This window comes from Enterobacter sp. Crenshaw (genome assembly GCF_024734705.1).
Taxonomy (GTDB): domain Bacteria; phylum Pseudomonadota; class Gammaproteobacteria; order Enterobacterales; family Enterobacteriaceae; genus Enterobacter; species Enterobacter asburiae_B.
Genome location: NZ_CP102932.1, coordinates 921,853 through 979,523, shown reverse-complemented (window position 1 = coordinate 979,523; position 57,671 = coordinate 921,853). Strand labels below are relative to the sequence as shown.

Here is a 57,671-nt window from a genome sequence, read left to right as displayed (position 1 = left end):
GACGTTTTTCCCTCAAGACGGTAAAGAACCTCTTTCTTCAGGGGGTGCCATGCGTCTTTTTCCGTACTCCGCCACGCAATCTCCACGGGAAGGACGCCATCGCCATTCAGTGAGAGGCTGACAGCACTCAGCGGCTGCGGGCGCGCCCAGTGCCACTGTGCTTCGCTTGTCGATAGCTGCTCCCCTTCCCCCTCAAGGTCGATAGCTTCCGGGGCCGCCTGCGCAGGTGCGCTGATTGCGTTTACGCCGGTCAAGGTTATCCCCTGGCTCTGCGCATTCAGCACCACCATGAGATAGCGATTCGCATCGGGAGATAAAACCGTATCGGTATCGATCCGATCGAGCTTAAGACGGTCCTGACCGCTGACGACGTCCAGCAATGGCATATCCTCGCGCAGGGTATACCAGCGCTTAAGATCCTCGCTGTAATAGACCGACGCCGTTCCCTGCCACGGCGTCTGCGGGGTATTCCAGAGCAGCTGCAGCTGGGATATAGCGATCTCGCCCGTCGCCTGTTCCGGCAGGGTCAGCAGATAATGTTGCCCGGCTGCGGCGGCTTTTTGCCCCTCCAGCACAATCTCAACGCCGCTTCCGGAACGAAGCAGGATCTTATCGCTATCACCGGCTCCTCGAGAAGCCGCAAGCGGCGAGGCGTCCAGCGGGAAAAGGCGCAGCGCGGTGGATTGCGCTGGCACCTGCGGACGCGTCGCGCTGACCAGGCTGAAGGGAACCGCCTCGCCCGACTGGTTAAAGACGCGGACATCATGCAGATCCGGCGACGTGCTTTGCTCATAGACGGCGAGCGGCAGCATCACCCGATACCACTGGGAAGGAACAGACGTATCCAGTGAAAGACCAAAGGCATAGTCCCGGGGCGATTCCGTTTGTCCCTCGTCGCAGAACGCCGGGCCGGAAAGCGCCAGCAGTGCGGTACAGGCTACCGCTTTCATCCATTTCATTTTTCATCTCCTGTTTTGGGCGGTAGCGGTGAGAAATACCCCACGATCAGAACCAGTATTGCCACGCCGATAAACGCCACCGCGCGCGACAAACCGCCTCCGCCCGCGCTGTCCACCAGCATCAGTTTAACCATCACCACGCCCAGCAGCGCGGCACCGCAGAGCCACTCCTGCCGGGAAGCCCGACGGGTGGCATGGATCATGACCACCAGCGCGCTCAGCATCCAGAACAGAGCAAAACTGGTCTGGATAAGCCGCGAATCCCACAGCGATGCCATATTCCAGGCCACGTCGCCGTACCAGGCCAGGGCGCGCATCAGCGCACCATTGAGCCACCAGAAGCCAAACGCCATCATCGCGACGGCAGGCCACGGGCGGGCCTGCGAGAGCCACGCCGGGTAGTAGCGATCCACCGCCCGATAAAAGACCACCAGCCCCAGCAATGCGAACGCCGCGCCTTCCTCAAGCGGGTTTACCAGCGGCAGCCAGGTCTGACGATAGACCACGCCGTCCTGGAAATTGGTCACCACCAGCAGTACCAGCAGCGCCACGACCGCGGGGATCGGTGCCAGGCAGGCGTAGAGCGCAGGCCACTCCCGGAACGGCCACCCGCGACGCCGTACGGCTGCAGAGAGTCCCATAATCACCCCGCCGCCTGCTGCCATCGCCAGTCCGCTGCCCCAGGCCGCCATGCCCCACGGCAGCGAACGGGTAAACCAGTAAAGCTCCGCGGCCAGCGCCAGCAAAATCATCCAGAACAGCGACAAATGCAGCCCCATCGCGATGCGCGGCGGGAGTCTTTCACCGTCGCGCCGAAGCAGCATCAGCGCGGCAGGAAGCGCAACGCACCAGGCGAGATTTGACCAGCCGGCGGCAACGATCTGCTGGTGCCAGAGCTGATAACCCACCATCAGCAGCATAACCGGCCACAGCAGCCATTTGCTGGCATCCAGCTCCCGCCACGCCAGACGAGCAGCCGCCTGCCGACAGCCCCAGACCGACGCCGCCGTCAGCGCCAGCACGCCCGCCAGAATTGGTAATTCCTTCGTCAGTGCCAGCCGCGATGCGCCCAATAGCGCCACGAGCCAGAACAGCAGCCCACCTGCCAGCAGCGCCCGGCTGACCGGCAGAAAGAGAGTCCGCCACAGCCAGGCCGCAGCCAGCCAGCAAAGGCTGAGGATGGTGAAGATCAGCAGCAGGCTGAGGGACGTAACGCCGTTCGTCTGCGCCCACAGCGCGCTGCCGAGCGCCAGCACCAGCAGCGCCGTCCCGCTATAGCACATGCGACGCTGGTGCTGCTGTACGCCCAGCCAGAGGATACCCAGCCCTTCCAGCGCCCAGGCCATCGCCGTCCAGCGCGCCGACAGCGCCAGCGGAATGGCGAGCGTGGCAAATCCGCCGCCGATGGCCAGCGCCGCCATGACCAGCGGTCGGCCGAGGGAGGGATAGCGCCGCAGCGCAAGGGACGCGAGGGTAAGATAAAATGCGCCGTATCCCAGCGCGCTCAGGGCCGGGCCATACTCCCAGTGCCGGGTCATGCCGTACTGCATCCCGAAACCGATCAGCGGCGGAGCAAACAGCAGCACGCCGTCGATAATCTGCTTCCCTTTCTCCTGCGCCCGCAGCGACAGCGCCACGCTCAGGACGCCGAATATCAGCGTATTGGCAATCAGGAACAGCTGGCAGATCCAATAGTCTTCAGGCTGGTAGTCATTCAGCCCCCACAGGCCGCCCACGCCGAACGTAAACAGCAGCCCGAGCAGGTTCAGCTCGCGCCAGTGCTGCCAGATGCTGATAGCGAGAATCCCGATGGAAAGCAGGAGATAGAATGAGAACAGCGCCACAAAGCTGCCGCCCCCGGTGGACAACAGCAGCGGCGCAAGATACCCGCCGAGGCTCGCCAGCATGGCCAGGCTCAGCGCTTTCTGCAACACGGCCAGCCCAACGCTCGCGGCGCAAATCACCACCAGAAGCGCAAAGGCCAGCGTCATCGGCAGCATTTGCCAGAGCCGGAATGCGCCAAACACCGTCAGGTAGAGCACGCCGGTCGCCCCGCCCTGGAGGATCAGCGCATAGACACGCTGCTTATGCCGCAGCCGCCACCCCACCGCCAGCAGAACGATGGCAAACAGCGCCGTTGCCACGAGGCGCAGCTCAAGCGGGAACAGGGAATGTTCAACGGTATAGCGCAACAGGAATGAAAGACCGAGGAAAAGCAGCAGGATCCCAAGCTTCGCCAGCGGATTACCCTGCATAAACCAGCGCGCCAGCGACGTCAGGATACCGCCAAAGGCAGAAGGCTGTTTTGCCGCAGGCGTCGGGGCCGGAGCGGGTTCTGCCACGGCTGCGGGAGTATCGGAACGCCAGGGGTCGACAGGCGCGGGAGCGTCTTCAACCACCGGCGCGGTCACAGCCACTGGCGCGGTAGGCTGCACGGGCTCCGGCGCGCTTTCAGGTACGTCGCGCTGCTCAAGCGCCTCAATGCGCTGGCGTAGCCGGGCGATCTCCTGTCGCGCCGCCGTACTTCGATTAAACCCAATAACCGCAAGCACGGGCGCAACCACCAGCGCAAAAACCAGGAACAAACAGCCAAGGATGTAAAGCTCGTCCATGTTTCCACCTTCACCGTAAACGATCCGTTAAGATTGACACAAATAGTTGCATTTGCGCCATCTTAAAAGGTGGAAACATTAGCAGGTCTTAACTGCCGAACCAGATCGTCGCAGATACCGCAGGCAGCGCCAGCACGCCGTCCTGTATCGTCGCCTTGCCCTCTTTATTCTTCCACGCAGCCACCTTCAGCAGCGGTGAATCATCCAGCACCACTTCGCAGGCCTCGCCCCGGTTGATCGCCACGAGCACGCGCTGCTGGTTATAGACGCGAGCAAACACCACGACGTTATCGTGCGCATAGACCACCTGACAGCCGCCGTAGCGCAGGGCAAGACTCTGCTTACGCAGCTTTGCCAGCCGCTGATACAGGCTGAACAGCACCTTGTCATGCTTCTCTGGCTCCCACGGGAAGATTTTGCGGCAGAAAGGATCGTTGTTGCCGTCCAGCCCCACTTCGTCTCCATAATAGATGCACGGCACGCCCGGCCAGGTGAAGAGCCAGGTGACCGCCAGCGGCAGACGCGCCGCATCCTTGCCGAGCAGGGATTTAAAGCGGGCGGTGTCGTGGCTATCGAGCTGGTTGAACATCCGCAGCTGCTGCTGATGGGACAGACCGGCGCGATAGTTCTCCATCCACGCCATGCAGGTTTCAGCGTCGATATGATTCGGATCGTAGGAGATGTCGGTGTTAGCGAGGAATCCCCACAGCGGGAAGGTAAAGCCGCGATAGTTCATCGCCGCATCTTCCGCATCGTTCTGCAGCCACTGGCGCGCGTCGCCAAAGTGCTCGCCAAAGACGAACGCCTCCGGCTGGGCCGCTTTCGCCGAGCGCGTAATCCCGGCGACGTGCTGAAGGTTATTCCGCGCCCCGCCCGATTCACCGAGCATATGCACCACGTCCAGGCGCCAGCCGTCCATATTCCACGGCGCCTTCAGCCAGTGACGGACGATGCTGTCTTCACTGCCGTAGATTTCATTCACGAGCGTTGGCGACTGGAAATCCAGCTTCGGCAGGCTCGCGTAGCCCAGCCAGTCCAGCGCACGGCCCTCCTCGTTAAAGCTGTACCAGTCGCGCTGCGGCGAGTCCGGGTTATGACATGCCCCGCCCATCGACTGGTTATGGCGGTCAAACCAGGCGTGCGAATCTCCACTGTGGTTGAACACGCCGTCCAGAATCAGGCGCATGCCTTCGTTTTGGGTATTCTTTCGCAGGCGCAGCAGCGCCTCGTCACCACCAAACTGTTCGTCAACGTGGCGATAATCTTCGGTATCGTATTTGTGCACGCTCGGGGCTTTAAACACCGGGTTGAGATACAGCGCCGTCACGCCGAGCTTTTTCAGGTACGGCAGCTTTTCGCTGATGCCGTCGAGATCGCCGCCGTAAAAAGTGGATCCACCCGCCTGCGCGGTTAACGGCTCGTCCCACGCTTTCAGGATAATGTCGTGGCCCGCCGCATGGTGGTGATAGATCTTATCCTGGTCGGCGGTGCGTTTTTCGCTGCGCGCAAAACGGTCCGGGAAAATCTGGTAAAACACCTGATCGTTAACCCACTGCGGGCCGTTATCCGGGTAATCGACCGCAAACTGCTCCAGCCGTGCGGGCGGGAAACGGCTAAACCCCTGCGGGGTAAACCACAGCTGGCGGTTATTCCACAAAAGCTTAAAGCTGTAACGGCGGCGCGGCTGCCCGCTATTCAGGTCGATATTCGCCCGCCACGCCGTGATCCCCGGCTGCGGCTGGCTGCGCAGCTTGTGCATTTTCAGGCCGGTCTCTTCGTTATCTATTTCGGCGCGGAGCGTCACGCGTTCAGGCTGATTTTCCCCCGCCAGCCAGAGCGTAATCACAAGGTTGTCTTTGTTTTGCTTAACAAATGGGGCAACCGGAAGGTGCCAGGCGTTTAACATCACGAATCCCCTCTGATGAAATTGACGTCACCTTGCCACAGGGTGGTTAAGGATAGCTCATCACGTTCGGGATTATTGGGGGAGGAGAAAGGAGGATGAGGCAAAATTCCCTCTCCCAAGGGGAGAGGGGAAAAGGATATTACTGCGCTTCCGCCAGCTGACGGTCACGGCGGCATTTAAACACCCAGCCCACCAGCAGCAGGACGATCCACGCGCAGCCCACGTACAGGGAAATGCGGGTATCCGGATGGTAGCCAATCAGGGCAATGATAAACACCAGGAAGATCAGCCCGACGACGGTCGTCGCAACGCCGCCCGGTACTTTGAACTTCAGCGCTTTCGCCTCATCCGGCGACAGACGACGGCGGAACGCAATCTGCGACAGCAGGATCATAATCCACACCCACACCGTCGCGAAGGTCGCCAGCGATGCGATCACCAGGAAGACGTTCTCCGGCATGATGTAGTTCAGGTAAACCGAGAACAGCAGCGCTACGGTCATCACCACAACGGTTACCCACGGCGTGCCGCGGCGTGAGGTTTTGGCGAACACCTTCGGCGCACTGCCCTGCTCCGCCATGCCGTGCAGCATACGGCCCACGCCAAAGACGTCACTGTTGATCGCGGAGAGTGACGCGGTGAGCACCACAAAGTTCAGGATGCTGGCCGCAAAGGCAATTCCCATATGCTGGAAGGTCAGAACAAACGGGCTACCGTTGGTGCCGACCTGATTCCACGGGTAGATGGACATAATCACGAACAGCGTGCCCACGTAGAACACCAGAATACGCATCGGCACCGAGTTGATGGCGCGCGGAATGGATTTCTCCGGATCTTTCGCTTCCCCGGCGGTGATACCGATAATCTCGATACCGCCGTAGGCGAACATCACCATCTGCAGCGACATGACCATTCCGAGCCAGCCGTTACTGAAGAAGCCGCCGTTGCTCCAGAGGTTATGGATGCCGGTCGGCTGCCCGCCGTTGCCGATTCCCCAGATGATGATGCCGAAACCGGCCACGATCATGATGATGATGGTGGCGACCTTGAAGAAGGAGAACCAGAATTCGAGCTCGCCGAACACCTTCACGCTCATCAGGTTGACGGCGCAAATGATCAGCACCACGCTCAGCACCCAAATCCAGTGCGGCACCGCCGGGAACCAGACGCCCATATAGATGCCAAACGCCGTCACGTCGGCAATCGCCACAATCAGGATTTCAAAGCAGTAGGTCCAGCCGGTGATAAACCCGGCCAGCGGGCCGAGGTTTTCCTGCGCGTATCGGGAGAAGGAGCTGGCGGACGGGTTGTGAACCGACATTTCGCCGAGGGCGCGCATGATGATATACGCCGCCACGCCGCCGATGATGTACGCCAGCAGAACGCTGGGACCGGCCATTTTGATGGCATCTGCCGAGCCATAAAAAAGACCGGTGCCGATAGCAGAGCCCAGCGCCATAAAGCGGATGTGGCGCGTGCTCAATCCACGTTTAAGTTTGTTAGTGCTTTCCATTTAAATCTTGCCATTCAACACGAAAAAAACAAAAAACCACGGGGCCTTAAGCCCCGTGGTTAAACAGTTTGTTGCCGTTGATTAATGAGCGTTCGATGCGACCTGACGCCCTGCAGCACGGTCCCAGATAATCGCCAGAACCAGTGCAACAACGGTAGGCATCAGCCAGGCCAGACCCTGCTCGGACAGCGGCAGACGCTGTGTCCATGCCGGCAGTATGTGCGCGAAAGCTGATGCTTTAATCCCGTCAAGGATACCAAAAATCAGGCTGATAAACATGGCTGGCGCAATAATTCGTGAAGAGTTGTTCCACCACGGGCGAGTAAAGCTCAGCACCACCAGCACGATACACGGCGGATAAATCGCCGTCAGCACCGGAATAGAGACCTGAATCAGGTGGCTCAAACCGAGGTTGGACACCGCCATGGAGAAGATGCCGAGGATAAACACCAGGGTGCGGTAAGAGAGCGGCAGATACTGTGCAAAGAACTCTGCGCAGGCGCAGGTCAGGCCAACCGCCGTCACCAGACAGGCAAGGAAGATGAGCGCTGCCAGCAGCATACTGCCCGCACCGCCGAAGGTGTGCTGAACGTAGGCGTGCAGGATAGCCGCACCGTTGGCGTTCTGATCGACCAGCATGGCGCTGTCGGAGCCCAGACGGAACAGCGCCAGATAAAGCAGCGTCAGCCCCACGCCGGCCATCAGGCCAGCCCAGATGGTATAGCGGGTCAGCAGACGCGCTTCGGTCACACCGCGGGAACGCGCGGCGTTAACGATAACGATACCAAACACCATCGCGCCCAGCGTATCCATCGTCAGGTAGCCGTTCACAAAGCCGTTAGAGAACGCGGCATTTTTATAGGCGTCCATCGCGTCGCTAATCGGGCCCGCTGGCCAGACGATGGCCGCTACCGCCAGAACAATCAGCGCCACAATTTTCAGCGGAGCCAGGAAGTTACCCACGGTATCCAGCAGCTTGCCCGGATAGAGGGAAACCAGAATCACGATCGCGAAGTAGATCAGGCTGTAGATAAACAGCGGCATCGCACCGTCACCGGTCAGGGGAGCAATACCCACTTCGAAGGACACGGTTGCCGTACGCGGGGTCGCAAACAGCGGGCCAACGGCCAGATAGCAGACGGTTGCCAGCAGAACGCCCGCCACTTTGCCAATCGGGGTGCTGAGGCTATCCACACCGCCGCCGACTTTCGCCAGCGCGACGACGGTCAGAACCGGCAGACCCACGGCAGTAATCAGGAAACCAAACGCGGCGGTCCAGACGTGTTCACCCGCCTGTAAGCCAACCATTGGAGGGAAAATGATGTTGCCTGCGCCAACGAACAGCGCAAATGTCATAAAGCCCAGCGCGATGATGTCACGCGATTTTAAGTGATGGGTCATAAAACCTTACTGCCTGTGGATGTGGTGTTGAAAACATTGAGATTTTCGATATCCCTGACGGGATGATACAGCCGAAAATTTGCTCAATTTCAGCGGGAAATGCTCCCGTCCTGGCGTGGAGAAGAATAGTTTTTCGATTTACCACGCAAATACAGTCGGTCTGACAGTATCTGGGGCGCAATTTAAACGCTTATAACGTTTAAAGGCAAGGTGGGATCGTAAAACCAGAACAATATGCCAGCATGAAAATACACGTCAGAACAATACGCTATTTATAAGAAAAACCCATGGCTAATCATGCGAACAAAAAACAGTCAGCCGTATAAAATTCATCCGCGTTTCGCTTGACTGCAAAGCAAACGGGCCAGCAGACGCTGACCCGTGGAAAGGTAAAATGACACGCCTGCCGTCAGGCGATCTTTTTGGCAATTAATCGTTCCGGAATAACGAAACTGAAGCGGGTTCCTTTACCCAGCGTACTCTGAATATCGAGACGGCTTTCATGGTGATTCACCGCGTGTTTCACAATTGCCAGCCCCAGGCCGCTTCCGCCTGTTTGCCGGGATCGCGCTTTATCCACACGGTAAAAGCGCTCGGTCAGACGCGGAATATGCTCAGGCGCGATCCCCGGCCCGTTGTCTTCCACGCTAAACTCAGCCCCCGTTGGGGCATGGTGCCAGCGCACCACGATATTCGTCCCCTCCGGCGTATGATTCACCGCGTTATACACCAGGTTGGAAATGGCGCTCCGCAGTTCATCTTCGCTGCCCAGCACCTTCAGCGTATTGTCGACCTCAAAGGTCAGGTGATGCTTTTTATGGCTTAGCGTCTGCGCTTCACGCTCAACGACCCGCAGCATCATCGGGACATCAATGGTCTCATTTAGCGCAAGCGTTGGCGCCGCTTCAATCTTCGAGAGCGTCAGCAGCTGCTTCACCAGCCCTTCCATCCGGTGCGTTTGCTCGCGCATGGTGTGCAGCGCTTTTTCACGCGGCGCGCCTTCAAGCGTTTGCTCCTGCATCATCTCCAGGTAGCCCTGAAGCACGGTCAGCGGGGTACGCAGTTCGTGACTGACGTTGGCGAAGAAGTTGCGACGCGCCCCTTCCAGCTGGTGCATCTGGGTGACATCTCGCGCCACCATCAGCCACTGCTTATCGCTGTAGGGCATCACGCGGATTTCCAGATGGCGACCATTATTGAGCTTCAGATTGTGCGGGCGGGTAAAATCACGCTTTTTCAGATACAGCGTGAACTCGGGATAGCGCAGAAGGTTGAGGATATTCTGACCATTATCATCGGGCCAGCGCAGGCCCAGCAGCTGTTGCGCAAGGCCGTTACACCAGAAGATCGTCCCTTCTTCGGTCGTCAGAATAACGGCATCCGGCAGCGACTCTGCACCGCTGCGAAAACGCTTAATCAGGCTTCCCAGCTCGCGGCGACGCTTTTTATTACGCATCTGCATCTGATGCAGTCCGTACAGCAGCGGCTCCCAGCTGCCGCTTCCCGGCGGCGGCGTCATACTTCGGTCAACCCACAGCCACCAGGAGAGGCGCAGCAGGTTCCAGAAATGCCAGATCAGCAGCCCGGTGACCGACGCCAGCAGAAACCACGGCAGGTGTCCAAGAAAGGCCCCCAGAAGGAAGGCCGGAATACAGCATAAGATCAGTTCAAAGACGAGCCTTTTCCATGACAGACGTTCCAGCACGCGTCACACTCCTGTCATTGTTCAGAAACGGGTAGAAAAACGATAACCCGTGCCGCGGACCGTCTGCACCATGCGATCGTGGCCGCTCAGTTCCAGTGCTTTTCGCAGGCGGCGAATATGTACGTCAACCGTCCGGTCTTCGACATACACGTTAGTTCCCCAGACGTTATTCAGCAACTGCTCGCGGCTGTAAACGCGTTCCGGGTGGGTCATAAAGAAGTGCAGGAGTTTAAATTCGGTAGGCCCCATGTCGAGGGGATTTTCACCGGTCATGACGCGGTGTGAGGTGGGGTCAAGGCTCAGCCCCTGCATCTCTATCACCTCTTCCACCGCCATCGGCGAAATACGGCGCATCACGGCTTTAATGCGGGCAACCAGCTCTTTTGGGGAGAACGGTTTAGTAATGTAATCGTCCGCGCCGGTCTCCAGACCGCGCACGCGATCCTCTTCTTCTCCGCGCGCCGTGAGCATCACAACCGGGATGTCGCGGGTCAGCGCTTCACGCTTCAGGTGTTTGATAAACTGCAGTCCGGAGCCGCCGGGCAACATCCAGTCCAGCAGAATCAGATCGGGCCAGGGTTCATTCAGCTGGTTCACTGCGCTGTCATAATCTTCCGCTTCAACCGGCTGGAAGCCGTTTTGCTCGAGCACGAAGCACACCATTTCACGAATTGGAGCTTCATCTTCTACGACCAGAATACGTCTCGCCATACTTTGCCCTGTCTTATCTTATTTAAGTTACAAGTTTGTAATTCGGCGCCATTATGCGTCAGATTTATGACAGATTTATGAAAAACAGTACCACGATAACGGGCAAACCGTTGTTTTATTACAGCGGTTATTTTCCCGTCTCTGAACGTTTATAATCCTGCTTTCTCTTTTTTGCCACGGATCAGCTATGCGCATACTTCACACCTCGGACTGGCATCTGGGTCAAAATTTTTACAGCAAAAGCCGTGCGGCTGAACATGAAGCTTTCCTGAACTGGCTGCTGGAAACGGCCCGGACGCACGAGGTGGACGCGATTATTGTGGCGGGTGACATCTTTGATACCGGCTCGCCCCCCAGCTATGCGCGTGAACTGTACAACCGCTTCGTGGTGAATTTGCAGCAAACCGGCTGTCATCTGGTGATTGTCGCCGGTAACCATGATTCCGTCGCGACGCTCAATGAATCCCGCGACATCCTGGCATTTCTCAATACCACCGTCGTCGCCAGCGCCGGGCACGCCCCGCAGATCCTGAAAAAACGCGACGGCACGCCGGGGGCGGTGCTGTGCCCCATTCCCTTTTTGCGTCCGCGGGACATCGTGCAAAGTCAGGCGGGGCTGTCGGGCGCGGAAAAACAGCAGCATCTCCTGCAGGCCATCACCGACTATTATCACCAGCAGCACGCCGATGCCTGCGCCCTGCGCGGCGACCAGCCGATTCCGGTGATTGCGACCGGGCATCTCACCACCGTCGGGGCTAGTAAAAGTGACGCCGTACGCGACATCTATATCGGCACGCTGGATGCCTTTCCGGCGCAGAACTTCCCGCCAGCCGACTACATTGCGCTCGGACATATTCACCGGGCGCAGATCGTCGGCGGCAGCGAGCACATCCGCTACTGCGGCTCGCCAATTTCGCTCAGCTTTGACGAAACGGGCAAGGCCAAATCCGTCCATCTGGTGAGCTTTTCCGACGGAAAACTTCACGCCGTCGAGACGCTGGAGGTCCCGGTCACCCAGCCGCTGGCGGTGCTAAAGGGCGATCTTGCCGCCATTACCGCCCAGCTTGAGCAGTGGCGCGGAACAGCGCTTAACCCGCCCGTCTGGCTGGATATCGAAATCACCACCGACGACTACCTGCACGATATGCAGCGTAAAATTCAGGCGCTGACGGAAGATTTACCCGTCGAAGTCTTACTGGTACGCCGCAGCCGCGAGCAGCGCGAGAAAATTCTGTTAAGCGCTCAACGTGAAACGCTCAGTGAGCTTCGGGTTGAAGAGGTGTTTGAACGCAGGCTCTCGCAGGAGGAAATTGACGACGCGAAGCGCGCAAGACTCAGCGAACTGTTCAGCCATACCCTGCATGCGCTCAATGATGAGGAAGAAAACGCATGAAAATTTTGAGCCTGCGCCTGAAAAATCTCAACTCCCTCAAGGGCGAGTGGAAAATTGACTTTACCGCGGAGCCGTTTGCCAGCAACGGGCTGTTTGCCATTACCGGCGCGACCGGGGCAGGTAAAACCACCTTGCTCGACGCCATCTGCCTGGCGCTTTATCACGAAACGCCGCGCCTGCAGAAGGTCTCTCAGGCGCAAAACGACCTGATGACGCGCGACACCGCCGAGTGCCTGGCGGAAGTGGAGTTCGAGGTAAAAGGCACCGCCTATCGCGCATTCTGGAGCCAGAACCGCGCGCGCAACCAGCCGGACGGCAACCTGCAGGCGCCGCGCGTGGAGCTGGCGCGCTGCGAAGATGGCAAAATCCTGGCCGACAAAGTGACGGATAAGCTGGAGCAAACCGCCGCGCTCACCGGGCTGGACTATGGCCGCTTCACCCGCTCGATGCTGCTCTCACAGGGGCAGTTTGCCGCCTTCCTTAATGCCAGGCCGAGCGATCGCGCCGAGCTGCTGGAAGAGCTGACCGGCACCGAGATCTACGGACAGATTTCCGCCATGGTGTTTGAAAAACACAAAGCCGCCCGCAGCGTGCTTGAAAAATGCGAGGCGCAGGCGGCGGGCGTCGTGCTGTTGAGCGAAGAACAGCAGCAGCAGTTGCAGCAAAGTTTGCAGGCGCTTACTGACGAAGAGAAAACCCTGCTGGTTCAGCAGCAAAGCCAACAGAAAGATTTTCAGTGGCTTACGCGCCATGATGAGCTCGTGCTTGAGCAACAGCGCGTCGCCGCGATGCAGCAGCAGGCGCAACAGGCGCTGACGAACGCTGCGCCAGAGCTGGCAAAGCTCCAGCTTGCTCTGCCCGCCGCCCAGCTTCGACCGCTTTGGGAGCACCAGCAGGAGCAGACCGCGCGCCTGACGCAAACCCAGCAGCGAATTGTTGAAGTAAATACTCGCTTACAAGCCAAAACCGCACTGCGCGCGCGGATCCGTCATACCGCCCAGCGTAATCATGAGCAGCTTCAGACCGAACTGAAGGCGCTGGCGCAGTGGCTGGTGGAGCACGAGCGCTATCGCCTGCTGGGGCAGGAGATTGCCGGCTGGCGTGCCCAGTTCTCACAGCTTAACCGCGACAAAACGCAGTTAGCCTCGCTTGCTGCGCGGATGGGTGAATTACGCAACAGGCTGGCTGAGATGCCGGAAAATGCGCTGACGCTGACGGCGGATGAGGTCAGCGCGGCCATGGAGCAGCAGTCCCGGTCACGCACGCTGCGCCAGCGGCTGACGTCGCTGCATGCCCGCTATCAGCCGCTGCAAAAGCGCCTGCGCCAGAGCGGTGAAAGCGTGCAGAAGGCCCAGGCCGATCAAAACAAACTCAATGAAACGCTGACGCTGCGCCGCCAGCAGTACAAAGAGAAACACCAGCACTTTCTGGATCTTAAAGCCCTCTGCGAACGCGAAGCGACGATTAAAGACCTGGAAAGCTATCGTTCCCGGCTTGAGGCAGGCAAACCCTGTCCGCTGTGCGGCTCCAGCGAGCACCCCGCCGTTGCGCAATACCAGTCGCTTGAGCTGACGGATAACCAGCGCCGACGCGATGCTCTGGAAAAAGAGGTCGCCGCGCTTAAAGAGGAAGGCCTGCTGGTGCTGGGACAGGTTAATGCCCTGACGCAGCAGATCCAGCGCGAGACAGACGAAGCGCAGATGCTCTCTCAGGAAGAGCAAGCGCTCACTAAAGAGTGGATGGAAGCCTGCACTTCCCTGAACATCGCGTTGAATATTCAGGAAGATATCACGCCATGGATGAACGAGCAGGAACAGTACGAGCGCCAGCTTTATCAGCTCAGCCAGCGTCTGACCCTGCAAAACCAGCTAAACGAGCAGGAAGTGCAGGAGCGACAGTATCAGCAGCAGCTGACGGCCGCGCGCCAGGCGCTGGAAAACACCCTGCTTTCGCTATCGCTTAACGTACCTGAAGACGGCAATGAAGCAGCCTGGCTGCACGCCCGCGAAGCGGAATTCGCGCAGTGGCAGGAGAAACAAACGCAGCACGGCGTGCTTCTGGAACGCATAAACGCGCTGAAGCCGCTGCTCGACACGCTTCCGGAAACGAACGGCGAAGAGGCCGAACCGGCCATTCCTGACGGCTGGCGCGACGTTCACGATGAATGCGTGTCGCTACAAAGCCAGCTCAGCGCGCAGCAGCAGCAGGAAAAGCTGGAGCAAGAGCGCCTGCAGCAGTCGCAGACGCAGTTCACCACGGCGCTCGCAGCGAGCTGCTTTGCCGATCGGGACGCGTTCCTTGCCGCGCTGCTGGATGACGACGCTATTCGCCACCTCGTACAGCTGAAGCAGTCGCTGGAAAGCCAGATACAGCAGGCCGCGGCCCTTTCCGGCCAGGCTAACCAGCAGCTGCAGGCTCATCTGTCGCTGCGGCCGGAAGGGCTCAACGCAGATGCTCCTGCGCTGCAAAGCCAGCTGCAGCAGCTGGCGGAAAGGCTTCGCGAGAACACCACGCATCAGGGCGAGATCCGCCAGCAGCTTAAGCAGGACAGCGATAACCGTCAGCACCAGCTGGCGTTGATGCAGCAAATTGAAGAGGCCGCGCGCCAGGCGGATGACTGGGGTTATCTGAACGCGCTGATCGGCTCCAGCACCGGCGACAAGTTCCGTAAATTCGCGCAGGGGCTGACGCTGGATAATCTCGTCTGGCTTGCTAACCAGCAGCTTAACCGTCTGCACGGGCGTTATCTGCTGCAGCGCAAGGCCAGCGACGCGCTGGAGCTGGAAGTGGTCGATACGTGGCAGGCGGACGCGGTGCGCGATACCCGAACGCTCTCGGGCGGCGAGAGCTTCCTGGTCAGCCTGGCGCTGGCGCTGGCTCTTTCCGATCTGGTGAGTCATAAAACGCGAATCGATTCCCTGTTCCTGGATGAGGGGTTCGGCACGCTCGACAGTGAAACGCTGGATACCGCGCTGGATGCGCTCGACGCGCTGAACGCCACCGGGAAAACCATCGGCGTGATCAGCCACGTAGAGGCGATGAAAGAGCGCATTCCGGTGCAGATTAAGGTGAAGAAAATCAACGGGCTGGGTTATAGCAGGCTGGATAAGGAATTTGCGGTGGAATAAATGGGGGGAGGGTGCGGTCTGATGCCCTCACCCTAGCCCTCTCCCACAGGGAGAGGGTAAAAACATCAAAAACAGCAACTTGCGTTGCTGTTTTGCTTTTACCTTGCCCCACCCTGGCCCTCTCCCACAGGGAGAGGGAATAAACATTATTTGCTTTTATTCCGGCCACAGCCACGCCGCGCCGCGCACGCCGCTGGAGTCACCGTGGACAGCTTTGCGGATCGGGGTTTCACACTCGCCGCCAAACACCCACTGTTTCACCAGATTCGGTACCGTGGCGTACAGCCGGTCAACGTTGCTCATGCCGCCGCCGAGCACAATCACGTCCGGATCGAGAATATTCACCACGTGCGCCAGGGATTTCGCCAGCCGCATTTCGTAGCGGCTAAGGGCCAGCTCGGCGACCGGATCCTGTTCTTCGACCAGACGCATGATTTCGTTGCCCTTTAGCGGCTGGCCGCTTAAGCGGTGGTAGTCGGTCGCAAAACCGGTGCCGGAGATAAACGTCTCAATACAGCCCTGCTTTCCGCAGTAGCACGGCACCTCAGCGCGGTATTTAAGCTCGTCTTCATCCATCCACGGCAGCGGGTTGTGTCCCCACTCGCCCGCGGTGCCGTTGCCGCCGATATGGGCGCGCCCGCCGAACGCCACGCCCGCTCCGCAGCCGGTACCGATAATCACGGCAAACACGGTCTGAGCACCGGCCGCCGCGCCGTCGATGGCCTCAGAGACCGCCAGGCAGTTGGCGTCGTTGGCCAGACGCACTTCCCGGTTCAGACGTTGGCTCAAATCTTTATCAAACGGCTGACCGTTGAGCCAGGTGGAGTTGGCATTTTTAACCACCCCGGTATACGGCGAGATCGACCCCGGGATCCCCATCCCGACGCTGCCGGTTTGCCCTGTCGCCTGCTCTGCCATCTCAACCAGGCTGGCAATCGTCTCGATAGTCTGGTGATAATCATCGCGCGGCGTCGGCAGACGGTGGCGGAACAGCTGCTCCCCCTGCTCGCTCAGTGCGATAACTTCTGTTTTGGTGCCGCCCAAATCGATCCCAATACGCACAAGACTCTCCTCATTATTTTGATTATCAACAGAGTAGAAGCACGCTTCCCGATTAGCAATGCAAGCGATGCGACAATTCGTTATCATGCCCGCTGATTTAACGACAAGGCCGTGGAAATTATCATGCTGTGGTTCAAAAATTTGATGGTTTACCGTCTCAGCCGCGACGTTTCGCTGCGTGCAGAAGAGATGGAAAAACAGTTAGCCGCTTATACCTTTTCCCCTTGCGGTAGCCAGGATATGGCGAAAACCGGCTGGGTTCCGCCAATGGGTTCACAAAGCGATGCACTGACCCACGCCAGCAGCACGGGTCAAATCATCGTCTGCGCCCGTAAAGAAGAGAAAATCCTGCCGACGCCGGTGGTTAAGCAGGCGCTCGAAGCGAAAATTTTCAAGCTGGAAGCCGAACAGGGCCGCAAGCTGAAAAAGACCGAGAAAGATTCGCTGAAAGACGAAGTGCTGCACTCGCTGCTGCCGCGCGCCTTCAGCCGCTTCAGCCAGACCATGATGTGGATCGACACCGTCAACGGGCTGATCATGGTGGACTGCGCCAGTGCCAAGAAAGCAGAAGATACGCTGGCCCTGCTGCGTAAAAGCATCGGATCTTTACCGGTCGTTCCGCTGGCGCTGGAAACGCCGATCGAGCTGACGCTGACCGAATGGGTACGCAGCGGCGCTGCGGCTCAGGGTTTCCAGATCCTTGATGAAGCCGAGCTGAAAGCCCTGCTGGAAGATGGCGGCGTGATCCGCGCGAAGAAGCAGGATCTAGTGAGCGACGAGATCGCCGTCCACATCGAAGCGGGTAAAGTGGTCACTAAACTGGCGCTCGACTGGCAGCAGCGCATTCAGTTCGTGATGTGCGACGACGGCTCCGTGAAGCGTCTGAAATTCTGCGACGAGCTGCGCGATCAGAACGAAGATATCGACAGGGAAGATTACGCCCAGCGCTTTGACGCGGACTTCATCCTGATGACCGGCGAGCTGGCCGCGTTGATTCAGAATCTGGTGGAAGGTCTCGGCGGCGAAGCGCAGAGATAACAGGCAAAACGCAGGCCGGGTAAGCGTTAGCGCCACCCGGCTTATTTTTTATTTCAGGTAGCGGCACAGATAAGAGGTAGGTTCAGCGACCTGCAAATGGAACTCGCTGTGGCCAGGGACGTTGAAAACTTGCCCGGCAGCGTAAACTTTCCATTCCGTTTCACCCGGCAGTAAGACGTTCAGCGCACCGCTGACGACCGTCATTTCTTCAGCTTCCGCCGTGCCAAAGGTGTATTCCCCTTCCGCCATAACGCCGACACTGGCGCGGCCAGTGCTGCTGCTGGTAAAACCAATGGATTTCACTTTACCGGAAAAGTATTCGTTACTTTGAAGCATGAACTGGCCCTTATATTTTTAGATAAAAATTCACTATAGGGGCCATGCTCATCACCTGTCACGAAAAATCATTACATGAGGAGTTCCGAGGCCAGGCGAGCCATCAGAACGTTGGATAACAGCACGGGCACATCCAGCGCTTTTTGCAGCAGATCACGATGGTGCTGATGGAAACCGAGGCAGTCCAGAATCAAGACATCTGCTCCTCTCTCAAGCAGTTCCTTCCCGGCAGCAATAAGTTTTGCCTCACTGTCCCAGAACGGATTTGCCAGCGCATACAAGGGCACTTTTTCCAGCACGTGCCATTTTGCTTCCTGGTTATCCATGAGCTCCTCAATGGGCACAATCACCCCCACCTGATGACCATCCACGATGGAGGCCACCAGCGGTGGAATGATCCGCATCGGCTCAAGCAAAATCGCATTACGCGCCGTAAGCCCCTTAATGGGCGCGGTGCTCATCAGCAAAATAACGTCATAACCTTGATTATCGAGCACTTCTATTACGCCCTGCAGCGAGCGCTCGATTTTCTGACGCGAAACGTGCGCCAGTTTACCGTCGCTTAATAACGTCGCCAGGGGATCCTCCCCCGCCTCGACAGCGTAGTCTTCCATGACCTCTTCCCGACTCATCTTCCCCAGCAGGCTAAGATGCGTTATCTGTTGTTCAGATACATGCTCGGTTAAGAGCGGTAACACTTCGCTTACAGGGACCACACCAATGGTGAGGATCGCCAACGTTGCCTTCATCTTGATCGCCTTCCATTACTCCAACATCGTGCACACAGGTACAGGCTCACTACGCTGCACAGTTCATTTTTTCAACAAAACAGCACCAAGCGTAGCAGGTGATCCCGACATCGAAATGTAAAGATCGCCTGCCGATATCGGAGTTACTTGTAATAACTAAATATTAACTCCTGCTTAACTTTCCCGATGAGTAAAAAGTGTGATTCAGGCACGATACTGGAACGTTTAGGAAAAGGGTCAGGTTTTATCGGGATCTTCATAGCGCCGTTTCGCATCCAGCGCTTCCTGTTCAGTCTCGTGTTCACTGATCAGCGAGTCCGGTTTGGGGTGATCGGCACGCAGTTGATACCAGGTCACGGTATGACCCGTCTGGCCTTTTTCAACGGTAACAATGCGTGCTTCACGCGGATAGGGAGGTCTGGTTGGCATAGCTCATCCTTTTTTTATGTCTGAGCTATAAGTATAGACGCCGGTTAGCTGGCACAAGCCAAACGCAGGGCGGTAATAATCTGAATCACAACGTCTTCGGGAGAGGCTGACGCATCCACCACGTGGTGAGCCGCTTCGCGGTATAGCGCATCGCGTTCGGCCAGCACTTCGCTCACCTCTTCGTTGAGCGGCCTGGAGGTCAGCGCGGGGCGTTGCCCCTCTTCCGGAAAGGCTTCCAGACGCCCAACCAGGGCCGATACCGGCGCGCTGAGATAAATCACAATCCCCTTTTCGCGCATAAAGTGACGATTGCACTCCGCCAGAACGATGCCACCGCCGGTCGCGATCACGGCAGACGGGGTGGTGACCGCTTTCAGCGCGGCGGTTTCGCGCGCGCGAAAGCTCTCCCATCCCTCTTGCTCAACAATCTCGGCGATGGTTTTTCCGGCCTCGGTTTGCAGCCAGTGGTCGGTATCAACAAACTGGCGATGACACACGCGTGCCAGCTCCAGGCCAACGGTGGTTTTCCCACAGCCGCGGGGGCCAACTAAAAAGATGGGTTGGGTCATGCCAGGTGTTCCCCTTGATGCCGAATGGCTGAAGAGTGTAAAGAAATAATTGCAGAAGATGTTTCGATTACTTTACTGCAAAGCGGTACGGGATGACAACCCTGTGGAGGCCACACTGTACCACAAATTGACAATAATTATCATTACGCTGTGCGGCGCTTCACTTCCAGCAGCCATTTATCCAGCTCGGCAGCGAACTGCTGGCGATCGCGCTGGGACAGGCTGTCCGGTCCACCGGTCTGCACGCCGCTGGCCCGCATCGTATCCATAAAATCGCGCATGGTGAGCTTCTCGCGAATGGTCGAAGGCGAGTAACGCTCCCCGCGCGGATTGAGCGCCGCCGCCCCTTTCTCCAGCACTTCGGCAGCCAGCGGAATATCCGCCGTGATCACCAGATCCTCCGCGCGGCACAGGCGAACAATTTCGTTATCCGCCACGTCGAACCCGGCCGGCACGCGCAAAGAGCGGATGAACCGCGAAGGCGGTACGCGAATATTCTGGTTAGCCACCAGCGTCAGCGGCATCTGAACGCGCTCGGCGGCGCGAAATAAAATCTCTTTAATCACGTTCGGACACGCGTCCGCATCAACCCAAATCGCCATATTGTCTCCCCATAATGACTCTGCCGACTATTGTCGCCTGCATTTCGTTGTTAAGCTATCAATCAGAGAAAACAACGCATAATGACGGAGAATCGTGATGGACAAGAAAATCGGGTTTATCGGCTGCGGTAACATGGGCAAAGCCATCCTGGGCGGTCTGATCGCCAGCGGGCAGGTGCTGCCGGGTCAGATTTGGGTCTATACCCCGTCACCGGACAAAGTCGCCGAGTTGCGCGATCAATACGGGATCAACGCCGCCGAAAGCGCGCAGGAAGTCGCCCAGGTCGCCGATATCGTCTTTGGCGCCGTCAAGCCGAACATCATGATCAAAGTGCTGAGCGATATCACCTCCAGCCTGAATAAAGAGACGCTGGTCGTATCGATTGCCGCAGGCGTCACGCTCGATCAGCTGGCGCGCGCGCTGGGTCACGATCGTAAAATCGTCCGCGCCATGCCCAACACCCCCTCGCTGGTCAATGCCGGCATGACCTCCGTCACGCCTAACGCGCTGGTGACCACAGAAGAAGTGGCCGACGTGCTGAACATTTTCCGCTGCTTCGGTGAAGCAGAAGTGATTGCCGAATCGATGATCCATCCGGTAGTCGGCGTGAGTGGCTCAGCCCCTGCCTATGTGTTCATGTTTTTAGAAGCGATGGCCGACGCCGCCGTGCTTGGCGGAATGCCGCGCGCGCAGGCGTATAAGTTCGCCGCGCAGGCCGTCATGGGCTCCGCCAAAATGGTGCTGGAAACCGGCAAACACCCGGGTGAACTGAAAGATATGGTCTGCTCCCCGGGCGGTACCACCATCGAAGCGGTGCGGGTGCTGGAAGAGCGCGGATTCCGCTCGGCCGTCATTGAAGCGATGGCAAAATGCATGGAAAAATCAGAGAAGCTGAGTAAATCCTGATTTCTGACCGGGCGTCAGGCGGCCACTTCGGTGCGGCCGCGCCCGGCATTTTTCGCCCTGTACAGCGCCACGTCGGCCGCCTTCAGCCATTCCCGATAATGTCCAAACTGCGGCCCCCAAGGGGCAACGCCTACGCTGATGCGCAGCGCTTCTTTTGGCGCGCACGGTAACGTCAGTTTTTCCAGCCGCTCATGCAGTCGCGACATCACGGCGATGGCGCTTTCCGCCGCGGTCTGCGACATAATCACCGCAAACTCATCCCCGCCAAACCGACCGATCGCATCGCCTGACCGTACCGACCGCTGGAGCTGACGCGTAATAGCAATGATCGCCTCGTCGCCCACGTCGTGCCCCCAGGTGTCGTTGATGTTTTTAAAGTGGTCGATATCAATCAGCAATATCGTGGCGGTGCTGTGGTCGCGCCGACAATGCTCAAATTCATTTCGCAGCAGCATTTCCCAGTGCCGACGGTTAAAGACCCCGGTCATCCCGTCGCGGGTGCTCATCATTTCCAGCCGCTGCTTATGTTCCGCAAGCCTGACGGCGGTTCGGTGGCTGAGCCAGGCAAACAGCATGGGATACAGCACGAGCACGGGTAACGTTAAGCCCCACTCCACGAGGTCGGGGTTGAAGACGGCCACTTTCCCGACGAGTGGCAGGGTCACCAGCGCGGAGAGCAGCGTCAACGCGATCCCCGGGATAAAAAGACGACAGCCGCCGGAACCCATCATATTCATCCCCACCATCATCACCAGCGCTGCGGTGGGTAATGCATTCATCCCCATCACGCCTATCCAGAGCCCGGCGATAATGGCATCGATTTTAAGATTGAAAATTTCCTGCTGATGAGGTGAAGCGGCACGGCAGGACAGCTGCCAGGCAAAATGGGGCCAGACGAACGACCACCCCACCAGTAAAAGCCACCAGCCACCGGGTAAAAAATGGGTGACCAGCATCCCCGCAACGGGGAAAAACATCGCCGCCAGCCCGACGGCGCGCGCCAGCCGAACTCGCCGGGCAAACTGAATGCCGGCGCGGTGAGGGTCATCCTGAGAAAGGGTTAAATTCCACTCTTCCCGAATGCGCTTTTTGTTGTAATACGTTTCATCATTCATCATTTTTGGGAATATTCTGAAACATTTTCCCAAATTATAGAGAGGGGGTCTGCGGGGAAAGTATGAAATTTCGGGTGAGCCGCCGGAGCCGCTCACCCGTTTGGACTACACTTTTTTCTTCAGGCACGCACTCATGAACTTGCTGCGGTCGTCCCCCTTCAGGGACTGCTCGGTCGCTTTCGCATTACACTCGCGCATTTTTTGCTGCTGCGGCGTCAGGCTTTTTTCAGCCGGTTTCGCGGCGCCATTTTTAAGGCAGTCGCTCATGTAGGTCTTGCGGGCATCTCCCTTCAGACTCTGCGACGTCGCCTGTTGATTACAGGTGGTCATACGCTGTTGTTGCGGCGTTAGCGTCTTCTCTTCCGCGTTCGCCGATGCGACCAGGAACAGGCCGGAGAGCAGAGTAACCAGTAATGTTGTTTTCATTGCACCATCCTTTTGTGAACATTCCCTGTAAGTCTGGTTCGTGACAGGAAAAAAACCAGCCGACAGATGTGATTTCCGCCGGGATTTTATCATTTAAGACCCAGCGCCGCCTTCATGGTGTAGAACAGATCCGTTTGATCGGTCAGGCCTACCACATTTGCCGCGTGCGGACCGTAGGCCGCAATGCGCAGCTGGGTGCCCGTGTGCTCCATGGACTCTTCCTCAGAGTTGCCGTAGCTCAACACCATAACGGCGCCATCTTTGGTATTCAGCGCCTGCGTCAGGCCCGGGGCTTTGGTATCTGGCGGGATGATCTGGCTGGCATGGGCATGGTCCGCGGTGACGATCACCAGGGTGTTGCCGTCTTTTTTCGCGAACTCAAGCGCCTTCTGCACCGCTTCGTCCAGATCGACGGTTTCGCCAATCTGGCCGCACGGATTCGCCGCATGATCCTGCTTATCGATCGACGCGCCCTCAACCTGCAGGAAGAACCCTTTTTCGCTCTTGCTCAGCAGAGAGATGGCTTTATCGGTCATCGCCGCCAGCGTCGGTACGCTGTCAGTGCGTTTCGGGTTAGGCGTACAGGTTACGGCAGGTTTATCGATATTGCCGTGATAAGAGGCTTTTGGTCCTTCCCAGCGCACGGGCATGTTGCCGTCAGAAAATAGCCCCAGCAGCGGCTTGTCCTGGTTCGCCTCGGTGATGGCTGCCAGCGAATTTGCATCACTCACCAGCTGATAGCCGCGGGCCTGCGCCTGCTCGCGCAGCGTTTTGCCCTGCCACTCACCCGCCGTTGCGGTTTCTGCGAAGGTTTTCGCGCCGCCGCCGAGGGTCACGTCAGGACGCGCGTTCAGCAGCTGTTCCGTAATCGAGCCTTTGCCGCCTTTTTCCAGCGCGTTCGTCGGGCATTTTTCGCTGGTCACTGACGGACCGTAGCATTTACGCGAGGTCACGTGCGCCACCAGCGCCGCGGGCGTTGCATCCTGAAGTTCAGCGGTGGAGACGTTGCCGGTCGCCAGGCCCGCCGCTTTTGCCATCTCAAGAAGGGTTTGATGATCTTTTTCGTGAATATCCACACCCAGCGCGCCATTATAGGTTTTCACGCCGGTGGACCACGCCGTAGCAGAGGCCGCGGAGTCCGTGACGTAATCCGGTTTACCGTTTTTTTTATCCAGCGCGTAATGGGTATATTGTCCGGTCAGCGGTAATGCGTCGATGCCTTTAAAAAAGCCGCCCGCACCCTCGGCATAATTTCGCGCCGCCGTGATTTCGGAATCCCCCATTCCATCGCCAATCAGCAGAATAATATTTTTCGCTGGCTTATCATTCAGCGAAGCGCGAATAGCGGCAGTTTGATCTTCTGATAAACGGCGTGCGCCGCCAGGCTGGGTGATATCCCCTTTTGCCGCGCGATTATCCAGCACGCTGGTTTGGGCAGTATCGGCATAAACGGCAGGGGTAATTAACAGGGGAAGTAATGCGATGAAAAGTGCGCTCTGTTTCAATTTATTTTCTCCATGTACAAATACATAAAAAATAAAAACAGAGCGACTATAGGCATCCTGCATGACAATTCTATGACACGTCGTTACGTCCTGTGACGGTTTAGCTGCGCGGATGCCTTAACAGCTTCTTTACGTACTGGTGGAGCATCTCGGCATCCTCAACCGGAACCTGCGATTCAGGCCTGACGCTGTCCAGCGCGCCTTCCACGCTCTCAATCAACGCCTGTTGATCGGTTTTCGCCATTTGTCGCAGCAGCGCGGTGACCACAATTTCCAGCGCTTCGACCTGGGCTACCAGCTCTTTTGACTCCTCTTCCTTTTGTGCCAGCTTGACCAGCAATTCAGCAATGAGATTTTTCATCGTGCCAGTTCCTTTTTCAGTTTTGTCTGAAGTTAGCATTCTGAATCCATAATGCAAAGAGAAGAAATTTATTATGGTATGCAAAAGTGATGCAGGAATGAAAATAAAGGACCGCCGCGGTGAGCGAAACGTTTTTCTATAAAGAAGCGCCGCATTTTGTTATATAAAAATGCGGCTACCATAAGAATATATAATACATCAACGAAACGATTATCTCGACGATTTCGCTTCCGCCATTTGTCTGCGGCGACGCAGCGCAATAGCCAGCTGGATAATATTGATTAAAACGACAATCGCCGTGGCGGCAAATACCCAACGAAAACCGGCCATCGCGGAAACGGATGCGCCAATAAGCGGACCGGCAACATTCCCCAGATACATAAATGACTGGTTATATCCAAAAATACGCCCCGTCACCTGATCGCTGGAATATTTAACCAGCAGGGTCTGTACCGCAGGCAACATTGCACCATCAGCAAACCCGAGCAGGAATCGCAATACGCCAAGCTGAAGCGGAGAGGTGACAAACGACATCGCGAAGAAGAGCACAACCGCAAAGATCAGCGTCGCCATCAGGATACGCGCCGTGCCGATCCTGTCACCCAGTTTTCCCAGACGCGGCGCGGAAATCAGAGCGGATACGCCCGGCACGGCGGCGATCATGCCGCTCAGAAAAGCGATATTTGTACTTTCCGGCTCCATCGACTTGATAAACAACGCCAGAATCGGACCGACCGAACCGTTACAGAGCTGGATAACCATAGTGGTCACAAACAGGCTGATCATCAGTCCAGGATAGGGCAGCGAGGCGAAGACGGCCTTGCCGCTCAGGCGTTCAGATTTACTGATAACCGGGCGGCCCCCCTCTTTGATAAGAAAGAGCGTGACCAGAAAACTGACCACCAGCAGGATCGCGGTGATGATAAATACCGCGCGCAGCCCGACGTGGTCCGCCAGAAAACCGCCCAGCAGCGGACCGCCGATGACGCCGCTGATCTGTGCCGTGGAGAGCGTACTCAGCGCCCAGCCGCTACGCTCGCGCGGCACCTGAGAGGCGACCAGCGCCATGGCGTTTGGAATGTACCCGGACGTCAGCCCCATCACCGCACGCAGGAAAAACAGCTGCCAGACGTTGGTGGCGAAGGCCTGGAGCAGAATGGCAATCGCCATCCCGAGCGAGGCGCGCAGCAGCATCAGTTTTCGGCCTTTCCGATCCGCCAGGCTGCCCCACATCGGTGACACAATGGCGGAGACCAGAAACGTGACGCTGAACGTCAGGCCGGACCACATGGAGAGCGCTTCATGCGAGGTCACCCCCAGCTGCGAGACGTACAGCGGCAGGAACGGCAGGATCTGGCTAATGGCCAGCCCGGTAAAGAAGCAGCCGAACCAGACCGAGATGAGATTAACTTTCCAGGATTCCATAAAGAAATAGTCTTCATTTTTAGGCGAATTCGCCTACAGATTAGCAAGTTACGCGTTTTGACGTCGCACCAGAGATGCGGCCAGACTGACTTTGGTGTTTTATCTTCCCAGTCATCATATTTGTGAAATAAGTCACAATTCATCCATTTTCTGGCGGAATATTATGCTTCACCGGCAGAGTCCGAAACCGCGCATTCCCAGATGAAAATGGTTGGCATGCGCCGCGTTATACTCCGGCCCCAGGCCGTTTCCGTAGTAGCCGCAGCTTGCCGCCAGCATGGCCTTCAGCCATGGCTGCGTTGTTGCCGCCTTCCAGCCGTTCAGCACCGTGACGCGTTCCCCGTTCGCCAGCCGAAAGGCGGCGATATCCAGCGCCTCCGCCGTGGCATGCTCACTGCGTCGCGCGTCAGGGCGGTGGTAAATGTTGCGGCAGGCAAAGCTGCCGAGATGATCGATGCGCGCCAGGTCGTTGCCCGTATAGCGTTTTGTCAGCGGCCGGGCCTGCTGGCTGATAAACAGCGCAGAGCTGAGCGCCAGCGAACAGCTGGCAAGGAAACTGCTGTTCAGGCTGACCGGGCCGAAGTCACGCACGCGCACGACGTTGTTAAGCGGACACGCGCCGCCGCTGTCGGCCACCGGCTGGGTGCGGATGAGATCTCTTTGGTTAGCCTGCGAAAGCAGGCTCGCGCACGCCTCGGGAGTTAAGCGCCGGAGCTTATACTGGGCGATTCGGCCCGGCGGGTCGTCAAGCGTCAGCGGTATGAAAGGGTTGTAGTAAGGCGGCAACCAGCGGTAACCCACCGTTGCAACGGCCACAATGATGAAAATGGTCAGCAGCGTTTTTCCTTTCACTCTCCCCCCTCAACATTCCCCAAAACATTATGGCAGAAGGCCGCGAAACCCGCCGGGCATCGTGGTATGTTATTGGCTTTTCGTCAGACTGGAAGAGAGTGAGATGGCTAAGCAGCGCGTAGGTATTGTCTTTGGGGGAAAATCAGCGGAGCACGAAGTGTCATTGCAATCGGCCAAAAATATCGTCGATGCGATCGATAAAAGCCGTTTCGACGTCGTGCTGCTGGGCATTGATAAACAGGGCCAATGGCACGTTAACGATGCCAGCCAGTATCTGCTGAATGCTCACGATCCGGCGCATATCGCCCTTAATCCTTCGGAAGTGAGCGTCGCCACCGTACCCGGCGTCGTGAAGGGACAGCTCATCGACGCCGGCAACGCACAGGCTCTCGCCCAGATCGACGTTGTCTTCCCTATCGTTCACGGCACCCTGGGCGAAGATGGTTCCCTGCAGGGCATGCTGCGCATGGCCAACCTGCCGTTCGTCGGCTCGGACGTCCTCGGCTCTGCCGCGTGCATGGACAAAGACGTCACCAAACGCCTGCTGCGCGATGCCGGGCTGAATATTGCGCCATTCGTGACCCTCACCCGCGCCAACCGCGACAAGCACAGCTTCGCGCAAATTAGCGGAGAACTGGGTCTGCCGCTGTTTGTGAAGCCGGCAAACCAGGGCTCCTCCGTGGGCGTCAGCAAAGTCACCAGCGAAGCAGAGTTCACGCAGGCTGTCCGTCTGGCGTTTGAGTTCGACCATAAAGTGGTGGTTGAGCAGGGTATTAAAGGCCGTGAAATTGAGTGCGCCGTGCTGGGCAATGATTTTCCACAGGCGAGCACCTGCGGCGAAGTGGTCTTAAACAGCGACTTCTACTCGTACGACACCAAATACATTGATGACAAAGGCGCGCAGGTTGTCGTTCCTGCGGATATCGATCCGGCGATTAACGATAAGATCCGGGCGATCGCCATTCGCGCTTATCAGACGCTCGGCTGCTGCGGCATGGCGCGCGTGGATGTGTTCCTGACGCCGGAAAACGAAGTGGTGATCAATGAAATCAACACGCTGCCGGGGTTCACAAACATCAGCATGTATCCGAAACTGTGGCAGGCCAGCGGCCTGAGCTACCCGGAACTGATCACCCGCCTGATCGAACTGGCGCTGGAGCGTCACGCCGCCGACAGCGCGCTTAAAAGTTCCGTAAACGGTTAATCGGCGCTCTTCGCCTCATCCGCTGTCGTCTCTTCAGGACGACGGCGGATAATCAACCCCGCCAGCCAGAAACTTATCACCCAGGTCACCAGCCCGACGGCATAGGTTTGCCATCCTTTTGCTTCAAACCCCAACAGGCCCACGACACCATTAAGAATAAAGATCAGCCCGATAGCAAAGGCGTAATAGTGCCAGTCACGGCGTAGTTTGGACGTGAGCTTCATAACAACTCCGGCAGGAAAAAAAGACATCCTCTCACAGTTTTACGGCCAGGTCTGTGGCAGATACGGAAATTCTGAAACGCGACGCAATTTCACTTAAGTGATGAAATTGTGATGTGCTGCAGAAATCGACAATCCAGGAGGATTCCGGCGCGTAAATTACCACGATTCTGATATTGACAAATGCGATGACCTGTCAAACTCACCCCGTAAGACGCGTATTAAAACAGAGTGATACCACGGGAGGTCAACATGGCTGACTTTACATTGTCGAAACCGATTTTTGGCGGCAAACCAAAAACCTCCACGGCGGGTAATATCGCTTATGCCCTGTTTGTCCTGTTCTGCTTCTGGGCCGGTTCCCAGCTGCTCAATATGCTGGTCCATGCGCCGGGCGTTTATGAACACCTGATGCAGGTGCAGGATAACGGACGCCCGAGAGTTGAGATTGGCTTTGGCGTCAGCACCCTGTTCGGCCTGATCCCCTTCCTCGCGGGATGTATGATTCTGGGCGTTGTAGCGTTAGTTTTGCGCTTTCGCCGTCGCCGTTAAAGCCCCATACAGCGCGCCCGACGATCGTCCACGCGTTTTGCGAACCATGCGGTGGTCAGGTTACGCGTGATCTTCGGGCTTTCCAGCTGGATCCCCGGCAGGATAGCCCTCGGTAACGCTTTCCCACTCTTCTTCTCTGCAAGCGCAAACACCTTGTTGTACAGATCCGTTTTCTCAAATGCCAGGCTATCGCCTTTCTCAAGCTGACGGCGAATGTCGCTGTTGCTCAAGCCAAGCGTGGTCGATAATTTCCGTACTGCCAGCTCGGTGCTTCCCGCCTCGCTGCTGCCGTAAGCGATGAGATCGCCGTCCAGCGCCAGCTTAACGCCGCTTGCGCGGCTGACCGCACTCTGGAATGCCGCGTTACGGCTGGCGTACCAGCCCGCGTTAAAGTCGGCAAAGCGGTACAGCGGCTCATTGTAGTTCGCCGGATAGTTCAGCAGATGATACGTGCCAAACCACAGCCCACCGCGCAGGGAGAAGACCTCCTGACGTACCGTACCGTCGATTTTCCACGGGTAGCCGTCGGTATGCTTCTCCGCGAACGCAATGCTCACCTGCATCGGGCCACCGGTATGTACCGGGTTCAGCGAGCCAAACAGCTTCTGCCCCATCGGGACCATACTGATGAAATCATCAAAGATGGCGCTGAGCTGTTTTTCGGTTTTCACCGCGTCCAGCCGTTCGCTGTAGCTTTTGCCGTTCGGCGAGGTGATTTTAAGCGCGGTATGCACGAGGAAAACCGGGATATGCATGGACTCCGCGCGGCGGTCGATCTCTTTCCAGGCAATTTTGTTCAGGCCCGGCACCACCGGGTCTGACTGGTACATCGACTCCTGCTGCGCCACCGCCAGCACCGAGCAGATATTCTCCTCGGTCGGTGCAATCTTTTGGCTTTCAAAGGTTTTTGCCAGCGCATCTGCCCACGCGTTGCGATCCTTCACGCTGGCGGACATTTTCTGCCGCACAACGCTCGCCACATCGACGGGCTTCTCCCCCTTTTTGAGCGGAGCGGCCCCTTTTTCGGCACAGCCTGCCAGCACAAGAGCGGCCAGCAAGGACAACGGTAACGCGCGCGGTACGACAAAAGACATAGCAACTTCCTGTATTAGCTAAATGTGTTAGTGACTTCCTGCAGGTCACGATCGTCCAGCTCACGTTCAAAACTGCGCAGACGTTTGTAGATGGACATCAGTTCTACCAGGGTGGTCCAGGAGCTGATCAGGTACTGGAACGACCCGCGAACCTGACCGAAAACGTTGGTGATCTGCGTCATCAGACCGAGCGTAATCGTACCCGCAACAATCGACGGGAACAGCAGGAACAAACCGAAAACGTTATCCACCTGCAGATACAAAATACGGGCAATGTTGAAATACATATAGTGGAAGTAGAGTCGGAAGTAGTTACGACGCACGGCGCCAAACAGCTCGCGGACGGTTGGCGGCGAGGCGCGGTTGGCATCGTCTTCACCGTAAACCAGCTCTTTACGGTAAGCGGCTTCCACGCGTTGATTTTTAAACTCCAGTCCCGGCAGTTTGATCCCGACCACCGCCAGCAGGCCCGTGCCCATCAGCGACCAGACGATCGCGGCAATCACCAGACCATAAGGAATATGGCCGACAATCGGCAGATCCGGCACGTGCGCCGAGAGCGTCACCAGCACAGGCAGGAAGGCGATTAGCGTCATGATGGCGTTGATAAAGCTGACGCCCATGTCTTCAAGGGTGGAGGCAAAACGCATGGTGTCTTCCTGCACACGCTGTGCGGCTCCTTCGATATGGCGCAGGTGCTGCCAGTGCGCCATATAATGTTCGTTCATCGCGGTACGCCAGCGGAAAACGTAGTGGCTGACGAAGAAGTTGTTCATCACGCCGATAATCACCGCAATAAGGGCGATACCGAGGAAGACGCCGACTTCATGATAGAACTGGTTGATGGTCACCTTATGCGGCGAGCTCAGCGCGGTCTGGATCAGATCGTAGAACGGCGCATACCAGGCGTTAACCGCCACGCCCACCTCCACGAGGAACCAGGTTACAAAGATAATTAGCGATGTGCCGAGGATAGACCAGTACTGCCAGCGGTGCGGAGAATACATAAACCAGAACAGGGCAAACAGCCCTACGCACACCGTGTAGTAGGCGTAAAACAGCAGATAGCTGAGCGACCAGAAGCGCGCCGCGCTAATCGGCACCTCGCCCGTTGCTCCCGTGATGCGCGTCAGCCATGCGCCGCCGCCCGCCTGCCAGAAAATGACAGCGATGAGTGCCCAAATAAATGCCGACAGGAAAAAAGGCCCCGGCTTTGGGAAAAAAGACTTAAACATAATGCTTCCTTCTTGTTGTTATGGCTGTTGCTGTGCACAACACGTTACCACACGAAAAACCTGCCCAGGCCAGCCTCCCGACTCAGGCAAAAAGGTCAGACCCGAGGGTTGATTATTAGTTCGCTTTCCAGTTTTCGAGAATTGTTTCGGTGCGTTTCACCGCGAGAGGATTCGCCGGCGCGATGAAGTTACGCCAGACGTCGTTGTGGTGGTTAATCAGGATCCGCGCATCTGCCGCCGGGCGATTGGCGGTAGTATGGGCATCTTCCGCCACGGTGATGTGATAACCCCGGCTGACGCCGTTCTTGATCGTCGCATCGACGCAGTAATCGGTGGCGCAGCCGCAGATGACAAACTCGCGAATGCCCTGCTCACGCAGCAGCGCCTCAAGCACGGTGTTATAGAAGGCATCACAGGCGGTTTTGGTCACATATAGCGCGTCAGCTGGCTGATGGAGTTCAGGCAGTAGCGCAAACCCTTCACTTCCCTCTTCCAGGCCCCCTGCCTCGGTATGCTGAATAAAAATGACCTTGTCGGCTGCCTGCGTAAGCTGGTTGATCAGAGAGACACATTTTTCGCGCTGATGACGAGGGGTTTCAAATACCCCGTTCTGCATATCGACAACCATAACCACACGCTTCTCAGACATACCGTTCTCCGTAAGATTGAGTGACACTGGTGCCTATCATAAGCCCGATGTCACAAAATGGGAGATGGCTCGTAAGTAAATTGTTCATATTTACCCATGGTTACGTTTTTCTCGCTATCGTTATGCAATTCGGGGCATTGCGCGGTACCGATTAGTAGTATAAATACCCATTACTTTCTTCATTCACTTCATGGATGCTTTTCGTTGAAACGTTGTCTGCTCTCTTTTGCCGCGCTGTGTGCGGTGAGCTTTTCTACCGCCCAGGCAGCCCAACCGCTGACGGCGCCCGTTTTAGCTTCAGATATTGCCGACCGCTACGCGAACCTTATCTATTACGGCAGCGGTGCGACCGGGATGGCGATGGTCGTCATCGACGGCAACCAGCGTGTGTTCCGCAGCTTTGGCGAGACGCGCCCAGGAAATAACGTTCACCCGCAGCTGGATTCCGTTATTCGCATCGCGTCCTTAACCAAGCTGATGACCAGCGAAATGCTGGTGAAACTGCTCGATCAGGGCGTGGTAAAACTCGACGACCCGCTCAGCAAATACGCGCCTCCAGGCGCCCGGGTTCCAACCTATCAGGGTACGCCGATTCGGCTTGTGAACCTTGCCACCCACACCAGCGCCCTGCCGCGTGAGCAGCCAGGCGGGGCGGCGCACCGTGACGTATTTGTCTGGCCAACGCGCGACCAGCGCTGGAGCTACCTGAGTACCGCCACGCTGAAGGCGGCGCCGGGTTCGCAGGCCTCTTATTCAAACCTGGCCTTTGACCTGCTGGCGGACGCCCTTTCAACGGCGGCTGGCAAACCCTACACGCAGCTTTTTGAAGAGCAGATAACCCGTCCGCTGGGTATGAAAGACACCACCTTTACCCCATCTCCGGATCAGTGTCGTCGCCTGATGGTGGCGGAGAAAGGCGCTAGCCCCTGTAATAATACGCTCGCGGCCGTGGGCAGCGGCGGGGTCTATTCCACGCCTGGCGACATGATGCGCTGGATGCAGCAGTTCCTTTCCTCAGATTTCTACGCACGCAGCAGCCAGGCCGATCGCATGCAGACCCTGATTTATCAGCGCACTCAGCTGCAGCGCGTCATCGGGATGGACGTGCCGGGTAAAGCCGACGCGCTCGGTATGGGCTGGGTCTATATGGCTCCGAAAAATGGCCGTCCGGGTATTATTCAGAAAACCGGCGGCGGCGGCGGATTCATCACCTATATGGCCATGATCCCGCAGTCAAACGTGGGCGCATTTGTGGTGGTCACCCGCTCCCCGCATACGCGTTTCGTCAATATGAGTGACGGGATTAATAACTTAGTGGCTGAACTGAGCGCCAATAAAGCCCAGGTTCTCACCGCGTCTAACTAATCTAATATTCCGTGGGCAAGCGGTTGATGCTGACCAGCTTGCCCCGGCTCATGTTGATATAGTTTCCCTGCCTCAGGGCGGCAAGCACCTCGGCAACAACGGAACGTGAAATTCGTGTGCTCTGTTGAATATGATTCATCACACCGATTTTTGAACGCAGCGTTTCATCCCATTCCGCCATATTCAGCAGCATCGAGCGGATCTGGTGATAGGAATTATTTCCCACCAGCTGCTTATCGCGTTTCTCGAGAATGTAAGTTATCCAGGATAACCAGCAGAAGGCCTCTTTCCAGAGTGAATACTGCTGGATGAGTTGACGGGTGGTTTCCGTGGGCAAATAAAAACCGGTACAGGCCGTTTTAGCAATCACCCTGTATTCGTGAGAGTGATTAATCACCACCGTAGACAGCCCGAATATAAAAGGGGCAGTCGCAATCCCCACCAGCAATTCATCAGAAGTTCGATAAACCTCAATAACGCCGGTTTGTAATACGATCGTACAAGGCTCATTCCATTCGCCTGACGTAATTAATTGCTGGGGCGCACATGTAAAAGGGGTACTGGCCGCTGTTAAATACTGTTCGAGCCGGCGTAATTCAGAAAGCGGTTTCGCATTAACGTTCATGCAGACCTCAAGTCATCCGTATTTGTCGGTCCAATATTATTTTTATTGCTTCTATAAAAAGCGGGGGAGATAACCACTCCCCCGCTTTTATTCATTACCAGGTATATTTCACGCCCAGATTTGCGCCCCAGTTCTGATCAACGTCGCCGCCGCCCAGATAAGTGGCATCGGTGTACGCACTGAAGTTCTTCGTGAAGCTAAACTGGGTGCCCAGCCCTACCCGCACAGCGGAGCCTTTCACGCCGTTATCAATGCTGTCACCGTTAATATCGGCATTGTTATCGGCATCGTCATAGACGTAGGCCAGTTTGAAGTAAGGCGTCAGAGCCTGTTCGCCGCCGTAGTTGAAGGTGTAACCCGTATCAACGCCGAGTTCATAACGCAGGCTATCGTATGATTGTCCATCTACGCGCATGTCATTGCTCAGACGATAATCATCACCAGACTGGAACAGGCCAGAGACGGCTGCATATGGCGTAACGTAGCCAGAGAGGTTTGGTTTCCAGTCATAGCCCAGCTTCAGCCCAAAACCAACAGCATCATTCGTGGTATTGCCGTCAACGTACTTACCGTTGCTCATGTTGGCAGAGAGATCGCTGTTGAAGCGCGTGTAGCTCAGGGAGCTGTCGAGGAACAGATCGTTCATGAACTTCGCTGACGCATAGATCATCGCTGTCTGGCTATCCTGATCGACCTGACCGGTACGATCGCTGATATCACCCTTCGCGAAACCTGCCGCACCACCGACGATCCACTTCGCATTATTACCGTCAATCTGGGTGTCCAGACCCACCATAATACCGCTCACGTCCTGATCGTAGCTGATAACGCCATTGTCACCGTCGAAGTTGCCACCGAAGTAGCTCACCCACGCCCCGCCGTTATCCGCCAGGCCGTGACGGCTGTTGGTCAGACGCGTGCCGACGGTATCCTGCTGCAGATTCCAGATATTGGTATTGGCAGATGGGATGCTCAGCGCCATGTTGGCAGAGTCGGTCAGCTCTTTCTGCTGAAGGACAACGGCGTCACCCTGCTGCTGCGCCTGATAGGTGTAAGCACCTAAATCGGCTTTGTTTGCGGCAGTAAAGCTGGCTGTGGTATCCGCGTTATTGTCATAGACGCGAATAATCTCTTTGTTTTTGTAATCGGCAACGGAACCGGCACCGGTCGCATCGTCGATGCGCACCTGGTAGTTACCTGCAACATCACCGTTCACTGACAGATGGCCATCTGAGTTAATCGCCACAACACCATAGTCGTAATCGGCATTGTATTTATCGTTAGTGATATAGCGTGCGTTGTTCAGATCGCTGTTCAGGACGTAATCACGACTGGCAACGTTCAGCACCCCGCCATCGGTCAGTTCCATATTATGCGTATCAACCTGACCCAGCCCCAGCGCCAGCTCAGCACCGTTATCCACGGTGATGGTGTTGGCATACAGTTGGGCCGTTTCTTCCGTCAGTGCCGCACGGCTATAGCTGTCCAGATTCAGATGGTCGGTCGCCACAGCACCGCTGTCTCCAATATTCATAGATGAAGCATTGGTCAGGGTGATGGAGTCCGCCAGCAGACCAGAGTCTTCAACGTTAACCTGAGACTGGTTGTTTACCGTCAGCGTGTCGATATTAGAAAGCTTGCGGGTATCCCACTCAGAGCCGTTATCCAGCGCGATGTTAAACAGCCCGCTCTGATACACAGCTTCACCCGCAACGTGTCCGTTGCTGTCATAAATGGAATCCGGCCAAATGCTGTTAGGGGATAAGCTACTCCAGTCTACGTTGCTGTAGCCCAGGCCATACATCTGCGCTGGGCCGATAGCCTCGACGCTGGACTGTGCTGCACCGACCCATTTGCTGCCGTTGGTCAGGGTGACATCCAGCTTATCGGTGCCATCCCAGCCGTTGGTGGTTGGGTTATAGACACCGTCTGCAGTCGTATCCGTTGCCGGATCGCCGTTCGGATAGAAGTTGTTGTCGAAGGTGCTGGAGAACAGAATATCGCCAGTAACGGTGGAATGATCGAACGTGGCAGTGGTCTGCATCGCGTTATCAGACGCGCTAGCGGCAACGATCAGCGCCGCATCATCTGCTGCCGTGGCATTCGTTTCACCGTAGTCGCTCGGCTTCGCGGTTTGACCGTAGAACCCGCTGGTCCCCAGATCGCGGTACGCGCCTGAGGTCAGAACGGAGTCTTTCACCACCAGCGTGTCGGTAAATACTTTGCTGCTGTTGGCTACGCCTTCCACACCGTCGTAAGGGGTATTATCCGGCTCCTGATAACCCTGCGTCAGGGTAATACCGGCAATGTGGGAATTGTTCTGGATAACAATATCGGACTCCACATCCAGGGTGATCGCATTACCCAGATTATACGTATCCAGATAGTGTCTTTCCGTATTTTCCCCATTCACGACATCATACGCATAATGCTCATAGGTATCGTTAATGGTGGAATTATCTACGGTCAGGCTAAAACGATCGTATTGAGAATGGTTGGTGCCATCGGTATCCACGCCGTCAGCACACGAGGGGGTCATACACTTAGAGGTAATCATGCCATTAATGGTACTGTTGGAAATGCTTAACGCATTCGCCCGACCATTGATGCCATCATCCAGATAGTATGTTGAAATAACACCATTCACGGTGCTTTTATTAATCACCGGATAAACATCACCGTCATGGGTAGCGCCTGAGTAATCCCAGTCGGCATAGCCATAATACCAGGGAGTGGAAGCGGTATTATCGTATCCGAATGTATTATATGTCGTACCGGAAATATCCTTCGCATTTGCCTGAGAAGCGATAGCCAGGGTGCAGGCTAATGCAAGTTGAGATACAACGAGTTTCTTTTTCCATGTTTGCATTGGGTCATCCCTCCTCAGGGACGTAAGCAAGTTTGTCCATCAATGATTTTGCAATGTTTAATTGCGGAGGGAATTATGCATTTTCATTTCGAAAAGGTTCAATGAATGTTTCCATTAAGTCCGTATCCAGACTAATAACACATCAAAACCGAGAAAGCATCTGTCACTACAGATAAATATTATAAAAACAAAGCATTAAAATACAGACACAACAATAAGACACATATAAAAATATATAATGAATCATTTTCAATGATGTTTTCTATTTAATATAAAAACAATATGAATAACTCATCTCCATTTCGGCGTTATACTGCCCTGCATTATATATTGATGCCAGAAAGTCAGACCCATCACATTTTACAAAAATAAAATGCCCACTTTTACCAAAACACCTGTCTTCACTTTGAGGTACACTAGCCTTCTTTGTTCCACAAACATCAGGCATACCATGACCGATTTAATTGCACGTCCCCGCCGCCTGCGCAAGTCACCTGCACTGCGCGCTATGTTTGAAGAGACAACCCTGACCTTAAACGATCTGGTGTTGCCGATTTTTGTCGAAGAAGAGATCGATGACTACAAAGCCATCGAAGCCATGCCGGGCGTAATGCGCATTCCGGAGAAATATCTGGCGCGTGAGATTGAACGCATCGCCAACGCGGGGATCCGCTCGGTGATGACCTTCGGCATCTCTCACCATACCGATGCCACCGGCAGCGACGCGTGGAAAGAAGATGGCCTCGTTGCCCGCATGTCGCGCATCTGCAAAGAGACCGTGCCGGAAATGGTGGTAATGTCAGACACCTGCTTCTGCGAATATACCTCTCACGGCCACTGCGGCGTGCTGTGCGATCACGGTGTCGATAACGATGCCACCCTGCTGAACCTCGGCAAACAGGCGGTCGTGGCTGCCGCTGCGGGTGCGGACTTCATCGCGCCCTCTGCCGCAATGGACGGACAGGTTCAGGCGATCCGTCAGGCGCTGGACGCGGCGGGCTTTACCGACACCGCAATCATGTCTTACTCCACCAAATTTGCCTCCTCATTCTACGGCCCGTTCCGCGAAGCGGCCGGTACGGCGCTGAAGGGCGATCGTAAAACCTATCAGATGAACCCGCTGAACCGTCGGGAAGCGATTCGCGAATCCCTGCTCGACGAAGCCCAGGGCGCAGACTGCCTGATGGTGAAACCAGCGGGCGCGTATCTCGATATCCTGCGCGACATCCGCGAGCGCACCGAGCTGCCATTGGGCGCTTACCAGGTCAGCGGCGAGTACGCGATGATCAAATTCGCCGCGCTGGCCGGTGCGATTGACGAAGAGAAAGTGGTCCTCGAAAGCCTCGGCGCCATCAAACGCGCAGGCGCGGATCTGATCTTCAGCTACTTCGCGCTGGATCTGGCCGAGAAGAAAATCCTGCGTTAATCCGCTCTAGCGCCGGGTAGCGGCTTCACCTTACCCGGCCTGCTCTAATCTTCACCAAACTGCAATACAACCGACATCTGCGCCTTCTACTGTCTTCGCAAGACGGCAGGAGGAGTAACCATGTTTAGCCTCGATAGCGTTCTCGACGATCTTTGGCCTCAGGCGAGGCCTGCACCCTGGCAAAAAAGTCTGTTAAAAAGACTGTTTTACGAAGACGAATTTCAGCAATTTGCCGCAGCACACCGCCACCTGAAAGGACTGGATATGGTGGAGCAAGTTCTGGAACACCTTGATATTCTCTGCACCGTTTCCGCCCGCGATCTTGAACAAATCCCCGAACATGGCCCGCTGGTCATTATTGCCAACCACCCGACGGGTACGCTGGACGGCCTGGCGCTGATGTACGCCGTCTCCCGCGTGCGACGCGACGTTAAAGTCGTGACCAACCGGATGCTGACCCACCTTGAGCCCCTCAGCTCGCTGTTTATTCCGGTGGACAATATGGGCGGCAGGACGGCGAAATCGTCCCTGGTGCAGATGGAACAGCATCTGCAAAACGCAGGCGTGCTGATCTTCTTCCCGGCCGGAGAAGTTTCCCGCCCCACGCGCAAGGGCATTCGCGATAAAAAATGGCACTCTGGCTTTATCAAACTCGCCAGCAAACTGCGCGCCCCGCTGCTGCCGGTGCATATTCAGGCGCATAACAGCCTGCTCTTCTATGCCAGCACGCTGGTCTCCCCGACGCTGTCGATGCTGTTGCTGATGCAGCAGATGTTCCGCCGCCGCCACAGCCAGCTGCCGATTAAAATCGGCCAGCAGATTGCCTGGCATCACTGGCACAGCGCCACCCTTTCGTCGCGTGAGATGGCCGAACAGTGCCGTCAGCACGTGATGCGTCTTGGCAAGGGATTGCCTGGCGTCTTTAAAACCCAGTGCGCCATTGCCCGTCCGGAAGACCGGGCCACCCTGAAACGCGCGCTGGCGCAGGCCGAATGTCTGGGCAATACCAGCGACGGTAAAACCATCTATCTTTGGCAGCGCAACGGTCAGGAAGACGCCCCGCTGTTGCGCGAGCTGGGCCGCCTGCGCGAGATTGCCTTTCGCGCGGTCGAGGAAGGGAGCGGCAAACGCCGGGACACCGACTGCTACGATGATGATTATCTGCACCTGATCCTGTGGGATGATGAGGATCTGGAGATCGTCGGCGCGTACCGCTTTATGCCGACCGCCAGACAGGTTGAACGTCGCGGTCTGGAAGGGTTGTACAGCTATAGCCTGTTCCACTACGACGACAAAATGCAGGACGTGCTGGAGCACGGTATTGAGCTGGGACGCAGCTTTATTCAGCCGCGCTACTGGGGACGCCGTGGCCTGGACTATTTATGGTCCGGCATTGGGGCCTACCTGGCGCGTTATCCGAACTACCGCTACCTGTTTGGCCCGGTCTCCATTTCCGGCGGCTTACCGCCTGCCGCGCGGGATCTGCTGGTGGCCTTTTACCGCCTGTGGTTCCCGGCAACGCATCCGCTGGCCGCGTCACGTCAGCCGTATCCCGCATCGCTGCCGGACGTGCTCGCGCAGTTTGGCGGCATGGATTACGTGGACGACCTGACAAAGCTGAAATCCCTGCTCGGCAATCTGGGCTGCGGCATTCCGCCGCTCTACAAGCAGTATTCCGAGCTGTGTGAACCCGGCGGCGTGCAGTTTATTGATTTTGGCAGCGACCCGGCATTTAACGACTGCGTCGACGGACTGGTGCTGGTGGATTTGTGTTACCTGAAGGCGAACCGGTATCAACGGTATATAGAGGCGCATTTAATACCCTCACCCCAGCCCTCTCCCTAAAAGGGAGAGGGTGAAAACCGCACCGGGCAGTCCCCTCGCCCCTTTGGGGAGAGGGTTAGGGTGAGGGGATCAAGGCGCACGGTAGAACGGCTTATCCCCCAGGATCGTCGCCCGCTGCATAATCCGGCGCTGCGGAAGATAGTCCGCATTGGCGTAGTGCTGCGTCACGCGGTTATCCCAGATCGCCAGGTCATTCTCCTGCCAGCGCCAGCGCACCTGAAACTCGGGCTTGGTGATATGCGCGAAGAGGAAGCTTAACAGCGCCTCGCTCTCTTTCTCCGTCACATCCACAATGCGCGTCGTGAACCCTTCGTTCACGAACAGCGCCTGCTTGCCGGTGACCGGATGGGTCCGCACGACCGGGTGCAGCAATGGAGGATGTTTCGCAACCGCCTCCTGCCAGCGCTGATGCTCCTCTTCCGTTTTGCGGTACTTGTACTCCTGGAACGATTTTTTGAAGTCGTGCTCCGCCCGCAGCCCGCTCAGCAGCGTCCGGAACGGCGCGGAGAGCGCCTCATACGCCGCAATCCCGCTGGTCCACAGCGTATCCCCCCCGGTTTCCGGCAGCAGCTTCGCCGCCAGAATCGCCCCGGCGGGCGGCGTCTCGATAAAGGTCACGTCGGTATGCCAGTTGTCGTTGTCCGGCGGGTTATCGTTGTGGGTGTCCAGAACGATAATCTCCTCCACCCCCTCCGCATGCGGATAGACAGGGTGGATATGCAGATCGCCAAAGCGCAGGGCCAGCGCGCGCTGCTGCTGCGGGGTGATCGCCTGTTCGCGCAGGAAAACAACCTGATGACGCAGCACCGCGTGGTACAGCTGCTCGAACTGGTTATCGCTCAGCGGACGGGTCACATCCAGGCCCGACACCTGCGCGCCAATGTACGGCCCCAGCGGGGTAATGGTCAGACGTTCACTCATTGTATTTCTCCATGCCAGGGCGTAAGGCGACGCTGTAACGCGCGCAGCCCCAGTTCTAATCCGAAGGCGATCGCGGCGATCACCGCGATCCCTGCCAGCACCACGTCAGTCGCCAGGAACTCTCCCGCCGACTGCACCATAAACCCAAGGCCGCGCGTGGCCGCAATCAGCTCTGCCGCCACCAGCGTGGACCAGCCCACGCCAAGGCCGATGCGCAGCCCGGTTAAAATCTCCGGCAGCGCGCCCGGTAAAATCACGAACAGCAGCACCTGCGTGCGGCTGGCCCCCAGCGACTGCGCCGCACGGATCCGCACCTGCTGGGCGCTCTTCACGCCAGCCAGCGCCGACATGGCAACCGGAGCGAAAATGGCCAGATAAATCAGCAGGATTTTTGACGTTTCACCGATGCCAAACCAGATCACCATCAGCGGCAGATAGGCCAGCGGCGGCACCGGACGGTAAAGCTCAATCAGCGGATCGAGAATACCGCGCACCGTCGGGCTTAAGCCCATCGCGATCCCGACCGGTATCCCGATAATTACCGCTGCCAGAAGCGCCACCAGAATACGCGCCAGACTTGCACCTAAGTGCTGCCAGAGCGTGGCATCCATAAAGCCCTGCGGCCCGGCGATGGTAATGAGTTTGGCCAGCACCTGGCCCGGCGGCGGCAGAAACAGCGGGCTGACCCACTGCTGGGCAGCAACCGCCCACCACACCGCCAGCAGTACCAGCAGCGTACCGACGCTCAGCGTGATTTGGCGCGAGAAAGGCCAGCGCAGCGCCAGACGCGTGCGGCGCGTTTTTTCACTGAAGACGATGCTCATGAGAAAGCCTCCCGTTGTTCAAACACGCGGCTTAAAACGTATTCACGCTGTTCGATAAACAGCGGATCGGATTTGATGCTGCGCACGGGCTCTCCCGCGACGTAGCGGCGGGCGAAATCCAGCGGCAAGCGCTCCAGCACGCGGCCCGGCCCCGGCGAGAGCAGCACCAGCTCCGTCGCCATAAACACCGCCTCTTCGATATCGTGGGTAATCAACAGCACCTGCTTGCCCGTTTCGTGCCACAGGCGCAGCAGCAGGGTTTGCATCTGCTCGCGGGTGAAGGCATCCAGCGCCCCGAACGGCTCGTCCAGCAGCAACAGCTGCGGATTCGCGGCCAGCGCGCGGGCAATACCGACGCGCTGACGCTGACCGCCGGAAAGCTGCCAGATAAAGCGTTTTTCAGCCCCTTCCAGCCCCACTTTTTTCAGCATCGCCCGCGCCGTTTCCAGCCGCTGTTCGCGGTTGATGCCCGCAAGCTGTAGCCCAAACGCCACGTTTTCCTGCACGTTGCGCCAGGGAAGCAACCCTTCGTTCTGGAAGACCACGCCGCGCTCGGCGCCCGGGCCTTCCACCTTTTTGCCTTCCAGTTGAATGGTGCCATGCTGATAAGGGACAAACCCGGCGATCAGATTCAGCAGCGTGGTTTTTCCGCACCCGGACGGGCCCAGCACCACCAGCAGTTCACCGCTGTCCAGCGTCAGGTTGATATCCTCCAGCGCGGGTTTCCCGCCGTAATCGGCGTACAGGTTCGTAATATTCAGCATGGCGGACTCCTTATTTCACAAAACGATCGGTCACGTACTGGCTGTAATCCGGGGCTACCGCAGGCACTTTGCCCTGCTCTTTCAGGAAGGTGGCGGTATCCACAATCGCTTTGTTCACCGGCCCGGTCAGCTGCTGCACCTGCTGCGCGGGCGTCAGATAGGTATTGCCTTTCACCAGCCCCGGCACGTCCGCTTCCGGCACGCCGCTCAGGCGGGAGAGTTTTTCCAGGTTGGCGGGCTGCTTCAGCCATTCATCCGGGTTGCTGATATACGGCTGCTGGGCGTCAATCGCGCTTTTGGCGAAGGCTTTCACCACTTCAGGATGTTTCTCGGCGAAGTCCTTGCGCACGACCCACACGTCGAGGGTTGGTGCGCCCCACTGGCCCACTTTTTCAGAGTCGGTCAGCACGGTGCCGTCTTTTTCCAGTTCGTTCACTGCCGGAGCCCAGACGTAAGCCCCGTCAATATCCCCGCGCTGCCAGGCGGCGATAATCGCCGGCGGCTGCAGGTTAATGATTTGTACCTGACCCGGCTTGATGCCCCAGTGTTTGAGCGCCGCCAGCAGGCTGTAGTGGGTGGTGGAGATGAACGGCACGGCGATGCGTTTGCCGATCAGATCTTCCGGTTTGGTGATGTTTTTCTTCACCACCAGCGCTTCAGAGTTACCGAGCTGCGAGGCGAGCAGGAAAACCTCGATCGGCACCTGCTGGCTGGCCGCAACCGCCAGCGGGCTGGAGCCGATATTGCCGATCTGCACGTCGCCGGAGGCTAACGCACGCACAACGGACGCCCCGCTGTCGAACTTGCGCCAGTCGACTTTCGCGCCGCTCTCTTTCGCAAAGGTGTTGTCCGCCTGCGCGACTTTCGCCGGTTCCGCAGAAGTTTGATACGCGACGGTGACGTCCACCGCCTGCGCCTGAAATGCCCACAGCGCCAGTGCGCCGAGAAGTGTGATTCGCGATGAAATTGCCATAATGTCTGCTCCCCTTGTTGTTATGAGGGCAGTATTTCCGGCGCGGGAATTTTGATAAAGGAATAAAAATGAATCGCTCATAACGATTCGTTTTTAGATAAAAAGCGGGAAAGGATAGCGAATTTTGTGCGGTTCGTTTTTTTCCCTCTCCCCGTGGGCGGAGGGTTACCCAGTAATTTTTTCATCTGAAGCGATGCATGTGGTATCTGGAAAATAAATGGCTTAAAGCGATGTTTCGGTCCGGCTGTAAATCGCCGAAGCGTTTCCGTAAGGCCGGGGCGAGGCGCACGGATGCGCCGAGAGGGCGTGGCCTGCAGGGATGCAGGCTCATGCCCGACCCGATAGCCTGAAGGAATAAGCTGAGGGCACCGCGAAGCGGCGATTTACCGCCGGGAGCCCGGGTCGCCAGGGCGGCGGCGATTGAGCCGCCCTGGCACGTTCACAGGCCATGTCGTTACAAAGTAGCAAGGAACATGAAGTGAACGGAATGACCACCACAGCCGTATGTTCCCCCTCACCCCAGCCCTCTCCCTTGAGGGAGAGGGAGCCGTCCGTGGAGGTATTATTATGTGGGGATCCCTCAGCCCCGTGGGAGAGGATCAGGGTGAGGGCATCAGGCGCACAAACCTTAGATGTAGGCCGGGTAAGGCGTAGCCGCCACCCGGCAAAGCACTCAGCGCTGCGCGTTCAGCTCAGCAATATCCTTCGGCGTGGTGCGACAGCATCCGCCAATCAGCTTCGCGCCGGCTTCCAGCCACTGCGGCAGATACCCTACCAGCGTCTCGCACGCTTCGCCGTGGTGGTGCCAGGTTTTGGTTACCGCGTCATAATGCTCGCCCGAGTTCGGATAGACCACCAGCGGCAGCGACGTCAGGCTTTGCAGATGCCTCAGCGCCGCCGTAGTGTTTTCCAGGGCGATGCAGTTAATGCCCAGCGCGACAATCTGCGGAGAGTTTGCCAGCGCGCTGACCACCTCGCGCAGCGGCGTGCCGTCGCTCAGGTGTTCGCTGTCGCGTAAGGTGAACGAGAACCACGCCCGGGCGCGGGGGTACCCGGCCAGAAGCGCCGCCAGCGCCTTGATCTCCACAAACGAAGGCAGCGTTTCGCAGGCCAACAGGTCAGCGCCCGCATCCAGCAGCGCTTCCACGCGCGGGCGGTGGAAGGCAGTAAACTCCTCGATGCTGCGCACGTAGTCGCCGCGATACTCTGAGCCATCCGCCAGATACGCGCCGTACGGCCCCACGGAGCCCGCCACCAGCAGCGTGCCCGCATGCGGGTTTTCAGCCAGATACGCTTCGCGCGCCTTACGCGCCAGCTCCACGCTTTTACCGATCAGCGCGCGGGACTGCGCCTCGTCCAGACCGCGCGCCGCAAAGCCCGCAGGCGTGGCCTGATAGCTGGCGGTGATCGCCACCTGCGCGCCCGCGCGGTAGTAATCGAGATGCACTTCGCGAATGAGTTCCGGGTTTTCCACCAGCACTTTGGCTGACCAGAGGCTGTCTGCCAGGTTACAGCCGCGCGCTTCCAGCTCCGTCGCCATCGCGCCATCCAGCACCACAAACGGCTGTTTTTCAAGGATGGCGGTAAGCGGGTTATTCTGCGACATGTTCAGGCTCCTGCGATGTCATATTTCGGGTCAGGTAGTACGCACCATAACACAGGGCGACAAACGGAAGCCCGCAATAAAGGGCAATGCGCTGGCTCGGGTCAAACCACAGGCCGACACAGGCCACCACGCAGAGGATAAAACCGAGCACCGGCACCAGCGGATACCACGGCGCGCGGTACTGCAGCGCAGAGAGCGGCTGCCCGGACTGCAGATGACGGCGACGGAAAACGAAGTGCGACGCGCAGATGCTGATCCACACCGCCACCACCGCAAAGCCAGAAATCGCGGAGAGCGCGACAAACACCGTGTCCGGGGCCACGACGCTTGAGAACAGCGCCAGCACGCCGCCGAGCATAGAGACCGAGAGCGCCGTCAGCGGCACGCCGTTTTTGTTCACGCGGGCAAAGCAGCGCGGCAGCGTTTTCTCATTCGACAGCGACCACAGCATGCGCCCGGAAGCGTACAGGCCCGAGTTCGCCGCCGAGAGGATCGCCGTCAGGATCACGAAGTTAACGATGTCAGCCGCGTAAGGAATACCAACCTTTTCAAACACCAGCACGAACGGGCTCTTTTCCACGCCCGCCTGCTGCATCGGGATCAGCGCCGCCAGCACAAACACGGTGCCGATAAAGAAGATAATCAGGCGCGCGATGGTGGTGCGGATCGCAACCGGAATCACCTTGTGCGGATTTTCCGTTTCGCCCGCCGCGATGCCGATGAGTTCCGTCCCGGAGAAGGCAAAGTTCACCGCCACCATGGTCATCAGGATCGGCAGGCCGCCGTGCGGGAACCAGCCTTCGGCAATGATGTTGCTTAAGCCCGGCGCGGGGGAACCGTCCTGCATCGGGATAAAGCCAAAGACCGCCGCCCCGCCAAGGATAATAAAGGCGATGATGGTGATGACTTTCACCAGAGAGAACCAGAATTCGCCTTCCGCAAAAAAGCGCGTAGAGATGACGTTCAGGCCAAAAATCACCACGCAGAAGACCACGCACCACGCCCAGACGGGCACCTGCGGGAACCAGTACTGCATGCAAAAGCCCGCGGCGGTGAAGCTAGAGCCGAGCGCCACCGTCCAGGTGAGCCAGTAGAGCCACGCCACGGTGTAGCCCGTCGCCGGGCCAAGATAGCGGGCGGCATAGACGTGGAACGCGCCGGTTTCCGGCATCGCTACGGAAAGCTCGCCCAGACACTGCATCACCAGCCAGACCACCAGCGCGCCTATCAGGTATGCCAGCAGCGTGCCCGCCGCCCCGGTCGTTGAAATGATGTATCCGGTATTGAAGAATAACCCTGTCCCAATCACGCCACCCAGCGAGAGCATAATCAGGTGGCGTGTTTTCATGGTGCGCTTAAGCTGCCCATTTTCTTGTTGTGTTTGCATATTACCTTCTATACGTATGGACATCTAAACATCCAAAGAAGGTGTGTTATACCGCGATTGTTAATAAAAAGCTAGATGACCAGACGCAAACGGGCACGCCTCGCGCTGAGTCTGGGGTGGGTCGTGAGGATCACATAGAGAATCGGACGCCAGGCCATAAGCACCTCCGCAAGCAGATACTTACAGCATGGTGCGGGAAGCGGCGATCTTCGGTCAGTCGAAAGTGGTAACGATGAACCCTCGGATCATACTTTTACGCTTCCCTCATGGTATGTCGCCACCAGGCAGGCATCATGTCGTCGAAGGAGTGATTTTCCGGGGCAAACTCCGGCTGGTCCGGATCGTCAAACACGCCAGTAAATAAGGCAACGGTGGGTGAATCATCAATCGCGCCAATTGAACTGCCGCAGGTGGGGCAAAACGCCCGGCTGGAGTAGTCCGACGATCGCCATGTCGCCGGACGTCCGCCCGGACCGATCCACTGCACGTTTTCCGCCGGAAACTCAATCCATACGACGGTTTGTGCGCCGGTGTGTTTCTGACAGATATCGCACGAGCAGGTGTGCACATTGCCCCCATTCGCAGCGGTAAAGCGAACCGAGCCGCATAAGCACCCACCTGAAAAGACCTTTTCCATGCTGTCGTCCTGAGCTGTTTAAAATCTCATCAAAACATAACACATTATTGAGGTCTGTATGCCGGGTCAGACGCGAAGCCATCGCCCGGCACGCCAGCGGCAGAATTATTGGTAAATCCTCAAATCAGTTCTATAGTCGACACAGTTTCTTAGTAACAGGACTGACTGATGCGCTTTAACGGACTGACCAAAGGTTTCTTCATTTTTATTCTCGCCCTCGTCACCTGGGCCTTCTTCGACATACTGTCGCCCTACTTCTCCGCGATACTGTGGGCCGCCATTCTGACCGTCATCTTCAATCCGGTAAAAAACAGGCTGCGCGCCGCGCTGGGGGATCGCAACGGGCTCGCCTCGCTGTTGACCATTGGCATTATCTGCCTGATCGTTTTTATTCCGTTGATGGTGATCCTCTCCTCGCTCGCCATTGAGCTGAACGTGGTTTACACGAAGCTTCAGGAGAACAACACCCAGTTCCCGGAAGTGGTGGCGAGCATCTTTAACCATCTGCCTGACTGGGCCAGCGGCTTCCTGGCGGATCACAACCTGACCAACGCGGCGCAGATCCAGAAAAAACTCTCTGATGTCGCCCTGCAGGGCGGGCAATATCTCGCCGGCAGCGCGTTCCTGATTGGCAAGGGCACGTTTGGCTTTGCGATTAGCTTCGGCATCATGCTTTATCTGCTGTTCTTCCTGCTGAAAGACGGCCCGTATCTGGTGCGCCAGATCCTTGACTCCCTGCCGCTGTCCGATTTCGCCAAACAGCACCTGTTCGCCAAATTCGTCGGCGTGTCGCGTGCCACGGTAAAAGGAACGGCGGCGGTAGCGGTGGTTCAGGGCATCCTCGGCGGGATTGCGTTTGCTATTGCCGGTATTGACGGCAGCGTGCTCTGGGGGGCGCTGATGGCCTTCCTCTCGCTGGTGCCCGCCATCGGCTCGGCGATTGTCTGGGTGCCCGCCGCCATCTTCCTGTTCGCCACCCATCAGCTTTGGCAAGGGCTGTTTATTGTCGGCTTCTTCGTGATTATCGTCGGGCTGGTGGACAATATCCTGCGCCCGCTGCTGGTCGGGAAAGACACCAAAATGCCGGACTACCTGATTCTGATCTCCACCCTCGGCGGCATGGAGCTGTACGGCATTAACGGCTTTGTGATTGGGCCGCTCATTGCCGCGCTGTTTATCGCCTGCTGGAACCTCTTCTCAGGGCGCGATCACGAAGGTAACGCCGAAGAGCTGGACCCCGACTTCATCGAAGAAGGAAAAAATCCTCCAGAATTGTGAGGATGTGACGATATAGACCACACCAGGCGGCGCTGTGCCGCCTTTTTTTTCGCCTTAAATCAAACGTTTTCTATAATTTGAAAGAACGCCATCCTACTCATGTCGTAAAAGGATCATCAGGTGCGAATCGCGACGATAACAAACTGGGCCTATGGTGCCACGGTCTGCCTGACCATCGCCTCCGGCATCATCATGCTGATGGCGTCCAGCGCTGATACCCTCGAGCGTCAGGCCGTTGAACAACGGCAGAAATTTGATCAGCTCACGGAAGATATCGAAACCGATATCTGGGCCCAGTCTGATTTAGCACGGCTGTACGTCATTAAAAAAGATCCTCAGGTTCTCAAGGAATATAACCAGGCGGAAAACAGCCTGAAGAGCATCGAGCTTCGGCTGGAAAAGTTGCAGGATAACGGCGCATCGGATGAAGAACTGGCCCTGCTGCATGAAGGAATAAAGATCGTCGATGAGCTGCAGGACGAGCAGCAAACCGCCCTTTCCAGCCTTGAGCGAGGAGAAGACGCGCAGGCCGTTGCGCTACTCTACGGTGCGCCCTATGAGCAGGAGCTGGAGCGCGCGCAGAACCAGCTCGATCACTTCCGCCAGATACTCGACAAACGCGTCATCGCCTCCGTTCAGGACGCGACAAAAAAATCGAAAGCGCTGCGTACGGCCTCTGAGCTGATGGTCGGCCTGACCGCCCTGCTGTTCTTGTTTGTTCTCGGCTTTATATTAAAGCGCCGCGTGCTGCGTCCCGTGGTGCGCCTGAGCGACGTGGTGCACCGCCTGGCATCCCAGGATTACGCGGTTGAAACGCCCAATTTCAACCAGATTGATGAGATTGGCGACATGGCCCAGGCCATCCGCATCTTCCGCGAAAACGGCCTGGCGCGACAGCGTCTGGAAAAAGAGCGCGATGCCGACTGGGCCATCCGCGAGCTGCTGGCGCGCATGACCCAGCGGCTGCAGGGGTGTGAGAACTTTAACGATGTGATTAACGTGGCGGAGCTGTTTGCGCCTAATATCGCGCCGGGGATCGCGGGGCGACTTTACGTCCTTGACCGGGAGCCATGGCAGATGCGCTGCGTCGCACACTGGCTTTCACCGGTTGGGGAAGAGACGAGCTTCCACCCGGACGAGTGCTGGGCCGTGCGCCGCGGGCAGAGCCACCCGCCGGTAAACGGTGAGCCGGATATCGCCTGCTACCATCTTCCGGCATCGCAAGCTGAAAGCTCGCTGTGCGTGCCGCTTATCGCCCAGGGCGAGGCCATTGGCCTGCTCTCCTTCCAGAATATTACGGCGGATAACGCCCCTTCCCGCGCCTATCTGGAGCTGATGGCCGAAGCGCTCGGGCTGGCGCTGGCCAACCAGCGTCTGCGCGACGCGTTGCTGGAAAAAGCCTTGTTCGACCCGCTCACCGGCCTGCGTAATCGTCATCATCTGGAAGATACCCTGCAAACCCAAACGGCACAGGCGTTGCGCACCGGCGAACCGTTAAGCTGCATGATGATCGACATCGATCACTTCAAGAGCATCAATGACCGCTTCGGCCATGAAGCGGGCGATCAGGTGATTAAAAGCGTGGCGTCAATTGTTCAGCGGGCCGCACATGACAACGGACTCGCATTCCGCTACGGGGGCGAGGAGTTTCTGGTCCTGCTTCCCGGTGCCGATGAACCAGAGGCGCACGCCTGCGCGCAGAAGATTTACAATAGCGTGCATGAGCTGTCGCTTCGCTACGGGCTGACCGAGATTGGGCCGGTGGATGTGTCGATTGGCATTGCCAGCTACCCGCAACATGCCCAGACTGACAACCTGCTGCGCGCCGCGGATGTGGCCTTGTACCGGGCGAAAGAGCTGGGCCGCGCGCGGATTGTGAGCTTTGGGATGCTGGAGGCGGGTTAGCGGATTATCGCTTTACTCGCGCGTTACCTCAGTAATCAACATCGACAATCCATTCATGTAATGACTTTTTTTTGCCAGCTCGCGGTATTTGGTCGGGGAGAGTCCATATTGATTCGAGAAGGCTCTGCTGAACGTTGACGGCTCCTCGTACCCTAACATCGTGAATATATCTGAAACAGAGAGCTGCGTATGTCTGAGCATATGCGCGGCCTTTTCAAGTTTCCGGCTTCGGATATAGAGACCTATACTTATGCCACACTCCTGGCGAAAGTTCCGCTGAATGTAAGCCAATGAATAACCGGATTTCCGCGCCACATCTAAAACGGTAATGGGTCTGTATAAATTCGAGTCAATCCAGTGAGTAAGAGACTTAATTACAGCTTCACGATCTTTTAAGAGAGTAAACTTTATACACATAAGTATCCACGAAATTTTATTTACAAGAAGGCCGTTGGCAAAGTCATCCAATGACAATTGAAAATAAATATTCCTAAAAGAAAAATCACCCTAATAATAGGGTGAAAGAACGCTTACTGTATTTTATAAAGATGTCTTTGCTACATCCTCAATTTTTTCAGGACCATACAGTTTCATAAACGCATTAACGGAGGCCTGCGCTTTCATGACGATTTCACTTTCGTCAGGCTGATCCTTTCTTGCTTTTAAAAGCAAGGGTTCCAGTATGTCGGCCTGGAGAAGAGAACGAAAATACTCGGCCGCCAGCACAGGATCATCTTTTCTTAAAATATTTTGATTCATTAAATCGGTAAAAAGCGCCGAAACATTTGAACGCAGTTTTTGCATTCGCGCATAATATAATTCTCCGATGCCCGATCTTCCGGCCTCGGAAATCATTAATCTTTGCAAATCCACAATATCCGGAGAGCAAATATAGCGTAAAAAGGCAACGGCAAATTGCTCGATGACCAGCTGTGGTGATTTTCTGAAAAGGCGCACCTGCCCCGCAGTTTCAATAGTCATGCTTTTTATATACTGTTCAGTTTCTGAAGACATGCATTCTACAAATAGCTCTTCTTTCGAAGAAAAGTGACTGTAAATTGTCGATTTTGAGCCACCAACAATCGCGTTAATCTCTGAGATAGACGTGGCATCAAATCCCTTTTGTCGAAACAGCCCGGATGCGACCTCCAGGATCTGTTGCCGTTTAAGCGCTCTTTTATCCATATGTTTCCTCGTTAGTTTAGGTGTCTGGCCGGGGCCAACACTTTTTGTTCTCTGATTTCGGAATCACGTCAGATAGTAGGGTTCGTAATCGTACTGACGAGTACATTTTCATTTGACGGCGCTCAGAAGTCAAGATATAAAGTGTACCGTACTGTACGGTACTGCACTTGGACTTCTCTATGAACAGCATGACGAGCGTACTGATGAAAGGTTTTCAGGAGACACTCCCGAGGTGTCGTATTTCCGGTTTAACCCGGTCCAGCATAGTGATGGGCTGTGTTGTCATTTCCGCCATCAGTATGAGCGGATGCGCCATAATCCCCGATCTTGGCACCCCACCGCCTATGAAGACGGTCACACAACTTAAAAGCGATCAAAGTTTCCCGCACCAGAACGGCCAGTGGCCGAAAGATTACTGGTGGAAGAAATACGGTGACGAGCAGCTCAACGGACTGATTGATGACGCGCTTAAAAATTCCCCCACGCTTAACATCGCCGAAGCTCGCGTGAAACAGGCGCAGGCGATGACGCAAAGTGCGAGCGGTTCGCTTTTCCCTGAGGTCACCGCAAACGCCAGCTTTATGCGGGACAAAATGAGTTACAACTATGTGACGCCTGAAAGCGCAACGCCTCAAAACTGGAACAGCTATGGGCGCACCACGCTTGATATGAGCTGGGAAATTGATTTTTGGGGTAAAAACCGCGCAGCGCTCGCGGCTGCGACGTCTGGTGAAATGGCGGCGGTAGCGGAAGAAGCACAAACAAGGCTGGTGCTCTCTTCTTCTATTGTTACCGTTTACGCGGAGCTGGCGCATTTATACACCGTTCGCGAAACGCTTAACGACACCCTCACTATACGAACCAGTACGCTCGCGTTGTTCCAGCAACGGCATGACGCGGGGCTTGAAGATTTATCCAGCCTGCAACAGGTTGAGACGCGTCAACTCAACGCAAAAGCAAACCTGGTGGCAATAGATGAAGCTATTGCGATCAAAAAACATGAGCTCGCTGCCCTGATCGGCGATGGGCCTGATAGATCGCTGGCAATAACCGCGCCTAAGGCAACGCTTTTAGCGCATGAGGAACTTCCTCCCAATATTGCGCTGGATCTGATTGGTCGCCGTCCTGATATTGTCGCGGCACGTTTACGCGCCGAGGCGGCAGCAGAGCAAATCAAACAGAAAAAAGCCGGTTTTTACCCCAGCGTTAATCTGGTTGCCTTTGCCGGGTTCCAGTCATTGGGTATTAACAACCTTACCCGGAGTGGCTCAGCAATTGGCAGCTTTGGCCCGGCCATATCGTTGCCAATATTTAATACGCAGAAGCTCCAGGGTGATTTGAAATACGCCAGCGGTGAATATGACATTGCCGTGCAGGTTTATAACGACACGTTAACGAATGCACTTCGGGAAGTGAGCGATGCGCTCACCAGCAGAGCCTCTCTTAAAGACGAGATGCTTTATTCTCAGGGCGCAGTCACGTCGGCAGAAAAGGCGTATTCCCTCACCAGACAAAGGTATGAAGGAAAGGTTGCTGATTATCTGGACGTGTTGTCCTCGGAAGATGAGCTGGTCGCGGCCCGCCGAAAATTAGCCGACGTAAATTCTCGCGCTTTTACGATTGACGTCGCATTAGCGCGTGCATTGGGCGGCGGATATACCTCGAGCAAACAGTGATTTTTTAACACCAGGTTAATTACTAAATAGTGGAAAGAAAGGAAATAAAATGAGTCATTCTGCAGCTATTGAAAATCAAAATATTGAATCATCCGATATCAAAAAGAAAAAAAGAAAACGTTTATTCTCTTATCTCGCATTAAGCATCGCGCTGGCAGGCGCAGGCTCGTTCGCCTATTGGGAATTAGTGGGTTCCCGATATGTTGAAACCGATAACGCCTATACCGATGTCGAGTCCGCGCAGCTCTCTTCTGCGATCACCGGTACGGTCAGTGCCATCCTGGTCACGGATTCTCAGGTGGTAAAAAAAGGCGATGTTCTGATCCAGCTGGATCCCACTGACGCAGAGTTAGCGCTTAATCAGGCGGAAGCAAACCTGAACCTGGCCATCCGGCGAGTAAATGGATATAAGGCCACCGACACAAAACTCGGCGCAGAAGTTGTGGCGAATGAGAAAGAGCAAAAACGCCTGCTGGCCCAGGTTGATGCCGCAAACGCTGACTTTCAGCGCGCGACGGTTGACCTCAAGCGCCGCGAAGCGTTAATGCAGACGGGCGCGATTTCAGGCGACGAGCTGACGCGTATTCAAAACGTTTACGCTTCCGCACTGGCAAACCTGAATGCCGCTAAAGCCGCCGTGGCGCAAGCAGATGCAGCAAGACAGGCGGCTGTGGGCGCAAGACAGGCGAATGCCGTGATGATTGAGGATGCAAATACCGAAACCAACCCGGAAGTTGCTCTCGCCAGAGCCAAGCGCGATCAGGCCAGACTGGATCTGGAAAGAACCGTGATCCGTTCGCCAGTCGATGGCGTGGTTGCTCGTCGCCAGGTCGAGCTTGGACAACGCGTCCAGCCTTCCACACCGTTATTGTCCGTGGTGCCGGTGCAGCAAATTCACGTCAATGCCAACTTCAAGGAAGTTCAGCTCCAGCATGTGAAAGTGGGACAGAAGGTAGAACTGGTAAGCGATCTGTATGGCGATAGCGTGCCTTTCCATGGAACGGTCGAAGGCTTTGATGGCGGCACCGGCGCAGCGTTTTCAATTATTCCTGCGCAAAACGCAACGGGTAACTGGATCAAGGTTGTTCAGCGTTTGCCGGTGCGCATCAAACTCAATGCTGATGAGCTTGCAGCGCATCCGTTGCGGGTTGGGCTGTCCATGAAAGCGACAGTTAACTTAAAAAGTGAATAACGGAAACCAGGCCATGTCTACATTAGTTATCGATAATCAGCCGCCTTCGCTGAAAGGCGGTATGTTATGGATTGGTGCCCTGGTACTTGCAATGGCTAACTTTTTAGCCGTGCTCAACATGACCATTGCAAACGTCACTCAACCCAACATGGCTGGTGCCCTGGGCGCAGGAACCAGCCAGGGCACGTGGATCATCACGGCCTATGCCGTGGCTGAAGCCATTACGGTACCACTATCAGGATGGTTAACCACACGGTTCGGCGGCGTGCGCGTTTTCTCCGTTTCCGTGTTCATGTTCGGTATTTTCTCTTTGCTTTGCGGCCTTTCCACTTCGCTGGGAATGCTGCTGCTGATGAGGGTTTTTCAGGGCATGGCGGGAGGCCCCCTGATGGCCTTATCACAAACGTTACTGCTGCGTATTTTCCCGAAAGAAAAATCCATGCAGGCGACGGGATTATGGGCGATGACAACATTGCTGGCGCCCGTAATAGGCCCGGTACTGGGTGGCTGGATTTGCGATCATTACAGCTGGTCGTGGGTGTTTATCATCAACGTTCCGATGGCAATCGCTTTTTCAGTCGTGGCGTGGTCAGTACTGAAAATCTTCGAAGATACGCTGGTTAATAACTCTATTGATATCGTTGGGTTTATTTTATTGGTGATCTGGGTTGGTGCCCTGCAGATCATGCTCGATGAAGGGAAAGATCTTGACTGGTTTGCCTCAGAAGAAATTTGCGTTCTGGCGATTATTGCCTGTATCGGCTTTTTAAGTTTCTGTATCTGGGAGCTGACCGCTGAGCATCCGATCGTCGATATCAGAGTGTTTCGCCATCGCGGTTTTTCGGCCAGCATGTTTGTGCTCGCACTTGCGTTTGGATGTTTTTTTGGTCTGAATGTCCTCACGCCTTTGTGGCTACAATATAACTTAGGGTATACAACAACATGGGCAGGGATTGTGGTGGCCTGGGGCGGACTTTTGCAGGTGGTATTTTCTCCGGTTGCCGCTAACCTCTCCAACAAAATCGATCCGCGCATTCTTATCTTCTTTGGCTGCGCCTGGCTGGGTCTCGACACCTTCTGGCGATCCTATGCGACGACCGATATGGACTACTGGTCCATCTGCGTACCTTTGTTATTCATGGGCGTTGGAATGCCGCTGTACTATGTCCCGATTACGGGGCTTGCAATGGGCTCTGTAGATGAAACGGAAATGGCTTCAGCCGCGGGGCTAATGAACTTTGTTCGAACGTTATCGGGTGCATTTGCCACATCGCTCGTAACGACGTCATGGCAAGACCAGCGCTATATTGCGCATGACAAACTGGCGTCCGTCGTCGACCCTACTGGCGATCTTTCGCACTACATTAGTTCGGCTCCTCAGCAAGGTGGACAATTTGTGCGTGAGCTTTTTGACAAGATGGTAAACAGCCAGAGCATGATGCTGTCGACCAATAATCTGATGATGTCGATCGGCGTGATATTTTTTATCGCTGCATTCGCAATTGCATTAGCGCCTAAACCTTCGCGCGTGGTGGATGCCGCGTCTGTAGGACACTGATATTTATTCAGCACAAGGACGTGAATATCAAAAAAACAGAGAAAATCTGATGGACAGTAAATCATATACGCCGGGCAGCCGGGATATTCTGTACAAGAAAATATTCCTTTCAATTTCCGAAATGAAATACCTTGAAAGAGAAATAAAAAAGTTCAACTGGCTAGAACGTACTTTTTTAAGAAAAAAAGAGTTCTATAAAATGCAATATCACAAAAGCAAATGTGACAGCAATTTCTTTAGATTTATCAACAGCGGGCAAGACAACCAGAATACGTTAATTCATATCCTTGAACAATTACCTGAGAACCATCCTGACCGAACATGGCTGACGGGCTTTCTGCTTTGAAACCATCGGGCAAGTAACGTAATAAGCCGTTTCCCGGCTGATTAACATTCCGGATGTGACATATATAAAAACGCTAAATTCAGGTTAACATCATGAAAATGAGTGGCTTTCAATGTCTTATTGAAAAGAACAGCGATTATAAGGATGTTTGTCTCACCATTCTTCTAATACTGCAGGTTTTAACTATTTTTATCATTTCCCCTGTGACGGAGAGCGAACATAAAAACTATCACTGGCTAAACAATGCATTGTTCTCAGCGATGGCCTTGATTTCGGTATTCATTGTTTCGAAGGATATAAAAAGGTATCTGGCTATCCTCAGTTTTTCTTTTTGTCTGGTCGGGTTGGCCGTCGGGTCAACAACGACGACGCACAAAACCACAGGGATACTGGTTCTCCTGTCAGGGATTTTTTTCTGTCTCAACGTTAGCTGGATTGTGGCAAAACAGGTTTTCGATGAGGGTGTTGTGACGCTTCATCGCATTCGCGGCGCCATGGTTATCTATCTGAATATCTCACTTTTGTTTGCGCTGCTGGACTGTTTACTGGTGGGTTTCATTCCAGATGCATATACAGGAATATCGGACGATAACTCAATTGAAACGATGCTTTACTTCAGCCTGACCACGCTAACCACCCTTGGCTATGGAGATATTCTGGCAATTCATCCTTTTGCACGTAATCTGGCGATGCTTGAAGCGGTGATGGGTCAATTCTATATGGGTACGATGATCGCTATTTTAGTCGGTTTACATATAGCACAGAGGACTCCTGCGTCAAAAAAGTGAATAAACGCTATTTTTAACATGCCGGATAGTTATCTTTTTGCTGGCTGAAAAAAGTGGACGCTTCCCAGTGGAAGAAGCGTCCAAAAATCAGGCAATTATTCAGACACAGATTGAAACCGTAAACTGACGATCTCATCGATAATATCTCACACCCTCTTCTCTTCATTATTTACATTTTCTGCCATGGCATAAGAAAAAACTCATCCTGCAGGCGTTAGCGTTTTTAGCGGGCGTGTTACCCGCGCAAACCGACAGGATAGTATTCATCCCGTCGGAGCTACGTAACCAGTGGCTTTTCACGTGAGGTGGACGAATTGTGCACAGCGCAGGCCGCACCACTTCCAGGAGGGCGATACCCGCGAAGGACAGATGCTGAGCGGTTGCACGCTCGCTGTTTCAACACAGGTAAAATCAATGGTGTAAGATGATTACAATCAATTAAAGCGATCATTTTTTAAACACAAGAGAGCTTATGCAAGCAACTTTAGCTTTTTTCAAAAAGTTAAGCGTCATCACACTGTCTTACACCCGCTCAACGCAAATCAATAACCTATTGATTTTATTGAAATAAAACCAATAAAAATTCTAAAAACCATTAGTACTCAACAAAATATATAAACTCGTGTGATATCTAAATTATAATTCTTATACTTATGTTCAAAAGGTGGAGGTCAAAATGCGATTAACCCTACTGCTGTTATGCTGTCTCGTACAAAGTGTAACCTGGGCTGGCGACCTGCCAAAACCAGTTGGTAAACCCATTTTAACGATTTACGGTAATATAGAAAATACCAATGAAAATGGAAAAGCAGTGTTTGATCTCGCCAGCCTTGAAAAACTCG

General features: G+C 56.0%; 51 protein-coding genes (2 of these 51 only partly in view). 17 read left to right on the top strand and 34 right to left on the bottom strand.

What is annotated here, in order from left to right; genetic code table 11:
* From NWV12_RS04535 to phoB, 7 genes are all read right to left on the bottom strand, one after another.
* Nucleotides 1-959: the 5' portion of a DUF3999 domain-containing protein gene (locus NWV12_RS04535; protein WP_048978950.1), read on the bottom strand. The gene continues 427 nt to the left of window position 1, outside the view; the window shows 959 of its 1,386 coding nt (coding positions 1-959); the start codon lies at nucleotides 957-959; the stop codon falls past the left edge of the window.
* On the bottom strand, nucleotides 956-3,571 hold the full coding sequence (locus NWV12_RS04530) for a DUF2339 domain-containing protein (RefSeq protein ID WP_101744443.1): 2,616 nt from the start codon (nucleotides 3,569-3,571) through the stop codon (nucleotides 956-958). The genes NWV12_RS04535 and NWV12_RS04530 overlap by 4 nt, the downstream gene beginning before the upstream one ends.
* Before the next feature lie 88 nt (nucleotides 3,572-3,659).
* Nucleotides 3,660-5,477, bottom strand: coding sequence for a maltodextrin glucosidase (gene malZ, locus NWV12_RS04525; RefSeq protein WP_048978952.1), 1,818 nt, complete (start codon nucleotides 5,475-5,477; stop codon nucleotides 3,660-3,662).
* Between the two features lie 139 nt (nucleotides 5,478-5,616).
* Complete coding sequence (gene proY, locus NWV12_RS04520; protein WP_029739758.1) at nucleotides 5,617-6,990, bottom strand: proline-specific permease ProY; 1,374 nt, start codon at nucleotides 6,988-6,990, stop codon at nucleotides 5,617-5,619.
* 81 nt (nucleotides 6,991-7,071) lie between these two features.
* Nucleotides 7,072-8,391, bottom strand: coding sequence for a branched-chain amino acid transporter carrier protein BrnQ (brnQ, locus tag NWV12_RS04515; protein WP_024906795.1), 1,320 nt, complete (start codon nucleotides 8,389-8,391; stop codon nucleotides 7,072-7,074).
* 409 nt (nucleotides 8,392-8,800) lie between these two features.
* The gene (gene phoR / locus NWV12_RS04510) at nucleotides 8,801-10,096 is read right to left on the bottom strand and encodes a phosphate regulon sensor histidine kinase PhoR (protein WP_048975262.1); all 1,296 of its coding nucleotides are present in this window, start codon (nucleotides 10,094-10,096) and stop codon (nucleotides 8,801-8,803) included.
* A 21-nt stretch (nucleotides 10,097-10,117) separates the two neighbouring features.
* Nucleotides 10,118-10,807, bottom strand: coding sequence for a phosphate response regulator transcription factor PhoB (gene phoB / locus NWV12_RS04505; RefSeq protein WP_008503265.1), 690 nt, complete (start codon nucleotides 10,805-10,807; stop codon nucleotides 10,118-10,120).
* A gap of 187 nt (nucleotides 10,808-10,994) precedes the next feature.
* Between phoB and sbcD the strand changes: the two genes are divergently transcribed.
* Both sbcD and sbcC read left to right on the top strand, forming a co-directional pair.
* Nucleotides 10,995-12,200 carry an exonuclease subunit SbcD gene (gene sbcD / locus NWV12_RS04500; RefSeq protein ID WP_048978953.1) on the top strand — a complete coding sequence of 402 codons (1,206 nt, stop codon included), beginning with the start codon at nucleotides 10,995-10,997 and terminating at the stop codon, nucleotides 12,198-12,200.
* Nucleotides 12,197-15,328, top strand: a complete 3,132-nt coding sequence (gene sbcC, locus NWV12_RS04495) for an exonuclease subunit SbcC (protein ID WP_048978954.1) — start codon at nucleotides 12,197-12,199, stop codon at nucleotides 15,326-15,328. The genes sbcD and sbcC overlap by 4 nt, the downstream gene beginning before the upstream one ends.
* A gap of 156 nt (nucleotides 15,329-15,484) precedes the next feature.
* Here sbcC and mak read toward each other — a convergent pair whose 3' ends face one another.
* Entirely contained in the window at nucleotides 15,485-16,390 is a 906-nt protein-coding gene (gene mak / locus NWV12_RS04490; RefSeq protein WP_045400629.1) for a fructokinase, read from the bottom strand.
* Nucleotides 16,391-16,513: 123 nt separating this feature from the next.
* Here mak and rdgC point away from each other — a divergent pair, with 123 nt between their 5' ends.
* Entirely contained in the window at nucleotides 16,514-17,428 is a 915-nt protein-coding gene (gene rdgC / locus NWV12_RS04485; RefSeq protein ID WP_023310540.1) for a recombination-associated protein RdgC, read from the top strand.
* Between the two features lie 48 nt (nucleotides 17,429-17,476).
* On the opposite strand, the gene ppnP is transcribed toward rdgC, so the two are convergent.
* The 5 genes from ppnP to NWV12_RS04460 all read right to left on the bottom strand — a co-directional run bounded on the left by ppnP (nucleotide 17,477) and on the right by NWV12_RS04460 (nucleotide 20,113).
* The gene (gene ppnP, locus NWV12_RS04480; RefSeq protein WP_008503270.1) at nucleotides 17,477-17,764 is read right to left on the bottom strand and encodes a pyrimidine/purine nucleoside phosphorylase; all 288 of its coding nucleotides are present in this window, start codon (nucleotides 17,762-17,764) and stop codon (nucleotides 17,477-17,479) included.
* A 71-nt stretch (nucleotides 17,765-17,835) separates the two neighbouring features.
* Nucleotides 17,836-18,513: an AroM family protein gene (locus tag NWV12_RS04475; protein WP_008503271.1), complete on the bottom strand. Its 678-nt coding sequence runs from the start codon at nucleotides 18,511-18,513 to the stop codon at nucleotides 17,836-17,838.
* Between the two features lie 237 nt (nucleotides 18,514-18,750).
* Nucleotides 18,751-18,942 (bottom strand): protein YaiA, encoded by a 192-nt coding sequence (gene yaiA, locus NWV12_RS04470; protein WP_032638425.1) that lies wholly within the window; start codon nucleotides 18,940-18,942, stop codon nucleotides 18,751-18,753.
* Nucleotides 18,943-18,986: 44 nt separating this feature from the next.
* Nucleotides 18,987-19,511: a shikimate kinase AroL gene (gene aroL, locus NWV12_RS04465; RefSeq protein WP_032639634.1), complete on the bottom strand. Its 525-nt coding sequence runs from the start codon at nucleotides 19,509-19,511 to the stop codon at nucleotides 18,987-18,989.
* A gap of 143 nt (nucleotides 19,512-19,654) precedes the next feature.
* Nucleotides 19,655-20,113 (bottom strand): YaiI/YqxD family protein, encoded by a 459-nt coding sequence (locus NWV12_RS04460; RefSeq protein WP_048978955.1) that lies wholly within the window; start codon nucleotides 20,111-20,113, stop codon nucleotides 19,655-19,657.
* A gap of 97 nt (nucleotides 20,114-20,210) precedes the next feature.
* Here NWV12_RS04460 and proC point away from each other — a divergent pair, with 97 nt between their 5' ends.
* Nucleotides 20,211-21,020 (top strand): pyrroline-5-carboxylate reductase, encoded by an 810-nt coding sequence (proC, locus tag NWV12_RS04455; protein WP_023310536.1) that lies wholly within the window; start codon nucleotides 20,211-20,213, stop codon nucleotides 21,018-21,020.
* A 14-nt stretch (nucleotides 21,021-21,034) separates the two neighbouring features.
* Here the strand turns inward: proC and adrA are convergent, their stop codons facing one another.
* From adrA to NWV12_RS04425, 6 genes are all read right to left on the bottom strand, one after another.
* A complete protein-coding gene (gene adrA, locus NWV12_RS04450; protein WP_047061223.1) occupies nucleotides 21,035-22,138 on the bottom strand; it encodes a diguanylate cyclase AdrA in 1,104 nt (367 codons plus the stop codon).
* A 102-nt stretch (nucleotides 22,139-22,240) separates the two neighbouring features.
* The gene (gene psiF, locus NWV12_RS04445; protein ID WP_023334671.1) at nucleotides 22,241-22,561 is read right to left on the bottom strand and encodes a phosphate starvation-inducible protein PsiF; all 321 of its coding nucleotides are present in this window, start codon (nucleotides 22,559-22,561) and stop codon (nucleotides 22,241-22,243) included.
* Nucleotides 22,562-22,650: 89 nt separating this feature from the next.
* On the bottom strand, nucleotides 22,651-24,066 hold the full coding sequence (phoA, locus tag NWV12_RS04440; RefSeq protein ID WP_048978966.1) for an alkaline phosphatase: 1,416 nt from the start codon (nucleotides 24,064-24,066) through the stop codon (nucleotides 22,651-22,653).
* A 100-nt stretch (nucleotides 24,067-24,166) separates the two neighbouring features.
* Nucleotides 24,167-24,427 carry an anti-adapter protein IraP gene (iraP, locus tag NWV12_RS04435; protein WP_024906786.1) on the bottom strand — a complete coding sequence of 87 codons (261 nt, stop codon included), beginning with the start codon at nucleotides 24,425-24,427 and terminating at the stop codon, nucleotides 24,167-24,169.
* 210 nt (nucleotides 24,428-24,637) lie between these two features.
* Nucleotides 24,638-25,852: a multidrug efflux MFS transporter gene (locus tag NWV12_RS04430; RefSeq protein ID WP_029739748.1), complete on the bottom strand. Its 1,215-nt coding sequence runs from the start codon at nucleotides 25,850-25,852 to the stop codon at nucleotides 24,638-24,640.
* A gap of 168 nt (nucleotides 25,853-26,020) precedes the next feature.
* Nucleotides 26,021-26,704, bottom strand: a complete 684-nt coding sequence (locus NWV12_RS04425) for an extensin family protein (protein ID WP_048978956.1) — start codon at nucleotides 26,702-26,704, stop codon at nucleotides 26,021-26,023.
* Nucleotides 26,705-26,807: 103 nt separating this feature from the next.
* Here NWV12_RS04425 and ddlA point away from each other — a divergent pair, with 103 nt between their 5' ends.
* The gene (gene ddlA, locus NWV12_RS04420) at nucleotides 26,808-27,908 is read left to right on the top strand and encodes a D-alanine--D-alanine ligase (RefSeq protein ID WP_029739746.1); all 1,101 of its coding nucleotides are present in this window, start codon (nucleotides 26,808-26,810) and stop codon (nucleotides 27,906-27,908) included.
* Here the strand turns inward: ddlA and NWV12_RS04415 are convergent.
* Nucleotides 27,905-28,132 carry a DUF2754 domain-containing protein gene (locus NWV12_RS04415; RefSeq protein ID WP_023310528.1) on the bottom strand — a complete coding sequence of 76 codons (228 nt, stop codon included), beginning with the start codon at nucleotides 28,130-28,132 and terminating at the stop codon, nucleotides 27,905-27,907. The genes ddlA and NWV12_RS04415 overlap by 4 nt on opposite strands.
* A 249-nt stretch (nucleotides 28,133-28,381) precedes the next feature.
* Between NWV12_RS04415 and NWV12_RS04410 the strand changes: the two genes are divergently transcribed.
* On the top strand, nucleotides 28,382-28,681 hold the full coding sequence (locus tag NWV12_RS04410; RefSeq protein WP_008503287.1) for a DUF2755 family protein: 300 nt from the start codon (nucleotides 28,382-28,384) through the stop codon (nucleotides 28,679-28,681).
* Here the strand turns inward: NWV12_RS04410 and NWV12_RS04405 are convergent.
* From NWV12_RS04405 to NWV12_RS04395, 3 genes are all read right to left on the bottom strand, one after another.
* Complete coding sequence (locus NWV12_RS04405) at nucleotides 28,678-29,775, bottom strand: DUF1615 domain-containing protein (RefSeq protein ID WP_048978957.1); 1,098 nt, start codon at nucleotides 29,773-29,775, stop codon at nucleotides 28,678-28,680. The genes NWV12_RS04410 and NWV12_RS04405 overlap by 4 nt on opposite strands.
* A 14-nt stretch (nucleotides 29,776-29,789) precedes the next feature.
* Entirely contained in the window at nucleotides 29,790-31,010 is a 1,221-nt protein-coding gene (gene sbmA, locus NWV12_RS04400) for a peptide antibiotic transporter SbmA (protein ID WP_033144739.1), read from the bottom strand.
* A 115-nt stretch (nucleotides 31,011-31,125) separates the two neighbouring features.
* Nucleotides 31,126-31,659 (bottom strand): isochorismatase family protein, encoded by a 534-nt coding sequence (locus tag NWV12_RS04395; RefSeq protein WP_033144738.1) that lies wholly within the window; start codon nucleotides 31,657-31,659, stop codon nucleotides 31,126-31,128.
* Between the two features lie 204 nt (nucleotides 31,660-31,863).
* Between NWV12_RS04395 and ampH the strand changes: the two genes are divergently transcribed.
* Entirely contained in the window at nucleotides 31,864-33,024 is a 1,161-nt protein-coding gene (gene ampH / locus NWV12_RS04390; protein WP_023310524.1) for a D-alanyl-D-alanine-carboxypeptidase/endopeptidase AmpH, read from the top strand.
* Nucleotide 33,025: 1 nt separating this feature from the next.
* On the opposite strand, the gene NWV12_RS04385 is transcribed toward ampH, so the two are convergent.
* Nucleotides 33,026-33,649, bottom strand: a complete 624-nt coding sequence (locus NWV12_RS04385) for a helix-turn-helix domain-containing protein (RefSeq protein WP_033144736.1) — start codon at nucleotides 33,647-33,649, stop codon at nucleotides 33,026-33,028.
* 94 nt (nucleotides 33,650-33,743) lie between these two features.
* On the bottom strand, nucleotides 33,744-36,518 hold the full coding sequence (locus tag NWV12_RS04380; RefSeq protein ID WP_101744442.1) for an autotransporter outer membrane beta-barrel domain-containing protein: 2,775 nt from the start codon (nucleotides 36,516-36,518) through the stop codon (nucleotides 33,744-33,746).
* Between the two features lie 451 nt (nucleotides 36,519-36,969).
* Here NWV12_RS04380 and hemB point away from each other — a divergent pair, with 451 nt between their 5' ends.
* On the top strand, nucleotides 36,970-37,944 hold the full coding sequence (gene hemB, locus NWV12_RS04375; protein ID WP_028017695.1) for a porphobilinogen synthase: 975 nt from the start codon (nucleotides 36,970-36,972) through the stop codon (nucleotides 37,942-37,944).
* A gap of 120 nt (nucleotides 37,945-38,064) precedes the next feature.
* Nucleotides 38,065-39,789, top strand: a complete 1,725-nt coding sequence (locus tag NWV12_RS04370) for a lysophospholipid acyltransferase family protein (RefSeq protein ID WP_048978958.1) — start codon at nucleotides 38,065-38,067, stop codon at nucleotides 39,787-39,789.
* A 69-nt stretch (nucleotides 39,790-39,858) separates the two neighbouring features.
* Here NWV12_RS04370 and tauD read toward each other — a convergent pair whose 3' ends face one another.
* The 7 genes from tauD to NWV12_RS04335 all read right to left on the bottom strand — a co-directional run bounded on the left by tauD (nucleotide 39,859) and on the right by NWV12_RS04335 (nucleotide 46,901).
* Nucleotides 39,859-40,710 carry a taurine dioxygenase gene (gene tauD, locus NWV12_RS04365; protein WP_048978959.1) on the bottom strand — a complete coding sequence of 284 codons (852 nt, stop codon included), beginning with the start codon at nucleotides 40,708-40,710 and terminating at the stop codon, nucleotides 39,859-39,861.
* Entirely contained in the window at nucleotides 40,707-41,534 is an 828-nt protein-coding gene (tauC, locus tag NWV12_RS04360; RefSeq protein ID WP_010427972.1) for a taurine ABC transporter permease TauC, read from the bottom strand. The genes tauD and tauC overlap by 4 nt, the downstream gene beginning before the upstream one ends.
* Nucleotides 41,531-42,298, bottom strand: a complete 768-nt coding sequence (gene tauB, locus NWV12_RS04355) for a taurine ABC transporter ATP-binding subunit (protein ID WP_023334655.1) — start codon at nucleotides 42,296-42,298, stop codon at nucleotides 41,531-41,533. Before tauB ends, tauC begins: the two co-directional genes overlap by 4 nt.
* 10 nt (nucleotides 42,299-42,308) lie before the next feature.
* Nucleotides 42,309-43,271, bottom strand: a complete 963-nt coding sequence (gene tauA / locus NWV12_RS04350) for a taurine ABC transporter substrate-binding protein (protein ID WP_048978960.1) — start codon at nucleotides 43,269-43,271, stop codon at nucleotides 42,309-42,311.
* Nucleotides 43,272-43,944: 673 nt separating this feature from the next.
* Nucleotides 43,945-44,877, bottom strand: a complete 933-nt coding sequence (gene mmuM / locus NWV12_RS04345; RefSeq protein WP_045887903.1) for a homocysteine S-methyltransferase — start codon at nucleotides 44,875-44,877, stop codon at nucleotides 43,945-43,947.
* Nucleotides 44,864-46,264 carry an S-methylmethionine permease gene (gene mmuP, locus NWV12_RS04340; RefSeq protein ID WP_048979330.1) on the bottom strand — a complete coding sequence of 467 codons (1,401 nt, stop codon included), beginning with the start codon at nucleotides 46,262-46,264 and terminating at the stop codon, nucleotides 44,864-44,866. The genes mmuM and mmuP overlap by 14 nt, the downstream gene beginning before the upstream one ends.
* A 253-nt stretch (nucleotides 46,265-46,517) precedes the next feature.
* Nucleotides 46,518-46,901, bottom strand: a complete 384-nt coding sequence (locus NWV12_RS04335) for a GFA family protein (RefSeq protein ID WP_047061215.1) — start codon at nucleotides 46,899-46,901, stop codon at nucleotides 46,518-46,520.
* A gap of 168 nt (nucleotides 46,902-47,069) precedes the next feature.
* Between NWV12_RS04335 and NWV12_RS04330 the strand changes: the two genes are divergently transcribed.
* Together NWV12_RS04330 and NWV12_RS04325 are read left to right on the top strand one after the other, a co-directional pair.
* Nucleotides 47,070-48,179 (top strand): AI-2E family transporter, encoded by a 1,110-nt coding sequence (locus tag NWV12_RS04330; protein ID WP_033144729.1) that lies wholly within the window; start codon nucleotides 47,070-47,072, stop codon nucleotides 48,177-48,179.
* Between the two features lie 120 nt (nucleotides 48,180-48,299).
* Complete coding sequence (locus NWV12_RS04325) at nucleotides 48,300-50,084, top strand: diguanylate cyclase (RefSeq protein WP_048979329.1); 1,785 nt, start codon at nucleotides 48,300-48,302, stop codon at nucleotides 50,082-50,084.
* Nucleotides 50,085-50,096: 12 nt separating this feature from the next.
* Here the strand turns inward: NWV12_RS04325 and NWV12_RS04320 are convergent, their stop codons facing one another.
* Nucleotides 50,097-50,501 (bottom strand): helix-turn-helix domain-containing protein, encoded by a 405-nt coding sequence (locus NWV12_RS04320; protein ID WP_000334957.1) that lies wholly within the window; start codon nucleotides 50,499-50,501, stop codon nucleotides 50,097-50,099.
* A 123-nt stretch (nucleotides 50,502-50,624) separates the two neighbouring features.
* Nucleotides 50,625-51,269, bottom strand: a complete 645-nt coding sequence (locus NWV12_RS04315) for a TetR/AcrR family transcriptional regulator (RefSeq protein WP_048975098.1) — start codon at nucleotides 51,267-51,269, stop codon at nucleotides 50,625-50,627.
* 179 nt (nucleotides 51,270-51,448) lie between these two features.
* Here NWV12_RS04315 and NWV12_RS04310 point away from each other — a divergent pair, with 179 nt between their 5' ends.
* The 6 genes from NWV12_RS04310 to NWV12_RS04285 all read left to right on the top strand — a co-directional run.
* A complete protein-coding gene (locus NWV12_RS04310; protein WP_143345969.1) occupies nucleotides 51,449-52,945 on the top strand; it encodes an efflux transporter outer membrane subunit in 1,497 nt (498 codons plus the stop codon).
* A 49-nt stretch (nucleotides 52,946-52,994) separates the two neighbouring features.
* A complete protein-coding gene (locus NWV12_RS04305) occupies nucleotides 52,995-54,137 on the top strand; it encodes an HlyD family efflux transporter periplasmic adaptor subunit (RefSeq protein ID WP_047648609.1) in 1,143 nt (380 codons plus the stop codon).
* A 13-nt stretch (nucleotides 54,138-54,150) separates the two neighbouring features.
* Entirely contained in the window at nucleotides 54,151-55,695 is a 1,545-nt protein-coding gene (locus NWV12_RS04300) for a DHA2 family efflux MFS transporter permease subunit (protein WP_047742743.1), read from the top strand.
* Between the two features lie 49 nt (nucleotides 55,696-55,744).
* Entirely contained in the window at nucleotides 55,745-56,041 is a 297-nt protein-coding gene (locus NWV12_RS04295) for a hypothetical protein (RefSeq protein WP_048979327.1), read from the top strand.
* A 92-nt stretch (nucleotides 56,042-56,133) separates the two neighbouring features.
* A complete protein-coding gene (locus NWV12_RS04290; RefSeq protein WP_048979326.1) occupies nucleotides 56,134-56,829 on the top strand; it encodes a potassium channel family protein in 696 nt (231 codons plus the stop codon).
* A 676-nt stretch (nucleotides 56,830-57,505) separates the two neighbouring features.
* Nucleotides 57,506-57,671, top strand: the 5' end (the start) of a protein-coding gene (locus NWV12_RS04285) for a molybdopterin-dependent oxidoreductase (protein WP_039263874.1). Its footprint extends 329 nt past the window's final position; 166 of the gene's 495 nt are visible here — the first part of the coding sequence; it begins with the start codon at nucleotides 57,506-57,508; the stop codon falls past the right edge of the window.

Coding starts and splice junctions, on each gene's coding strand:
- NWV12_RS04295 (WP_048979327.1), top strand. CDS start 55,745: ATGGACAGTAAATCATATACGCCGGGCAGCCGGGATATTCTGTACAAG.
- adrA (WP_047061223.1), bottom strand. CDS start 22,138: ATGATGAATGATGAAACGTATTACAACAAAAAGCGCATTCGGGAAGAG.
- ddlA (WP_029739746.1), top strand. CDS start 26,808: ATGGCTAAGCAGCGCGTAGGTATTGTCTTTGGGGGAAAATCAGCGGAG.
- sbcD (WP_048978953.1), top strand. CDS start 10,995: ATGCGCATACTTCACACCTCGGACTGGCATCTGGGTCAAAATTTTTAC.
- phoB (WP_008503265.1), bottom strand. CDS start 10,807: ATGGCGAGACGTATTCTGGTCGTAGAAGATGAAGCTCCAATTCGTGAA.
- sbmA (WP_033144739.1), bottom strand. CDS start 31,010: ATGTTTAAGTCTTTTTTCCCAAAGCCGGGGCCTTTTTTCCTGTCGGCA.
- NWV12_RS04530 (WP_101744443.1), bottom strand. CDS start 3,571: ATGGACGAGCTTTACATCCTTGGCTGTTTGTTCCTGGTTTTTGCGCTG.
- proY (WP_029739758.1), bottom strand. CDS start 6,990: ATGGAAAGCACTAACAAACTTAAACGTGGATTGAGCACGCGCCACATC.
- NWV12_RS04305 (WP_047648609.1), top strand. CDS start 52,995: ATGAGTCATTCTGCAGCTATTGAAAATCAAAATATTGAATCATCCGAT.
- yaiA (WP_032638425.1), bottom strand. CDS start 18,942: ATGCCAACCAGACCTCCCTATCCGCGTGAAGCACGCATTGTTACCGTT.
- NWV12_RS04290 (WP_048979326.1), top strand. CDS start 56,134: ATGAAAATGAGTGGCTTTCAATGTCTTATTGAAAAGAACAGCGATTAT.
- NWV12_RS04405 (WP_048978957.1), bottom strand. CDS start 29,775: ATGTCTTTTGTCGTACCGCGCGCGTTACCGTTGTCCTTGCTGGCCGCT.
- mmuM (WP_045887903.1), bottom strand. CDS start 44,877: ATGTCGCAGAATAACCCGCTTACCGCCATCCTTGAAAAACAGCCGTTT.
- aroL (WP_032639634.1), bottom strand. CDS start 19,511: ATGACCCAACCCATCTTTTTAGTTGGCCCCCGCGGCTGTGGGAAAACC.
- proC (WP_023310536.1), top strand. CDS start 20,211: ATGGACAAGAAAATCGGGTTTATCGGCTGCGGTAACATGGGCAAAGCC.
- NWV12_RS04430 (WP_029739748.1), bottom strand. CDS start 25,852: ATGGAATCCTGGAAAGTTAATCTCATCTCGGTCTGGTTCGGCTGCTTC.
- NWV12_RS04460 (WP_048978955.1), bottom strand. CDS start 20,113: ATGGCGATTTGGGTTGATGCGGACGCGTGTCCGAACGTGATTAAAGAG.
- tauC (WP_010427972.1), bottom strand. CDS start 41,534: ATGAGCATCGTCTTCAGTGAAAAAACGCGCCGCACGCGTCTGGCGCTG.
- NWV12_RS04315 (WP_048975098.1), bottom strand. CDS start 51,269: ATGGATAAAAGAGCGCTTAAACGGCAACAGATCCTGGAGGTCGCATCC.
- tauD (WP_048978959.1), bottom strand. CDS start 40,710: ATGAGTGAACGTCTGACCATTACCCCGCTGGGGCCGTACATTGGCGCG.
- NWV12_RS04410 (WP_008503287.1), top strand. CDS start 28,382: ATGGCTGACTTTACATTGTCGAAACCGATTTTTGGCGGCAAACCAAAA.
- NWV12_RS04380 (WP_101744442.1), bottom strand. CDS start 36,518: ATGCAAACATGGAAAAAGAAACTCGTTGTATCTCAACTTGCATTAGCC.
- tauB (WP_023334655.1), bottom strand. CDS start 42,298: ATGCTGAATATTACGAACCTGTACGCCGATTACGGCGGGAAACCCGCG.
- rdgC (WP_023310540.1), top strand. CDS start 16,514: ATGCTGTGGTTCAAAAATTTGATGGTTTACCGTCTCAGCCGCGACGTT.
- NWV12_RS04370 (WP_048978958.1), top strand. CDS start 38,065: ATGTTTAGCCTCGATAGCGTTCTCGACGATCTTTGGCCTCAGGCGAGG.
- iraP (WP_024906786.1), bottom strand. CDS start 24,427: ATGAAAAATCTCATTGCTGAATTGCTGGTCAAGCTGGCACAAAAGGAA.
- brnQ (WP_024906795.1), bottom strand. CDS start 8,391: ATGACCCATCACTTAAAATCGCGTGACATCATCGCGCTGGGCTTTATG.
- NWV12_RS04385 (WP_033144736.1), bottom strand. CDS start 33,649: ATGAACGTTAATGCGAAACCGCTTTCTGAATTACGCCGGCTCGAACAG.
- NWV12_RS04415 (WP_023310528.1), bottom strand. CDS start 28,132: ATGAAGCTCACGTCCAAACTACGCCGTGACTGGCACTATTACGCCTTT.
- tauA (WP_048978960.1), bottom strand. CDS start 43,271: ATGGCAATTTCATCGCGAATCACACTTCTCGGCGCACTGGCGCTGTGG.
- sbcC (WP_048978954.1), top strand. CDS start 12,197: ATGAAAATTTTGAGCCTGCGCCTGAAAAATCTCAACTCCCTCAAGGGC.
- mmuP (WP_048979330.1), bottom strand. CDS start 46,264: ATGCAAACACAACAAGAAAATGGGCAGCTTAAGCGCACCATGAAAACA.
- psiF (WP_023334671.1), bottom strand. CDS start 22,561: ATGAAAACAACATTACTGGTTACTCTGCTCTCCGGCCTGTTCCTGGTC.
- NWV12_RS04320 (WP_000334957.1), bottom strand. CDS start 50,501: ATGTGTATAAAGTTTACTCTCTTAAAAGATCGTGAAGCTGTAATTAAG.
- NWV12_RS04310 (WP_143345969.1), top strand. CDS start 51,449: ATGAACAGCATGACGAGCGTACTGATGAAAGGTTTTCAGGAGACACTC.
- NWV12_RS04475 (WP_008503271.1), bottom strand. CDS start 18,513: ATGAAGGCAACGTTGGCGATCCTCACCATTGGTGTGGTCCCTGTAAGC.
- malZ (WP_048978952.1), bottom strand. CDS start 5,477: ATGTTAAACGCCTGGCACCTTCCGGTTGCCCCATTTGTTAAGCAAAAC.
- hemB (WP_028017695.1), top strand. CDS start 36,970: ATGACCGATTTAATTGCACGTCCCCGCCGCCTGCGCAAGTCACCTGCA.
- NWV12_RS04330 (WP_033144729.1), top strand. CDS start 47,070: ATGCGCTTTAACGGACTGACCAAAGGTTTCTTCATTTTTATTCTCGCC.
- ppnP (WP_008503270.1), bottom strand. CDS start 17,764: ATGCTTCAAAGTAACGAATACTTTTCCGGTAAAGTGAAATCCATTGGT.
- NWV12_RS04335 (WP_047061215.1), bottom strand. CDS start 46,901: ATGGAAAAGGTCTTTTCAGGTGGGTGCTTATGCGGCTCGGTTCGCTTT.
- NWV12_RS04300 (WP_047742743.1), top strand. CDS start 54,151: ATGTCTACATTAGTTATCGATAATCAGCCGCCTTCGCTGAAAGGCGGT.
- NWV12_RS04395 (WP_033144738.1), bottom strand. CDS start 31,659: ATGTCTGAGAAGCGTGTGGTTATGGTTGTCGATATGCAGAACGGGGTA.